General features: G+C 70.9%; 45 protein-coding genes (1 of these 45 only partly in view). 30 read left to right on the forward strand and 15 right to left on the reverse strand.

What is annotated here, in order from left to right:
* The first annotated feature begins 181 nt into the window (after positions 1 to 181).
* The 5 genes from M8I34_RS03505 (at position 182) to M8I34_RS03525 (ending at position 9,071) form a co-directional block, all read left to right on the forward strand.
* On the forward strand, positions 182 to 1,861 hold the full coding sequence (locus M8I34_RS03505; protein ID WP_250047827.1) for a 3' terminal RNA ribose 2'-O-methyltransferase Hen1: 1,680 nt from the start codon (positions 182 to 184) through the stop codon (positions 1,859 to 1,861).
* A 122-nt stretch (positions 1,862 to 1,983) separates the two neighbouring features.
* The gene (locus M8I34_RS03510; protein ID WP_250047971.1) at positions 1,984 to 4,758 is read left to right on the forward strand and encodes a polynucleotide kinase-phosphatase; all 2,775 of its coding nucleotides are present in this window, start codon (positions 1,984 to 1,986) and stop codon (positions 4,756 to 4,758) included.
* Positions 4,759 to 4,860: 102 nt separating this feature from the next.
* Positions 4,861 to 6,096, forward strand: coding sequence for an arginine deiminase (locus M8I34_RS03515; protein ID WP_250047828.1), 1,236 nt, complete (start codon positions 4,861 to 4,863; stop codon positions 6,094 to 6,096).
* A gap of 185 nt (positions 6,097 to 6,281) precedes the next feature.
* A complete protein-coding gene (argF, locus tag M8I34_RS03520; protein ID WP_250047829.1) occupies positions 6,282 to 7,286 on the forward strand; it encodes an ornithine carbamoyltransferase in 1,005 nt (334 codons plus the stop codon).
* A gap of 246 nt (positions 7,287 to 7,532) precedes the next feature.
* Positions 7,533 to 9,071, forward strand: coding sequence for an amino acid permease (locus tag M8I34_RS03525; protein ID WP_250047830.1), 1,539 nt, complete (start codon positions 7,533 to 7,535; stop codon positions 9,069 to 9,071).
* Here the strand turns inward: M8I34_RS03525 and M8I34_RS41825 are convergent.
* A complete protein-coding gene (locus tag M8I34_RS41825) occupies positions 9,034 to 9,954 on the reverse strand; it encodes a hypothetical protein (RefSeq protein ID WP_374210849.1) in 921 nt (306 codons plus the stop codon). The two genes, M8I34_RS03525 and M8I34_RS41825, sit on opposite strands and share 38 nt — an antisense overlap.
* Before the next feature lie 399 nt (positions 9,955 to 10,353).
* Here M8I34_RS41825 and M8I34_RS03540 point away from each other — a divergent pair, with 399 nt between their 5' ends.
* Positions 10,354 to 11,181, forward strand: coding sequence for an enoyl-CoA hydratase family protein (locus tag M8I34_RS03540; protein ID WP_030076824.1), 828 nt, complete (start codon positions 10,354 to 10,356; stop codon positions 11,179 to 11,181).
* Between the two features lie 2 nt (positions 11,182 to 11,183).
* Complete coding sequence (locus M8I34_RS03545) at positions 11,184 to 13,511, forward strand: bifunctional salicylyl-CoA 5-hydroxylase/oxidoreductase (RefSeq protein WP_250047972.1); 2,328 nt, start codon at positions 11,184 to 11,186, stop codon at positions 13,509 to 13,511.
* A gap of 180 nt (positions 13,512 to 13,691) precedes the next feature.
* On the opposite strand, the gene M8I34_RS03550 is transcribed toward M8I34_RS03545, so the two are convergent.
* Both M8I34_RS03550 and M8I34_RS03555 read right to left on the reverse strand, forming a co-directional pair.
* Entirely contained in the window at positions 13,692 to 14,663 is a 972-nt protein-coding gene (locus M8I34_RS03550) for a ScbA/BarX family gamma-butyrolactone biosynthesis protein (protein ID WP_250047831.1), read from the reverse strand.
* Positions 14,664 to 14,810: 147 nt separating this feature from the next.
* The gene (locus tag M8I34_RS03555) at positions 14,811 to 15,407 is read right to left on the reverse strand and encodes a ScbR family autoregulator-binding transcription factor (RefSeq protein ID WP_234341478.1); all 597 of its coding nucleotides are present in this window, start codon (positions 15,405 to 15,407) and stop codon (positions 14,811 to 14,813) included.
* Between the two features lie 226 nt (positions 15,408 to 15,633).
* Here M8I34_RS03555 and M8I34_RS03560 point away from each other — a divergent pair, with 226 nt between their 5' ends.
* On the forward strand, positions 15,634 to 16,662 hold the full coding sequence (locus M8I34_RS03560; protein ID WP_250047832.1) for an NADP-dependent oxidoreductase: 1,029 nt from the start codon (positions 15,634 to 15,636) through the stop codon (positions 16,660 to 16,662).
* A gap of 47 nt (positions 16,663 to 16,709) precedes the next feature.
* Here M8I34_RS03560 and M8I34_RS03565 read toward each other — a convergent pair whose 3' ends face one another.
* Positions 16,710 to 17,345: a TetR family transcriptional regulator gene (locus tag M8I34_RS03565; RefSeq protein WP_250047833.1), complete on the reverse strand. Its 636-nt coding sequence runs from the start codon at positions 17,343 to 17,345 to the stop codon at positions 16,710 to 16,712.
* 453 nt (positions 17,346 to 17,798) lie between these two features.
* Here M8I34_RS03565 and M8I34_RS03570 point away from each other — a divergent pair, with 453 nt between their 5' ends.
* A complete protein-coding gene (locus tag M8I34_RS03570; RefSeq protein ID WP_244418224.1) occupies positions 17,799 to 18,560 on the forward strand; it encodes an HAD family hydrolase in 762 nt (253 codons plus the stop codon).
* A 16-nt stretch (positions 18,561 to 18,576) separates the two neighbouring features.
* Here M8I34_RS03570 and M8I34_RS03575 read toward each other — a convergent pair whose 3' ends face one another.
* Both M8I34_RS03575 and M8I34_RS03580 read right to left on the reverse strand, forming a co-directional pair.
* Positions 18,577 to 19,428 (reverse strand): PaaX family transcriptional regulator C-terminal domain-containing protein, encoded by an 852-nt coding sequence (locus M8I34_RS03575; RefSeq protein WP_030991878.1) that lies wholly within the window; start codon positions 19,426 to 19,428, stop codon positions 18,577 to 18,579.
* 4 nt (positions 19,429 to 19,432) lie between these two features.
* A complete protein-coding gene (locus M8I34_RS03580; protein WP_250047834.1) occupies positions 19,433 to 21,040 on the reverse strand; it encodes an AMP-binding protein in 1,608 nt (535 codons plus the stop codon).
* Between the two features lie 257 nt (positions 21,041 to 21,297).
* On the opposite strand from M8I34_RS03580, the gene M8I34_RS03585 reads away from it, so the two are divergent.
* Positions 21,298 to 22,431, forward strand: a complete 1,134-nt coding sequence (locus M8I34_RS03585; protein WP_244418221.1) for an acyl-CoA dehydrogenase family protein — start codon at positions 21,298 to 21,300, stop codon at positions 22,429 to 22,431.
* Between the two features lie 31 nt (positions 22,432 to 22,462).
* On the opposite strand, the gene M8I34_RS03590 is transcribed toward M8I34_RS03585, so the two are convergent.
* On the reverse strand, positions 22,463 to 22,960 hold the full coding sequence (locus M8I34_RS03590) for a hypothetical protein (RefSeq protein WP_250047835.1): 498 nt from the start codon (positions 22,958 to 22,960) through the stop codon (positions 22,463 to 22,465).
* Between the two features lie 223 nt (positions 22,961 to 23,183).
* Here M8I34_RS03590 and M8I34_RS03595 point away from each other — a divergent pair, with 223 nt between their 5' ends.
* The 6 genes from M8I34_RS03595 to M8I34_RS03620 all read left to right on the forward strand — a co-directional run bounded on the left by M8I34_RS03595 (position 23,184) and on the right by M8I34_RS03620 (position 29,675).
* Positions 23,184 to 23,984: a VOC family protein gene (locus tag M8I34_RS03595; RefSeq protein ID WP_250047836.1), complete on the forward strand. Its 801-nt coding sequence runs from the start codon at positions 23,184 to 23,186 to the stop codon at positions 23,982 to 23,984.
* A 170-nt stretch (positions 23,985 to 24,154) separates the two neighbouring features.
* Positions 24,155 to 24,577 carry a hypothetical protein gene (locus M8I34_RS03600; RefSeq protein WP_250047837.1) on the forward strand — a complete coding sequence of 141 codons (423 nt, stop codon included), beginning with the start codon at positions 24,155 to 24,157 and terminating at the stop codon, positions 24,575 to 24,577.
* Positions 24,578 to 24,581: 4 nt separating this feature from the next.
* The gene (locus M8I34_RS03605; RefSeq protein ID WP_250047838.1) at positions 24,582 to 26,240 is read left to right on the forward strand and encodes a DnaJ C-terminal domain-containing protein; all 1,659 of its coding nucleotides are present in this window, start codon (positions 24,582 to 24,584) and stop codon (positions 26,238 to 26,240) included.
* 168 nt (positions 26,241 to 26,408) lie between these two features.
* A complete protein-coding gene (locus M8I34_RS03610) occupies positions 26,409 to 26,798 on the forward strand; it encodes a response regulator transcription factor (RefSeq protein WP_250047839.1) in 390 nt (129 codons plus the stop codon).
* A gap of 76 nt (positions 26,799 to 26,874) precedes the next feature.
* The gene (locus M8I34_RS03615; protein WP_250047840.1) at positions 26,875 to 27,537 is read left to right on the forward strand and encodes a DUF4255 domain-containing protein; all 663 of its coding nucleotides are present in this window, start codon (positions 26,875 to 26,877) and stop codon (positions 27,535 to 27,537) included.
* A 65-nt stretch (positions 27,538 to 27,602) separates the two neighbouring features.
* On the forward strand, positions 27,603 to 29,675 hold the full coding sequence (locus M8I34_RS03620; RefSeq protein ID WP_374210850.1) for an ATP-binding protein: 2,073 nt from the start codon (positions 27,603 to 27,605) through the stop codon (positions 29,673 to 29,675).
* 223 nt (positions 29,676 to 29,898) lie between these two features.
* On the opposite strand, the gene M8I34_RS03625 is transcribed toward M8I34_RS03620, so the two are convergent.
* The gene (locus M8I34_RS03625; protein WP_374210851.1) at positions 29,899 to 31,257 is read right to left on the reverse strand and encodes an RICIN domain-containing protein; all 1,359 of its coding nucleotides are present in this window, start codon (positions 31,255 to 31,257) and stop codon (positions 29,899 to 29,901) included.
* 570 nt (positions 31,258 to 31,827) lie between these two features.
* On the opposite strand from M8I34_RS03625, the gene M8I34_RS03630 reads away from it, so the two are divergent.
* From M8I34_RS03630 to M8I34_RS03650, 5 genes are all read left to right on the forward strand, one after another.
* Positions 31,828 to 33,894 (forward strand): DUF4157 domain-containing protein, encoded by a 2,067-nt coding sequence (locus M8I34_RS03630; RefSeq protein WP_250047842.1) that lies wholly within the window; start codon positions 31,828 to 31,830, stop codon positions 33,892 to 33,894.
* 77 nt (positions 33,895 to 33,971) lie between these two features.
* Positions 33,972 to 35,549 (forward strand): phage tail sheath subtilisin-like domain-containing protein, encoded by a 1,578-nt coding sequence (locus tag M8I34_RS03635; protein ID WP_250047843.1) that lies wholly within the window; start codon positions 33,972 to 33,974, stop codon positions 35,547 to 35,549.
* Between the two features lie 122 nt (positions 35,550 to 35,671).
* Positions 35,672 to 36,115 carry a phage tail protein gene (locus M8I34_RS03640; protein ID WP_018087540.1) on the forward strand — a complete coding sequence of 148 codons (444 nt, stop codon included), beginning with the start codon at positions 35,672 to 35,674 and terminating at the stop codon, positions 36,113 to 36,115.
* On the forward strand, positions 36,115 to 36,600 hold the full coding sequence (locus M8I34_RS03645; RefSeq protein WP_250047844.1) for a hypothetical protein: 486 nt from the start codon (positions 36,115 to 36,117) through the stop codon (positions 36,598 to 36,600). Before M8I34_RS03640 ends, M8I34_RS03645 begins: the two co-directional genes overlap by 1 nt.
* Positions 36,597 to 36,755, forward strand: a complete 159-nt coding sequence (locus M8I34_RS03650) for a DUF6760 family protein (RefSeq protein ID WP_199812817.1) — start codon at positions 36,597 to 36,599, stop codon at positions 36,753 to 36,755. Before M8I34_RS03645 ends, M8I34_RS03650 begins: the two co-directional genes overlap by 4 nt.
* A 2,884-nt stretch (positions 36,756 to 39,639) precedes the next feature.
* Here the strand turns inward: M8I34_RS03650 and M8I34_RS03655 are convergent.
* Positions 39,640 to 40,272, reverse strand: a complete 633-nt coding sequence (locus M8I34_RS03655; protein WP_250047845.1) for a hypothetical protein — start codon at positions 40,270 to 40,272, stop codon at positions 39,640 to 39,642.
* A gap of 353 nt (positions 40,273 to 40,625) precedes the next feature.
* Between M8I34_RS03655 and M8I34_RS03660 the strand changes: the two genes are divergently transcribed.
* From M8I34_RS03660 to M8I34_RS03685, 6 genes are read left to right on the forward strand one after another with little or no spacing between them, the layout of a single operon-like run.
* Entirely contained in the window at positions 40,626 to 41,063 is a 438-nt protein-coding gene (locus tag M8I34_RS03660) for a phage tail protein (protein WP_030991913.1), read from the forward strand.
* Position 41,064: 1 nt separating this feature from the next.
* Positions 41,065 to 41,859, forward strand: a complete 795-nt coding sequence (locus M8I34_RS03665; RefSeq protein ID WP_250047846.1) for a LysM peptidoglycan-binding domain-containing protein — start codon at positions 41,065 to 41,067, stop codon at positions 41,857 to 41,859.
* The gene (locus M8I34_RS03670; protein ID WP_250047847.1) at positions 41,856 to 43,775 is read left to right on the forward strand and encodes a VgrG-related protein; all 1,920 of its coding nucleotides are present in this window, start codon (positions 41,856 to 41,858) and stop codon (positions 43,773 to 43,775) included. The genes M8I34_RS03665 and M8I34_RS03670 overlap by 4 nt, the downstream gene beginning before the upstream one ends.
* Before the next feature lie 47 nt (positions 43,776 to 43,822).
* A complete protein-coding gene (locus M8I34_RS03675; RefSeq protein ID WP_250047848.1) occupies positions 43,823 to 44,245 on the forward strand; it encodes a GPW/gp25 family protein in 423 nt (140 codons plus the stop codon).
* A complete protein-coding gene (locus tag M8I34_RS03680; RefSeq protein WP_250047849.1) occupies positions 44,245 to 46,260 on the forward strand; it encodes a putative baseplate assembly protein in 2,016 nt (671 codons plus the stop codon). The genes M8I34_RS03675 and M8I34_RS03680 overlap by 1 nt, the downstream gene beginning before the upstream one ends.
* Positions 46,257 to 46,898: a phage tail protein gene (locus M8I34_RS03685; protein ID WP_250047850.1), complete on the forward strand. Its 642-nt coding sequence runs from the start codon at positions 46,257 to 46,259 to the stop codon at positions 46,896 to 46,898. The genes M8I34_RS03680 and M8I34_RS03685 overlap by 4 nt, the downstream gene beginning before the upstream one ends.
* On the opposite strand, the gene M8I34_RS03690 is transcribed toward M8I34_RS03685, so the two are convergent.
* Positions 46,874 to 47,092 (reverse strand): hypothetical protein, encoded by a 219-nt coding sequence (locus M8I34_RS03690; RefSeq protein ID WP_250047851.1) that lies wholly within the window; start codon positions 47,090 to 47,092, stop codon positions 46,874 to 46,876. The two genes, M8I34_RS03685 and M8I34_RS03690, sit on opposite strands and share 25 nt — an antisense overlap.
* Before the next feature lie 424 nt (positions 47,093 to 47,516).
* Here M8I34_RS03690 and M8I34_RS03700 point away from each other — a divergent pair, with 424 nt between their 5' ends.
* Positions 47,517 to 48,326 carry a hypothetical protein gene (locus M8I34_RS03700; protein WP_250047852.1) on the forward strand — a complete coding sequence of 270 codons (810 nt, stop codon included), beginning with the start codon at positions 47,517 to 47,519 and terminating at the stop codon, positions 48,324 to 48,326.
* Positions 48,327 to 48,635: 309 nt separating this feature from the next.
* Here the strand turns inward: M8I34_RS03700 and M8I34_RS03705 are convergent, their stop codons facing one another.
* Together M8I34_RS03705 and M8I34_RS03710 are read right to left on the reverse strand one after the other, a co-directional pair.
* The gene (locus M8I34_RS03705) at positions 48,636 to 49,034 is read right to left on the reverse strand and encodes an MGMT family protein (RefSeq protein WP_250047853.1); all 399 of its coding nucleotides are present in this window, start codon (positions 49,032 to 49,034) and stop codon (positions 48,636 to 48,638) included.
* A 412-nt stretch (positions 49,035 to 49,446) separates the two neighbouring features.
* The gene (locus tag M8I34_RS03710) at positions 49,447 to 50,370 is read right to left on the reverse strand and encodes a hypothetical protein (protein WP_250047854.1); all 924 of its coding nucleotides are present in this window, start codon (positions 50,368 to 50,370) and stop codon (positions 49,447 to 49,449) included.
* Positions 50,371 to 50,590: 220 nt separating this feature from the next.
* Between M8I34_RS03710 and M8I34_RS03715 the strand changes: the two genes are divergently transcribed.
* Both M8I34_RS03715 and M8I34_RS03720 read left to right on the forward strand, forming a co-directional pair.
* Positions 50,591 to 50,920: a hypothetical protein gene (locus tag M8I34_RS03715; protein WP_176963827.1), complete on the forward strand. Its 330-nt coding sequence runs from the start codon at positions 50,591 to 50,593 to the stop codon at positions 50,918 to 50,920.
* A 1,136-nt stretch (positions 50,921 to 52,056) separates the two neighbouring features.
* Positions 52,057 to 52,218 (forward strand): hypothetical protein, encoded by a 162-nt coding sequence (locus tag M8I34_RS03720; RefSeq protein WP_250047855.1) that lies wholly within the window; start codon positions 52,057 to 52,059, stop codon positions 52,216 to 52,218.
* A gap of 884 nt (positions 52,219 to 53,102) precedes the next feature.
* Here the strand turns inward: M8I34_RS03720 and M8I34_RS03725 are convergent.
* The 3 genes from M8I34_RS03725 to M8I34_RS03735 form a co-directional block, all read right to left on the reverse strand.
* Complete coding sequence (locus tag M8I34_RS03725; protein WP_093491595.1) at positions 53,103 to 54,446, reverse strand: hypothetical protein; 1,344 nt, start codon at positions 54,444 to 54,446, stop codon at positions 53,103 to 53,105.
* 79 nt (positions 54,447 to 54,525) lie between these two features.
* Positions 54,526 to 55,353, reverse strand: coding sequence for a hypothetical protein (locus M8I34_RS03730; RefSeq protein WP_250047856.1), 828 nt, complete (start codon positions 55,351 to 55,353; stop codon positions 54,526 to 54,528).
* Positions 55,350 to 57,671, reverse strand: the 3' portion of a protein-coding gene (locus M8I34_RS03735) for an AAA domain-containing protein (RefSeq protein WP_250047857.1). 2,274 nt of this gene lie beyond the right edge of the window; only the last 2,322 of its 4,596 coding nucleotides appear in the window; its start codon lies off the right edge, out of view; it ends in the stop codon at positions 55,350 to 55,352. The genes M8I34_RS03730 and M8I34_RS03735 overlap by 4 nt, the downstream gene beginning before the upstream one ends.

Here is a 57,671-nt window from a genome sequence, read left to right on the forward strand (position 1 = left end):
AGAGCTGATGTCCGGGCTGACGTCCGTCCGAACCGACGTCTGAGCTGAAGTCGGGGCTGACGTCCGTCTGGGCTGACATCCGGGCTGACGTCCGTCCTTGAATTGACGGCCGGGCTGACGGCCGGCGGCGCTGTCGGAAAAGCGGTGTGGATCGAGGCGTACTCCCGCAATACTCGGACGCGTGTTCCTGACGATAACCACCACCGGCAGCGCCGACCGTCCCGCGACCGACCTCGGATTCCTGCTGCACAAGCACCCTGACAAGGCGCAGCAGTTCTCGACGTCGCACGGCACCGCACACGTCCTGTACCCCGAGGCTGACGCTCAACGGTGCACGGCGGCACTGCTGTTGGAGGTCGATCCCATTGCCCTGGTGCGCCGGAGCCGTGGGAAGGGCCATGCCGGCGCTCCGGATTCGGCGCTGGGCCAGTATGTGAACGACCGGCCGTACGCGGCGTCCTCGCTGCTGGCGGTGGCGCTGCGAAGCGTCTTCGCGAGCGCGATGAAGGGGCAGTGCACCGCACGGCCCGAGCTGGTGGCGCAGACGCTGCCGTTGCGCATCGAGGTGCCGGTGCTGCCGGCCCGGGGCGGCTCGGAGCTGGTGCGCAAGCTCTTCGAGCCGCTGGGCTGGAGGGTGCAGGCCGAGCCGCTGCCGCTGGACGAGACGTTCCCGGAGTGGGGCGACTCGCGCTACGTACGGCTCGTACTGGAAGGGGAGTGCAGGCTCGCCGAGGCGCTGCGGCATCTGTATGTGCTGCTGCCGGTGCTCGACGACGCCAAGCACTACTGGGTCGCCCCGGATGAGGTCGACAAGCTGCTGCGGGCCGGCGAGGGCTGGCTGGAGAGCCACCCGGAGCAGCGGGTGATCGTCGGCCGCTACCTTGCGCGGCGGTGGTCGCTCACCCGCCAGGCCATGGAGCGGCTGGAACTGGAGCGGCTGGCCGAGTCGGATGACGTGGCCGCAGAGGAGATCGACAACGCGGTGGACGAGGAGGCGGACACCGAGGAGAAGCCGGTGCCGCTCGCCGTCCGGCGGCGGGAGGCGATCCTCGCGGTGCTGCGCTCGGCCAAGGCGGCGCGGGTGCTCGACCTGGGGTGCGGACAGGGGCAGTTGGTCGGTGCGCTGCTCAAGGAAGGGCAGTTCACCGAGGTCGTCGGGGTGGACGTGTCGATGCGGGCGCTGCACGAGGCGCGGCGCCGGCTGCGGCTGGAGCGGATGCCCGAGCGGCAGTCGGAACGCGTACGGCTCGTACAGGGGTCGCTGGCGTACACCGACAGCAGGCTGAAGGGGTATGACGCGGCGGTGCTCAGTGAGGTCGTCGAGCATGTGGATCCGGCGAGGCTGCCGGCGCTGGAGTATGCGGTGTTCGGGTCGGCCAGACCGCGGACGGTCGTGGTGACGACGCCGAACGTCGAGTACAACGTGCGCTGGGAGTCGTTGCCGGCCGGCCGGGTACGGCATGCGGATCATCGCTTCGAGTGGACACGCGAGGAGTTCCGGCAGTGGGCGCGGGAGGTCGCCGCGCGACACGGCTACGAGGTGAGTTTCGCCCCGGTGGGCCCGGACGACCCCGAGGTCGGCCCGCCCACCCAGCTCGCACACTTCCGTATGGCCGGTGAGGACGACGGCAGCCGCCGTGCAAGCGGCCGTAGCCGTGAAGACAGCGGTAGTGGAGAAGACAGCGGCAGTCGTGAAGGCAGCCGCAGCCGTGAAGGCAGCGGTAGCCGTGCAGACAGCCGCAGCCGTGAAAACGGCCGGAGCTGGGCCGACAGCAGTAGCGAAGACAGCGCCGGCAGCGAAGGCAGCGCCGGCCGTGAAGGCAGCGGTGTTTCGACGACCGGGAAGGAGGTCGCGGCATGACGGAGGACGGCCGTACGGAGTACGGGGACGAGAACCAGCACACGCACGAGGACCGGCAGGAGAGCGGGACCCAGCCGCCTCGCGAGCCCGCGCCGCAGCCCCGTTCCGAGCTCGCGCGGCGCATGCTCGCCGTGCCCGATCTCTCGCTCGTGGTGCTGATCGGAGCCACCGGTTCCGGCAAATCCACCTTCGCCGCCCGGCACTTCCGGCCGACCGAAGTTCTCTCCTCCGACTTCTGCCGGGGGCTGGTCAGCGACGACGAGAACGATCAGAGCGCGAGCGGCGACGCGTTCGAGGTGCTGCACTTCGTCGCGGGCAAGCGGCTGGCCGCGGGGCGGCTGACGGTCGTGGACGCCACCAATGTGCAGTCCGAGGCGCGCGCCCAGCTGGTGCGGCTGGCCCGGGAGCACGACGTACTCCCGGTGGCGATCGTCCTGGACGTCCCCGAGCAGGTCTGCGCCGCACGCAATGCGTCGCGCGCCGACCGGGCCGGGCTGCCACGCCGGGTCATCCAGCGCCACCAGCGTGAACTGCGCCGTTCCCTGCGCCACTTGGAGCGCGAGGGCTTTCGCAAGGTGCACGTCCTGCGGGGCCAGGAGGAGGTGGAGTCCGCCGAGGTCGTCACGGAGCGGCGGTTCAACGATCTGCGCCATCTGACCGGCCCGTTCGACATCATCGGCGACATCCACGGGTGCCGTTCCGAGCTGGAGACCCTGCTCGGCAGGCTGGGCTATGAGCTCGCGCGCGACGCACTCGGCCGGGCCGTGGACGCCGTGCACCCCGAGGGCCGTACGGCAGTCTTCGTCGGCGACCTCGTCGACCGCGGGCCGGACAGCCCCGGGGTGCTGCGTCTGGTGATGGGCATGGTGGGAGCCGGGCATGCGCTGTGTGTGCCGGGCAACCACGAGAACAAGCTCGGCCGTTACCTGAAGGGCCGCAAGGTCCAGCACACCCATGGGCTCGCCGAGACCATCGAGCAGCTGGACAAGGAGGATGCCGGCTTCCGGGCCGAGGTGGGGGAGTTCCTCCGCGGGCTGGTCAGCCACTACGTCCTGGACGGTGGCGGCCTCGTGGTGTGCCACGCGGGACTGCCGGAGAAGTACCACGGCCGGACGTCGGGCCGGGTGCGGTCCTTCGCGCTGTACGGCGACACGACCGGCGAGACCGACGAGTTCGGGCTGCCGGTGCGCTACCCATGGGCGGAGGACTACCGTGGCCGCGCCGCCGTCGTCTACGGCCACACCCCCACCCCGCGTGCCGCCTGGCTCAACAACACCCTCTGTCTGGACACCGGCTGTGTCTTCGGTGGGGCGATGACCGCGCTGCGCTGGCCGGAGCGCGAAATGGTGGACGTACCGGCGGAGCGGGTCTGGTACGAGCCCACCAAGCCACTCGCGACCGAGGCGCCCGGCGGGGCGGACGGCCGTCCGCTCGATCTGAACGATGTGGCGGGGCGGCGGATCGTGGAGACCCGGTACATGGGCCGGCTCGCGGTCAAGGAGGAGAATGCCGCGGCCGCGCTGGAGGTGATGAGCCGCTTCGCGATCGACCCGCGGCTGCTGCCGTACCTCCCGCCGACGATGGCGCCGTGCGCGACCTCGGCGGAGGAGGGCTACCTGGAGCATCCCGCGGAGGCGTTCGCCGGGTACCGGGCGGACGGTGTGCGGGAAGTGGTCTGCGAGGAGAAGCACATGGGGTCTCGGGCGGTGGTCCTGGTGTGCCGCGACGAGACGGTGGCCGAGGAGCTCCCCCATGGCGCTGAAGGCAGGGGAGGTGGTGCCCCCGTCGGGCTGCCGAAGGGGGCGTCGGGCGCCCTGTACACGCGTACCGGCCGGCCGTTCTTCGACGACCCGGAGACGACCGAGCGCATTCTGCGCCGGGTGCGGGACTGCGCCGAGGAGGCCGGTCTGTGGGCGGCGCTGGAGACCGACTGGCTGCTGCTGGACGCCGAGTTGATGCCGTGGTCGCTGAAGGCGACCGGTCTGCTGCGCAAGCAGTACGCGGCCGTGGGCGCGGCGTCCGGGGCGGTGTTCCCGGACGTGCTCGGCGCGCTGGAGGCGGCGGCCGCCCGAGGAGTCGAGGTCTCGCCGCTGCTCACCCGGCAGCGGGACCGGGCCGCGGACGCCGCCGCGTTCACGGAGGCGTACCGGCGCTACTGCTGGCGCGTCGGGACGGATCCGGCGGACGGCGCCGATGAGTCGGGTGCGTCGAGTGCGTCGAGTGCGTCGGGTGGGTCGGACGCCGAGGCGGCACCGGACGCGCCGAACACCTCAGAGGCGTCCGGCGGATCGGACCGCTTTGCCGGGCTCGGTGAGCTGGACGGTGTCCGGCTCGCGCCGTTCCAGATCCTCGCGGTGCAGGGCCGCAGCCTTGCCGGGCTGGCGCACACCGACCAGCTGGCCCTGATCGACCGTCTCATCGCGGCCGAGGCCGCGGTGGCGGCCCGGGACGGCGCGAGGGCCGGGGGCGGCACGGGCCGGCCCGGACTGCTCGCCACGACCCGGCGGATCATCGTCGACACCGAGGACGAGGCGTCGGTCGCGGCCGGTGTCGCCTGGTGGCTGGACCTGACCGCGGACGGGGGCGAGGGCATGGTGGTCAAGCCCGTACAGGCGCTGATACGGCAGGGCGACGGACGACTTGTCCAGCCCGGCGTCAAGTGCCGTGGCCGCGAGTACCTGCGGATCATCTACGGGCCCGAGTACACCCGCCCGGAGAACCTCAGGCGTCTGCGCGTACGTCATCTCGGCCACAAGCGCTCACTGGCCCTTCGGGAGTACGCGCTCGGCCTGGAGGCGCTCGACCGGCTGGCGGACGGCGAACCGCTGTGGCGGGTGCACGAGGCGGTCTTCGCGGTGCTCGCGCTGGAGTCGGAGCCGGTGGACCCACGGCTGTAGACGGGCAGAGGGCGGCGAGGGGAGGGGGCGGGGGACCGCCGCCCCCGACCCGACATCCCCCGACTCCCTCCGCCGAGCCGTCCGAGCGGCCAAGATGGGTGGATGGGATTCCAAGTCGACTCCGAGGCCGGGCGGCTGCGCCGGGTCATCCTGCACCGCCCCGATCTGGAGCTGAAGCGGCTCACGCCCTCGAACAAGGACGCCTTGCTCTTCGACGACGTGCTGTGGGTGCGCCGGGCGCGGGCCGAGCACGACGGGTTCGCGGATGTGCTCCGCGACCGGGGGGTGGAGGTGCACCTCTTCGGGGATCTGCTGGCCGAGAGCCTCCAGATCCCCGAGGCGCGGACGCTGGTCCTGGACCGGGTCTTCGACGAGAAGGAATACGGGCCGCTGGCCACCGACCATCTGCGGGCGGCCTTCGACGAGCTGCCGGTGCCGGAGCTGGTCGAGGCGCTGGTCGGCGGCATGACCAAGCGAGAGTTCCTGGAACGTCATGCCGAGCCGACCTCGGTCCGCTTCCATGTGATGGATCTCGACGACTTCCTGCTGGGCCCGCTGCCCAACCACCTCTTCACCCGCGACACCTCCGCCTGGATCTACGACGGGGTCTCGATCAACTCGATGCGCTGGCCGGCCCGGCAGCGCGAGACCGTGCACTACGAGGCGATCTACGGCCACCATCCGCTCTTCCGCGACCAGGACTTCCATGTCTGGTCGGAGGGGCAGGCCGACTTCCCCTCGACCATCGAGGGCGGCGACGTCCTGGTGATGGGCAGTGGCGCGGTACTGATCGGCATGAGCGAGCGGACCACTCCGCAGGCCGTGGAGCTGCTGGCGCGGGGGCTGTTCGCGGCGGGGTCCGCGCGCACGATCGTGGCGCTCGACATGCCCAAGCGCCGGGCGTTCATGCATCTCGACACCGTCATGACCATGATCGACGGGGATACCTTCACCCAGTACGAGGGGCTGGGGATGCTCCGCTCGTACACCATCGAGCCGGGCTCGGGCGACCAGGACCTCAAGGTCACCGATCATCCGCCGGAGCATATGCACCGTGCCATAGCGGCCGCCCTGGGCCTGTCCGACATCCGGGTGCTGACCGCGACCCAGGATGTGCACTCCGCCGAGCGTGAGCAGTGGGACGACGGCTGCAATGTGCTGGCGGTGGAGCCGGGCGTGGTGGTGGCCTACGAGCGCAATGTCACCACGAACACCTTTCTGCGCAAGCGCGGCATCGAGGTGATCACGATTCCGGGGAGCGAGCTGGGCCGCGGGCGCGGCGGGCCGCGCTGTATGAGCTGTCCGGTGGCGAGGGACGCGGTGCCCGGGGCAGCCTGAGCGTGCACCCGGATCCGTTCGTGGAGCGTGACGCCGATCCGTGACGCTGTATCCGTGACGCTGGAGTGGTGCAGGAGGAGGTGCCGGCCCGTGCAGAGCCGAGGGCTTCGCATAGAGATGCGTCGGTGCGTATACACTTCCAGGATTCGAGTCCGTCCCGACTGCCGCGAACCAGGAGCCCACCCATGGCGATAGACCTCACGGGCCGCCACTTCCTCAAGGAGCTGGACTTCAGCGCCGAGGAATTCCGCCGACTGATCGACCTGGCGGCCGAGCTGAAAGCGGCCAAGCGTGCCGGTACCGAGGTCCCTCGCCTCCAGGGCAGGAACATCGCCCTGATCTTCGAGAAGACCTCGACCCGGACCCGCTGCTCCTTCGAGGTCGCGGCCGCGGACCAGGGCGCCTCGACCACCTACCTGGACCCGTCCGGCTCGCAGATCGGGCACAAGGAGTCGGTCAAGGACACCGCCCGGGTCCTGGGCCGGATGTTCGACGGCATCGAATTCCGTGGCAGCCGGCAGTCCGACGTCGAGGAGCTCGCGGCCCACGCCGGAGTGCCCGTCTTCAACGGACTGACCGACGACTGGCATCCGACCCAGATGCTCGCCGACGTGCTGACCATGGTCGAGCACGGCCACGGCCGCCCCCTGACCGAGACCGCCTTCGCCTACCTCGGCGACGCCCGCAACAACATGGGCAACTCCTACCTCGTCACCGGTGCCCTGCTCGGGATGGACGTACGGATCGTCGCGCCGAAGCAGCTGTGGCCGGAGGAGACGGTCGTCGCCCGGGCGCGGGAACTCGCCGGGACCAGCGGCGCCCGCATCACGCTCACCGAGGACGTCGCCGAGGGTGTGCGCGGCGCGGACTTCGTGACGACCGACGTCTGGGTCTCCATGGGCGAGCCCAAGGAGGTGTGGGACGAGCGGATCGCGCTGCTCGCCCCGTATGCGGTCACGATGGACGTGCTGCGCGCCACCGGGAAGCCGGAGGTGAAGTTCCTGCACTGCCTGCCCGCGTACCACGACCTCGGCACCGCGGTCGGCCGGGAGATCCACGCCCGGCACGGGCTGTCGTCCCTGGAGGTCACCGACGAGGTCTTCGAGTCCGCGCACTCCGTCGTCTTCGACGAGGCGGAGAACCGGATGCACACCATCAAGGCGGTGCTGGTCGCGACGCTCGCCCGGTAAGGACGGCGGCCACGGGCCGGCGGGGCTGCGGGCCCACCGGCCCGTGCGCACACCGGCCCACCGGCCCGTGCGCACACCGTAGGAAACATCACACTGCATAGCCATACGGACATTTGGTCGATCATGCAGGTCAAGCGGTTACCATCGAATCGCTCGCGGGGCCCGGACCCATCGGTCCGGGCCCCGCTCCGTGTGTGGGCCCACCCCTTGCCCCACGCATCGCACCACCAGAGAGAGAACCACCCCATGCGCCTGTCCGTGTCCCGCCACCGCACCAAGGAGGCGCGGCCCGCCGCACCTCTTGCAGGTCCGTCCGGGCTGCGCATCAAGTCCCCCGATGTCCTGGTCGCCGAATCGGGCGCGGACCTCGAAGGCAACGGCCTCCGGCGCAGCATGGGGCTCTTCCAGCTCGTCTGCTTCGGCATCGGCGCCATCGTCGGCACCGGCATCTTCGTCGGCCTCTCCGACACCGTCGCCGAGGCCGGCCCCGCCGTCCTCGTCTCCTTCGTGCTGGCGGCCGTCACCTGCGTCTTCACCGCCTTCTCCTTCGCGGAGCTGGGCGGCGCGATACCGGTCTCCGGCAGCTCGTACTCCTACGCCTACGCCACCCTCGGCGAGCGCACCGCCTTCCTCGTCGGCTGGTGCCTGCTGCTCGAATACGGCATCTCGGTCTCGGCGGTCGCCGTCGGCTGGGGCCAGTACCTCAACGAGCTGCTCGGCAGCCTGACCGGCTGGCAGCTGCCCGCCGCGCTCTCCGCCCCGCCCGGTGACGGCGGCATCGTCAACATCCCGGCCGTGGTCGTGATGCTGCTCGCCGCCCTGCTGCTCGTCCGCGGCATCCGGGAGAGCGCCCGCGCGACGGCCGCGATGGCCGTACTGAAGCTCGCGGTCCTGGTCCTGTTCTGTGCGATCGGCCTCAGCGCCTTCCGGGCCGGCAACCTCTCGCCGTTCGCCCCCGAGAGCGTCGCCGGCATCACCTCCGGCGCCTCGGTCGCGTTCTTCTCGTACATCGGCTTCGACGCCATCACCACGGCCGGCGAGGAGGTCAGGAACCCGCGTCGCAACATCCCCATTGCGATCATGGTCTGCATCGGTCTGGTCACCGTCCTGTACTGCCTGGTCGCCCTCTCCGCCATCGGCGCGCTCTCCTCCGACCAGGTCGCCGGCCGCCCCGCCGCGCTGTCGCTGATCGTCAACTCCGTCACCCACTCGACGCTCGGCGGCGGAGTGATCGCGTTCGGTGCCGTCGTCGCCATCGCCTCGGTCGTCCTCGCGGTCATGTACGGCCAGACCCGCATCCTGATGTCGATGTCGCGGGACGGCCTGATCCCGCGGATCTTCGAGCGGATCTCGCCCCGCACCTCCACCCCCGTCGCCAACACCTGGATCGTCACGGCCGTCTTCGCCGTGCCGGCCGCGGTCGTCCCGCTCGACGCGGTGATGAACCTGTCGACCATCGGGACGCTGGCGGTCATGGTCGCGGTCAACCTCAGCGTGATGGTGCTCCGCCGCACCCGCCCCGAGCTTCCGCGCCGCTTCCGCGTCCCGCTCTTCCCGGCCAGCCCGGTCCTCGGTATCGCCTTCTGCCTCTACCTGATGTACGGGACGGGCCCGGCGACCTGGCTCCAGTTCGCCGGGTTCCTGGTGGTGGGCGCGCTGGTCTACACGTGCTACGGGCGCCGCCGCTCGCGGCTCGGGTCCGCCCCGCAGCAGCCCGCGGACGAGGCCGGCGAGGCTGCCGCCGACGTCAGTGCCGACGTGGCCGCTCCCGTTCGGGGAGCGTGAACCAGACGGCCTTGCCGCGCGGTGTGGGGCGGCATCCGGAAGCGGAGCTGAGGGACCGGACCAGCAGCAGGCCACGGCCGTCGCGCCCCTGGTCAGGGCGGCTCGGGGTGGTGCCGTCGATGCGGTGGGTGTCGTGGGTGCGGTCGGTTTTGGTGTCGGTGCCTGCGTCGGTGCCTGTGTCCGCGTCCATGTCTGCGTCTGCGTCTGCGTCTGCGTCCATGTCCGCGTCGGTGGCTGCGTAGCCGTCGGCGTCGTCGGTCGCGTCGTGGCCCTCGCCGCTCTGCCCGGCAGGGTCACGGCCGTCCACGCCCTCGCCGCGTCCGGCCGGCCCCTCGCCCTCCGTACGCTGCATCGGGAGGTGGCCGTCGCCGGTGGGGTGGCCGTCCGGCTCGGGGTGGCCGTCCGGCACGGAGTGGCCGTCCGCCGCGGGGTGCCTGTCCGTCGCGCGCCGATCGTCCGCCGTGCAGTGACCCGCCGCCGTGCCGTGACCGTCCGCAGTGCCGTCACCCGCCGCAGTGCCGTGACCGTCCGCCGCCCGGCCCGGTGCGGGGTCGTACGGTGCCCCCACCAGCACAGGAACGTCCAGGTCCGCCGGGGGCAGCGGGCTGCCGAGCCCCTGGAGGAGCGCCGGATCGCCGTCGTGCACCTCGATCCGGCAGCCGCTCGGCCGCAGCTCCACCACCAGCTCGATGGGGTCGGTGTCGCGGGTGTGCCTGAGGGCATTGGTGACCAGCTCGGCGGTCAGCAGTTGTGCGGTGGTGCGGTCGGCCGTGGCCCCGAGGTCCTGCATGGCGGTGCGGACCATCGCACGGGCGATCGGGACCGCGGTCGCGCCGCGCGGCAGCGAGATGCGCCAGATCGAGGGCGCGGGCGGTTCCAGCATGCGCTGAGCGTTCCGTTCGCAAAAGGCCAGGTCGGGTACGTCCACGGTAGGAAGCGCGGGGGCGGGCGGAGCAGGGGCGAGCGACCGCGAAGCGCATGACCTAAGTCATACGGCGGCCGGGACCTTGGTCCGGCCGCGCCCCTGACGCCCCGCGGTCGCTCCCCCCTCGCGGCCTCCGTACCCACCCGCCGCCTCCGCACCCTCCCACCGCCGCCGCCCGGCCCTTCCCGCTTCTTCCACCCCCTCCCGTCACCTCTCATGCCGCGCCTCTCACGCCGCGCCGATATCGCGTCCTCGTGACGACAGTCATGAACCAGTGATAACTTCGACAGGGCACGAGGCACAAGGCATCCGGAAGAGCATCCACCGGCCGGTCGGCCAAAGGGGGCAGGCAGCCCGATGAGCCCGTTCGCAGGATCAGCCCGCAGCACAGACGCCTGGAAACACATCCGCGTGACCAGGAAGGACGGGATCGCCACCGTCACCCTGGCGCGCCCGGACAAGCTCAATGCGCTCACCTTCGAGGCCTACGCCGACCTCCGTGACCTGCTCGCGGAGCTGTCCAGGGAACGTTCCGTACGTGCCCTGGTGCTGGCGGGGGAGGGGCGCGGATTCTGCTCCGGCGGCGATGTCGAGGAGATCATCGGCGCCACCCTGGGGATGGACACCGCGCAGCTGCTGGACTTCAACCGGATGACCGGCCAGGTCGTACGGGCGGTGCGGGAGTGCCCGTTCCCGGTGATCGCGGCCGTGCACGGGGTCGCGGCCGGCGCGGGCGCGGTGCTCGCGCTGGCCGCCGACTTCCGCGTCGCCGACCCGTCCGCCCGTTTCGCCTTCCTCTTCACCAAGGTCGGCCTCTCCGGGGGTGACATGGGTGCGGCCTATCTGCTGCCCCGCGTCATCGGCCTCGGCCATGCCACCCGGCTGCTGATGCTCGGTGACGCCGTCCGGGCGCCGGAGGCCGAACGGCTCGGTCTGATCAGTGAGCTGGCCGACGAGGGCCGGGCCGACGAGGCGGCCGCGGCACTCGCCCGGAGGCTCGCCGAGGGGCCCGCGCTGGCGCACGCCCAGACCAAGGCGCTGCTCACCGCCGAGCTCGACATGCCGCTGGCCGCCGCCGTGGAGATGGACGCCGCCACCCAGGCGCTGCTGATGAACAGCGCCGACTACGAAGAATTCCATGCCGCCTTCACGGAGAAGCGGACGCCCAAGTGGCAGGGGAAATAGCCATGCGGGTCGCCGTCATCGGTGGTGGTCCGGGCGGCCTGTACGCCGCTGTGCTGCTCAAGCGCCTCGATCCCACCCGAGAGATCACCGTCTGGGAGCGCAACGCGCCCGACGACACCTTCGGCTTCGGCGTCGTGCTCTCCGACGAGACCCTCGGCGGCATCGAGCACGCCGACCCGGAGGTCTACCGCGCCCTCCAGGCGGAGTTCGTCCGCTGGGACGACATCGACATCGTGCACCGCGGCCGCACCCTGACCTCCGGCGGGCACGGATTCGCGGCGCTCGGGCGGCGCCGGCTGCTGGCCGTACTGCACCAGCGCTGCCGCGACCTCGGCATCGCGCTGCGCTTCCGTACCGAGGCCCCGCCCGCCGCCGAACTGGCGCGCTCGTACGACCTGGTGATCGCCGCCGACGGGGTGCACAGCGCGACCCGCACCGCCCATGCCGACGCCTTCCGCCCACGGCTGACCACCCATCGCTGCCGGTACATCTGGCTCGCCGCCGACTTCGCCCTCGACGCCTTCCGCTTCGAGATCGCCGAGACCGAGCACGGCGTCGTACAGCTCCACGCCTACCCCTTCGCCGGCCCGTCGCCCGACCCCCACCCCGAGGCACCGTCCGCCGGCGCCGAGAGCAGCCTCGGAGCCAGCACGGTCATCGTCGAGATGCGCGAGGAGGTCTGGCGCGCGGCCGGACTCGACCGCTGCGACGAGCGCGAGTCGGCGGAGTGGTGCGCCAAGGTCTTCACGGACGCCCTGCGCGGCCGGTCCCTGCGCTCCAACAACTCCAGCTGGATCGCCTTCCGTACGGTCGTCAACGACCGCTGGTCGCACGGCAATACGGTGCTGCTCGGCGATGCCGCGCACACCGCGCACTTCTCCATCGGCTCCGGCACCAAGCTCGCCGTCGAGGACGCCCTGGCGCTGGCGGCCTGCCTTCAGGAGCAGCCCGACACCGCCGGTGCCCTGGCCGCGTACGAGGAGGAGCGCCGTCCGGTCGTCGCCTCCACCCAGCGCGCCGCGCGCGCCAGCCTCGCCTGGTTCGAGGAGCTGGCCACCTATCTCGACCAGCCGCCACACCAGTTCGCCTTCAACCTCCTCACCCGCAGCCGCCGGGTCACCCACGACAATCTCCGGCTGCGCGACCCCGGATTCGTCGCGGCCGTCGAGGCCGAGGCGGACCCCCCGCCCGCCACGCCTCCCATGTTCACGCCGTTCCGGCTGGGCGGGCTGACGCTGCGCAACCGCGTCGTGGTCTCCCCGATGGACATGTACTCCGCCGCCGACGGCGACGGCACCCCCGGCGACTTCCACCTCGTCCACCTCGGTGCCCGCGCGCTGGGCGGCGCCGGACTGGTGATGACGGAGATGGTGTGCGTCAGCCCCGAGGGCCGGATCACACCGGGCTGTACGGGGCTGTATGCGCCGGAACACGAGACGGCCTGGCGCCGGGTCACCGACTTCGTCCACACCTCCGCGCCCGGCACCGCCATCGGCGTCCAGCTCGGGCACTCCGGCCGCAAGGGCTCGACCCGGCTCATGTGGGAGGGCATCGACCAGCCGCTGCCGGACGGCAACTGGCCGGTCGTGGCGCCGTCCGCGCTGCCCTACCGCCCCGGCGTCAACCAGGTCCCGCACGCGCTGGACGAGGCCGGGCTCGCCGCCGTACGCGAGCAGTTCGTCCGCTCCGCCGAGTCCGCCGCCCGGGCCGGCTTCGACCTTCTCGAACTCCACTGCGCCCACGGCTATCTGCTCTCCGGATTCCTCTCGCCGCTCACCAACCACCGCACCGACGGCTACGGCGGCGACCTCACCGGCCGGCTGCGTTTCCCGCTGGAGGTCTTCGACGCGGTCCGCGCCGTCTGGCCGGCCGGGCGCCCGATGACGGTCCGGATCTCGGCGACCGACTGGGCGGACGGCGGCACCACCGCCGACGACGCGGTGGCGATCGCACGGGCCTTCGCCGCGCACGGCGCCGACGCCATCGACGTCTCCACCGGACAGGTCGTCACCGACGAACGCCCCGACTACGGCCGCTCGTACCAGACCCCGTTCGCCGACCGCATCCGCAACACCCTCGGCGTGCCGGTCATCACGGTCGGCGCCATCTCCTCCTGGGACGACGTCAACTCCCTGGTGCTGGCCGGGCGCGCGGACCTGTGCGCGCTGGCCAGACCGCATCTGTACGACCCGCACTGGACGCTGCACGCCGCGGCGGAGCAGGGTTACGCCGGGCCCGGCGCCCCCTGGCCGCTGCCCTATCAGGCGGGCAGCCGTACCCCGCCGACCGGACGCACCGACGCGCCGAAGCCCCGCCTCACGCTGCGGTGACGGGGAGGCACGGGCAGCGGGGCGGGGCCGTTCCAGGGCCGGCCCGGCAGAGTGCGGAGCGGGACGGCGAGAGGGGCCGGCGGGGAGCCGGGCGGGCCGGTGAGCGGGCCCCTCGGGCAACCGGCGGTCCGGGGGACGCGGCCGGTCAGGGAGCCGGCGGTCCGGCGAGGAGGCGGCCGGTCAGGGCGTCGGTACGCAGGTGATCTGCGCCGAGATCACCGGATTGCCGTGCTGTTCCACGGTGACCTCGACCTGCCGGCGGTCATCGGTGCGGCCGGTGGTCCGTGCCTGCACCCAGGAGGGCGCGTCGAGTTCGGCGTACCGTGCGAAGGAGCAGTCGATCGATGCGGGCACGGTGAAGCCGGGCGTTGCCGCCAGCGCGGCCTGCCGGGCGGCCTCGACCATCAGCATGCCGGGCGCGTGGTCCACGGGGTGGTCGAAGAGCACCGGGTGCGAGGTGTCCACCCGCAGCTGCCAGCGGTCGGAGCGGTCGGTGGGGGAGAGCACCACATCGCGGTCGCGTTCCCGGGCGACCTGCTGCGGGGCGACGCCCTGCGGCACCGGCAGCTTCCGTGAGTTGGCGAGCGCCACATCGCTGTATTCGCCGCGCAGCCGACGGTAGACGGCCGGGCTGTGGCAGGAGTAGACGAGCGTCGCGGAGGCCAGGTCGGCGCCGTCGCACACGATCCGGAACTCCTGCCGGACGCTGGCCAGCCGTTTGCCGCGGTGGACCATGTCGTGGTCGGTGACGTGCAGTTCGACCGCGGCCGGTGCCTCCGCGGCGCGCAGCGCCCGCGGCGCGAGGTCGTAGCGGACCCGCTGCCAGATGATCGGGTGGTCGAGCGGCACATGGTGCCCGACATGGCTCAGTAATATCCCGGCCTGCCGGATGCTCTCGATGATCAACACCGGGTCGTGCAGGCCGTCGACCGGACCGTAGAAGCTGTGGGCGCGTGGCCATTGGGCGCTGACCACCCAGCCGTCGTCCGTGCGCCGCCAGTTGGTGAGGAAGACCTCGGAGAGGGCGGTGCGGTGGACGTACTCGCGCGGCACGGTCGTGGTGAGCTCCGACGGTCGGTTTCCGTCGCCGAACCGGCCTTCGATCTCGTGACACTGATCGCGCAAGTACGGCGTGAGCGTGGCGCTGGCCATAGGTGTTCCTTTCTGCTGTGCAGGCTCTCCGCGCCCGGACGGGCTGAGCCTTGGTGACGGCCCTGTGGCAATTAAGATACGGACCATGTGGTTTGTTTTCCAGCGTTCGGCGGGGGCCGTAGCTCCGTCAGGGCGGTGGGGAAGGCCTCAGACCGAGATCTTCACGCAGCGGCCGTGCGGGTCCAGATGACCCAGCGCGCCGGGTGCGGCCAGCCCCGGAAGGGTGTGCTTCCACAGGGCCGTGACGCGCTCCGGGAGATCGGCGCGGTTGGTGGCGGCCCGCGAGAACAACTGCACGCCCATGTAGGCGGCGACGAAGAACTCGGCCGCCCGGTCAGGAGCCACACCCGGCAGGAGTTCCCCGTTGTCCCGGGCCTCGGTGAACATCGTGGTGATGATGTCGGTCCAGGCCTGGTAGGGCACGAGCGGGTCCTCGCTGAAGGTCGTCTCGACCGCGATACGGGTGCCGGCCTGGAGTAATGGGTCGCTGCGCAGGGCCAGCGCCACCTGGTGCGTGAAGTCGATGGCGTCCTGGAGCCGGGACTCGCTGACTTGCGGTAGGAACGGATCGGTCTGTTCCGTTATGACCGCGCGGGCCAGTGCGTCCTTGGACGTGAAGTGGAAGTACACGGCTCCCTTGGTGACCCCCGCGCGCTGGATGATCTCGGCCATCGTGGCGGCCTGGTACCCGCGGGTGCCGATGACATGAGCCGCTGCTTCGAGGACGGCACGTCGGGTGCGCACTGCGCGTTCCTGCTTGACCACCGATCATCCTCCGTATGCTCTCTTGGAGTTGTTGTGCCTGAGTGCGACCCGCCGCCCGTGGCCGCGCAGTCTATTTCCGCATCATAAAGAAGCCAACCATGCGGTATTGAATCTGCGCACGGGCCGGTGGGGGTCCGAGGGGCACGACCCGGCGTCACGAACCGGTGCGACGCCGTCGAGTGTCACGAGCGCGAGGAGCAGTCCGATGTCCCCCACCGTCGTCCCCGCCATACCCGCCGTACACCGCGAGGTCCGGCTGGCCGCCCGGGTCGAAGGCGATCTGGCGCCCCATCACTTCACCCTCGCCGAGGCCCCGGTGCCGAAGCCGGAACCGGGGCAGGTGCTGGTGCGCAACCGGGTCATGGCGGTGACCGCGGCGATGCGGACGCAGATGGCCGGAATGCCGCTGCCGATGGGCTCATTTGTGCCGGGCGAGGCGCTGTGGGGCTCCGCGGTCGGCGAGGTGGTCGCGGCGCCCGACGACGGCTTCACGCCCGGCGAACTGGTACGACACTCCTGCGGCTGGCGGGAGTTCGCGGCCGTCGACGCGTCGCGGGTACGGCGGCTCGACCCGGACGCACTGCCGGCCCCCGCCGCGCATCTGTCGCAGGGCGCGACGGCCTGGGGAGCGCTGCGCCGGGCCGCGGAGGTACGGCCGGGGGACACCGTGTTCGTCACCGGCGCGGCGGGCGGTGTGGGCAGCCTGGCCGGGCAGCTGGCGCGGCGCCTGGGTGCCCGCCGGGTCGTCGGCAGCACCGGCTCGGAGCGCAAGGCGGCCCTGTTGCGCGCCGAGTTGGGGTACGACGACACGATCGTGCGCGGCGCCGGGCCGATCGAACGGCAGCTGCGCCGGGCGGCGCCGGAGGGCATCGACGTGCTGCTGGACACCGTGGGCGGTGAGCAGCTCACGGCGGCGCTTTCGCTGGCCCGCCCCGACGCGCGGTTCGCGCTGGTCGGTGCGCTCTCCAGTCAGCTGGGCGGGGGCGGTGGCGTCGCCGCCCCGGTGGAGCTGGACGCGGGTCTGATCATCATGCGGCGGGTGGCGCTGCGCGGCTTCGGGCTGCATGCGCATCCGGATCTGCCGCAGGAGTGGGCCAAGGAGTTCGGCCAGGGGCTGCGGGAGGGCTCGCTGGTCTTCCCGCATGCCCTTCTGAAGGGGATCGAGCAGGCGCCGCGGGCGCTGTGCGAACTGGTGCAGGGGCGTCATATCGGCGCGGTGCTGGTCGAGTTGTGAGGCCGGGTACGGGGCCGGGGAGCCCGGCCGGGCGGGGCGGTGCGGGGTCAGCCGGCTGCCGGGATCTGCGTCGGCGCCGGGATGCCGGCGGCCGGGAAGCGGTCCGGCGCGGCCGGCAGCAGCGCCCACAGGCCGACGATGGACTCCCTGTCCCACCACGACGCGTCCTCGCTGCCCAGATGCAGCAGGCCCACCACGAGTGACGTCAACAGCTGGGCCGTGCGCCGTGGTTCGGTGTCCGACGCATGCGGTCCGGCCGGTCCGCCGGTCCCGCAGGTGACCGCCTTGTCGAGGAAGAGCGCGTACCAGCGCTGTTCCAGGGCGTAGATGCCGAGCCCCGGCGCGGTCTCCGGCCGCAGCCGCAGTCCGGCGCGCAGTACGGCGTCCGACTCCACCCGGCCGAACAGCTCGACGGTGAAGTCCCGTACGGCGGTGGGCAGTGGCTCCGGGGAGCGGGTGAAGCCGTCCTCGATCTCCTGGAGGGTCGCGAGTGCGGCATCCCGCACCGCGAGCGTGAGGTCGTCCTTGGACGTGAAGTGGAAGTAGAGCGCCCCTTTGCTCAGCCGGGCCCGCCGGCTGATCTCGACCATGCCCGCGGCGGGTACCCCCTTCTCCAGGAAGGTCTCTGCGGCCGAGCGGATGAGTGCCTGGCGGCTCTGGATGGCGCGATGCTGGGTGGGCACGGTGTCCGTCCCGTCTCTAGTACGGCTGCGAGCTCAGTGCAGTCTACATAGAAAACCAACCATGCGGTTCTGTATGCTCCCCAGGAATGTCCGGAACTGGGCCGCCCTGGCGTGAAGGCGACGATCTGTCGCTGGTTCGGATGCCCGGCGGCTTTCGGGGGCGGTGTGACCCTAGTTTGGCCGGTGGGTGAAGGGTTGTCGACCCATCAGGAACAGTAAGGGTCCATTGACAAACAGCGCAGGCGGTTTTTAAATCTCCGAAGGCGGTAAACGGGACGACCCCTTCCGTAGCAGCCGCCTTGACGGTCGCGTACCGCCGTTGGACAGCGGTGCGCCATGGCGAGACCGCCTCTGCCTTCACCAGTCCTCGACCGCAGGCCGCCCAACCAGCCGAGCCAGCAACGTCACCCGAGCCCCTGCACCCCCCATAGGAATCCGGAAAGGTCTCCAGCCATGCGCGTAGCAACGGAAGTCGGCGAACGTCCCGCAAGAGGCGTACGGAGCGCCGGCGGCGAGACGATCAGGGCCGCCGTCTTCGATCTGGACGGCACCCTCGCCAACACCCTGCCCCCGATCAGCAAACTGCTGGTCAAGGTGGCCTCGGAGCAGGGCTGTTCGGTGACCGCCCGGCAGGCGGCCTCCGCCATCGGCAAACCGCCCGGCCCCGCCTTCGGCCGGCTGCTGGGCAAGCCCGAGGACGACGGCCGGGTGCAGGCGGCCATCTCCCGCTACCGCGAGCTGTTCGCCTATGAAGTCCTGTGCCAGGGACCGCAGCTGCTCTTTCCCGGGGTGACCGCGGGGCTGTCCGCGCTGCGCGCCCACGGCGTCGAGCTGGCCGTCGCCACGTCCAAGACCACCCGCAGCGCCGAGGCGCTGCTCGACGTCATGGGCATCCGCGACCTGGTCGGCCCGGTGATCGGCCAGGACATGGTCCGGCGCGGCAAACCGCATCCGGAGATGGTGCTGCGGGCGGCCGGGCGGCTCGGTGTCGCGGCGTGGCAGAGCGCGTATGTGGGGGACACCGTGGGGGACATGAGGATGGCGGTCACCGCGCGCATGGAGCCGGTCGCGGTGACCTACGGCGTCGGCACGTTCGGTGAGCTCGCCGCGGTCGCCGGCACCCGGATGTGCAGCTCTTTCAAGGACGTGGTCTCCGTGATCGCCGCCGCCAGGCCGCGGTCGGGCGTCGGGGTGGGGGCCCAGCGCCGCCGGTGAGACGGCGGGGCCGTGGTCAGGCCCCGGTTGTCGCCTCGTGCGCGTAAAGGGCCCCGGCGGCCTGGAGTTTGGCGTGCAGCCGGCCGAACACGTCCGCCGCGTGGCCCCCCGGCCAGTCCTCCGGCAGGAGGGGAGAGGGCAGTCCGGGATCCGCGTAGGGCAGCTGGCGCCAGGCGTCCAGGGCCAGCAGATAGTCGCGGTAGGCCGCCTCGGGGGGTACCGAGCGGCGCCGCGACCACCGCCGGAGCACCGGCTCCTGCTCGTCGAGGAAGGCGCGGTGCCGGGCGGCGATGGCGTCCAGGTCCCACCAGCGGGCCACCGCGTCCGCGGTGGGGGCGAACCCGGCGTGCTCACCGGTGAACAGATCGACGTACGGGGCCAGCTCCAGCCGCTCCAGGGTGTGCCGGGTCTCCTCGTAGAGCTGTGCGGGGGCGATCCACACGCCCGGCGCCGCGGTGCCGAAACCGAGCCGCGCCAGCCGGGAGCGCAGCAGATGCCGCTTGTGCCGCTCCTCCTCGGGGACGGAGAAGACGGCCAGCACCCAGCCGTCGGACAGCCGCGCGGCCGGCCGGCCGAAGATCCTGCGGTCGCCGTCCTCCAGCAGCTGGCGGGCCGCGTCGGACAGTCCGTACGCGGCTGCCCCGGTGGCCGTGCGCGCGGGGACCAGCAGCCCGCGCCGCTTGAGCCGGGAGACGGCGGAGCGCACCGACGGCGGGTCCACCCCGAGTGCGCCGAGCAGCCGGATCAGGGCGGCGACCGGCACCGGAGCGGCCGTGCCGTCCGGGGAGCCGGGCCCGCCCCGCCCGTAGGCGCCGTAGAACGTGACGATCAGGGACCGTGGGGTGCGCTGCGTTTGCTGGTCGTTCACCGGGTCACTCTAGAGGGGGTCTCCGCAGCCGGAAGCGCTGGAGCTTACCGGTCGGGGTGCGCGGCAGCGAGCTGTGGAAGACGATCTCGCGCGGGCATTTGTAGGGGGCGATCCGGGTCTTGGTGAAGGCGCGGAGTGCGGCGACGGTGTCTTCCCCCTGGGGGACGCCGGACCGCAGCACGACATGGGCCACGACCACCTGCCCGCGGTCCTCGTCGGCCCGCCCGACCACCGCTGCCTCGGTCACATCGGGGTGCCGCAGCAGCGCGTCCTCCACCTCGGGGCCCGCGATGTTGTAGCCCGCCGAGATGATCATGTCGTCCGCGCGGGCCACATAGCGGAAGTAGCCGTCCGGATCGCGGACGTACGTGTCGCCGGTGAGATTCCAGCCGTCCCGTACGTACGCCGTCTGGCGGGTGTCCGCGAGATAGCGGCAGCCGGTCGGCCCGCGTACGGCCAGCAGCCCCGGTTCGCCGTCCGGCAGCGGGGCGCCGTCCGCGTCGACCACCCGCGCCTGGAAGCCCGGGACCGGCAGACCCGTCGTACCGGGCCGCACCGCCTCGTCGGCGGCCGAGATGAAGATGTGCAGCAGCTCCGTCGCACCGATGCCGTTGATGATCCGCAGGCCGGTCGCCTCGTGCCAGGCCTGCCAGGTGGCGGCCGGCAGGTTCTCACCGGCCGACACACACCGGCGCAGCGAGGAGACATCGTGCCCGGCGAGCTTGGGCAGCATCGCGCGATAGGCGGTCGGCGCGGTGAACAGCACCGAGATCCGGTGCGCCGCGATATCGCCGAGCAGCCGCTCCGGCCCGCCCCAGTCGGCGAGCAGGGCCGAGGCACCGGCCCGCAGCGGGAAGATGACGAGCCCGCCGAGACCGAAGGTGAAGCCCAGCGGCGGGCTGCCGGCGAACACGTCGTCCGGCTCCGGGCGCAGCACCTGCGCCGAGAAGGTGTCCGCGATGGCGAGCACATCGCGATGGAAGTGCATACAGCCCTTGGGGCGGCCGGTGGTGCCGGAGGTGAAGGCGATCAGGGCGACATCGTCGGCGGAGGTGGCCACGGCCGGATAGGGCGCGCCGCCGGGCCGGGCGAGCTGCCGCAGATCGTCCGGCCCGTCCCCGCCGAAGGTGGTGATCCGCAGCTCCGGGATCCCGGCCTTGGCGAGATCGTCGACGGAGCGGACATCGCACAGCGCGTACCGCACCTGGGCGATCTCCGCGATCGTGGCGAGTTCCTCGGGGCGCTGCGCGGCCAGCACGGTCACCGCCACCGCCCCGGCCTTCATCACGGCGAGCCAGCAGGCGGCCAGCCAGGGCGTGGTGGGCCCGCGCAGCAGGACGCGGTTGCCCGGCAGCACCCCCAGCGGGCCGGTGAGCGCATGGGCGATCGCATCGACCTGCGCCCGCAGCTGCCCGTACGTCCAGACCGGTCCGCTCGCGTCACGGACCGCGGGCCGGTCGGCGCCGAGTCGCGCGATGGTGCCGTCCAGCAGCTCGGCGCCGCAGTTCAGCCGGTCGGGATAGCCCAGATCGGTGAGGTGCGGCCACTGGTCGTGGGGCGGCAGCCGGTCGCGCGCGAAGGTGTCGGTGTGGGCCGAGGACCGTAGCTCCATGGCGTATGCCCCCTAGGGCGTGTCTTACGGATCATGGTGGGCCCGCGGGGCCCCAGGGGCCCGGCCGGGGTGGCCGGCAAGCGGCCGGGGGAGGGATGAGGGACGGTGGAGGCCGGTGCGGTGGCCGGCCGGGGACTGCGCGGTTGGCTGCTCGTTCTGCGGTGCGAGTACTGCCGTTCGGATCCGTCGTCAGCGTAACGTGTTCGTGACGGCAGTCAACAGACCGCGATAGAGGACCGCTACCAGGGAGCCGCCTCGTGACCGTATTCGCGCTGGGACCGGACGAGCAGGAGTGGTGCGCCGAACTGCGCGCGCTGACGGCCGAGCGGCTGAGCCCGCTGGCGGAGAAGGGGGAGGAGGGCCGGGTCAACCGCCCCCTGGTCGCCGCCCTCGGCGAACTGGGCCTGCTGCGCCGCCTGTTCCCCGCCGACGGCGCCCTGCGCGCCCTGGACCTGTGTCTGCTGCGGGAATCCCTGGCCCAGGTGTGCACGGAGGCGGAGACCGCACTGGCGCTCCAGGGGCTGGGGACCTACCCCGTCGTGCTGTCCGGGACCGAGGCCCAGCGCGCCCGCTGGCTGCCGGAGGTGGCCGCCGGCCGCGCGGTCGCGTCGTTCGCGCTGAGCGAGCCGGGCGCGGGCTCGGACGCCGCCGCGCTGTCCCTCGCGGCCGAGCCGGACGGCCCGGACGGCTGGCGGCTCAGCGGCGAGAAGTGCTGGATCTCCAACGCCCCCGAGGCCGACTTCGCCACCGTCTTCGCGCGTACGGGGGGCGGGGCGGGCGCGCGCGGCGTCACCGCCTTCCTCGTCCCCGCCGACCGGCCGGGCCTGACCGGCGCGCACCTGGACATGCTCAGCCCGCACCCGATCGGCACACTGGTCTGCGACGGTACGCCCGTGACCAGGGCGGATGTGCTGGGAGAGGTGGACGGGGGGTTCGCCGTCGCGATGGCGACCCTGAATCTCTTCCGGCCGAGCGTCGGCGCCTTCGCGGTCGGCATGGCGCAGGCCGCGCTGGATGCCGCACTGACGCATGCGGGCGAGCGCACCGCGTTCGGCGGCCCGCTCAAGGACCTTCAGTCCGTCGGCCATCAGCTCGCCGAGATGGCCACCCGGGTCGAGTCCGCCCGCCTCCTGGTGTACGCGGCGGCATCCGCGTACGACACCGGGGCCCCGGACATCGCCCGCCGCTCGGCCATGGCCAAGCTGCTGGCGACCGAGACCGCCCAGTACGTCGTCGATGCCGCCGTCCAGATCCACGGCGCCCGCGCGCTGCGCCGCGGCCACCTCCTGGAACACCTCTACCGTGAGGTCCGCGCTCCGCGCATCTACGAGGGCGCCACGGAGGTGCAGCGCTCGATCATCGCCAAGGAGCTGTACCGCGGACGGCCCTGAACTCCCCTGGGGAGCAGGGCCGTCGCCCGTCTCAGCTGTTGTCCTTCCAGACCTGGCCCAGCTTGCACTTGCCGGACCTGGGGTCGTTCCCGTTGGGGCTCTTGAGGAAGGTGTCGGAAACCGTGACGGGCCGGGTGGAGCCGGCGGGGACCGCGGCGACGGAAATCTGCGCGGAGCCGAAGACGGCGCCGCTCTCGTCGGTGAACTGCACGGTGCCGTTGTAGTGCGCCGAGCCCTGCGAGTTGTGGTTGGTCACGCTCAGCTTGGCGCTCAGCGTGCCGGCCGCGCTGTCGACCTGGCAGTCGGTGATGCGGATGTCCGACTCGGGCGGCGTGGTGGAACCGGCGGTCGGCGAGCCGACGGTGCTGCCGCTGCTGGTGGTGCTCCCGGAGCTGCTGTATCCACCGCTGGAACTGCTGCTGGAGCTGTGGCTGCTGCCGCAGCCCCCGCCGTGCGAGTGCCGCGCGCCGGTCAGCGCGACGACCACCAGTGCGCATGCGGCGACAGCCCGAACATGGCGAAACTTCATCTTGACTTCTCCCCCGTGGTGGCGGCCGCCCCCGTGGACGCCCGCTGTGTACGCGCACCCATACCCATGCGCGCAGCCGATTGACGATGCGCTCGCCGGTGGTACTTGACGAGCGCGCGTCAGGCTAGCAAGACCGGGCACGGACGCCGAATCCTGACCGACGGGCGGTTGTCAGTGCCGGATGGCAGGCTGAAATCACAGAGGATCCGCGAAGGGAATCGCCATGATCACTACTGACTTCGTCCCCGGCTCCCCGTGCTGGCTCGATCTCGGCGCTCCCGATGTCGAGGTCGCCTCGGCCTTCTACCGGGCGGTGTTCGGCTGGCGGTCCGAACCGTACGGGGACCAGGGAGCGGGCGGATATACGCTCTTCCGGCTCGACGGCGAGGCCGTCGGCGCGGTCGGCCCGCTGCCCGAGGAGGGCGCCCGCTCCGCCTGGACGGTCTACTTCCACACCCCCGACGCGGAGGCCACGGCCGAGGCGGTGGAGCGGGCCGGCGGCTCGGTCCGCTCGGCGCCGTCCCTGGTCGGTGCGGACGACGGCCGCTTCGCCCGGCTCGCGGACCCACAGGGCGCGGAGTTCTCCGTCTGGCAGCCGGAGCGCTACCCGGGCCTCGAGGCCGCTGACGTCCCCGGAACCCTGTGCTGGACGGAGCTCTACACCACCGATGCGGCCGCCGCCCAGACCTTTTACCGGACGGTCTTCGGCTGGAGCACCCAGGACATGCCGCTCCCCGGCGGTGGCGGCACCTACACCCTTCTCACCCCCGCGGACCGTGGTGAGGAGCGGATGCACGGCGGGCTCATGGAAGTCCCGGCGCACCTGCTCGGACCCGGCGGGAAGCCGTACTGGCACCCGGTGTTCGCCTCCAAGGACTGCGATGCCACCGTCGGTCTGGCGACGGGCAACGGCGGCACGCTGTCCATGGGCCCGGAGACCGCCGACGGCGTCGGCCGCCTGGCCGTTTGCAGCGACCCGTCCGGTGCGGAGTTCGTGGTGCTGACCCCGCAGGAGACGCTGTGACCGCGCCGCCCCCGAGGCGTCGGCAGCCGGCCGCCCGGGACGGCGCCCTCCACCGCCCCGCCGTCCCGATACCGCCCGGATACGGGCGCGAAGTAGCTCCTCCCTGCTTCCGGCCCCTTTGTCGCACCCCCCGCATACACTGACTGCTCCGAGTCTGAACAGGGGGCGGGATGAACACCGGTGTCAGCAGGCTGACCCTCGATCTGACAGGTGCGTCGGACACCGATGCGGACGAACTCCAGTCACTCGGTGAGCAGTTGCGCCGCGCGCTGCTGGAACTCGACGTCGAGGACGTGCAGTTGGCCCGACAGGGCGCCGCCGCTCCCGAGGGCGCCAAACCCGGCGAGGTCATCGCGGTGGGAGCGCTCGTCGTCACCACCGTCCCGCTGCTCGTCCGTCAGGTGCTCCAGCTGGTCGACACCTGGCTGCGCCACCGCCCGCTCCGCAGTGTCACGGTGGAAATCGACGGGGACACCATCGAGTTGGGGAATGCCTCCGCCGAAGACCAGCGGCGTCTGATCGACGCGTTCGTCAGCACGAGGTCCCCGCAGGCCGGAACCCCGCAGGCCGGAACCCCGCAGTCCGGGGAGTGAGCCGGTGCCGGGTTTCCCCGCCGGCCGCAGGGATGCACTGCTGATCGCCACCGGCATGTACGAGAGCCCGGCCCTGAAACCGCTGCGCTCGCCCCGCCAGGACTGCGAGGGCCTGGCCGCGGTCCTCCGTGATCCGGGCATCGGAGGCTTCCAGGTCCAGCAGCTCGTGGACGCCAAGTCGTACGAGGTCAAGCGGGCGCTGGAGCAGTTCTTCCGCAACCGCGGGCGCGAGGATCTGCTGCTGCTCCATCTGTCGTGCCACGGCATCAAGGACGACGAGGGCCATCTGTACTTCGCCACGCAGGACACCGACAAGGACTTACCGGCTTCCACCGCCGTGCCGGCCGCCTTCCTGCACGATCAGATGGCACGCTGCCGCGCCCGCACCATCGTCGTGCTGCTGGACTGCTGCTACAGCGGCGCGTTCCTCCCCGGCGCGAAGGGCGACGACTACGTGCAGGTGAAGGAGGAGCTGGCCGGCCACGGCCGCGCCATCCTCACCGCGACCAACCGTACCGAATATGCCTGGGAGGGCGACCATCTGGAGGCCTCGGCGCCGCAGCCCTCCCGCTTCACCGGTGCCCTGATCGAGGGCCTGCGCAGCGGCGACGCGGACACCGATCACGACGGCCGGATCACGGTCACCGAGCTGTACGACTACGTCTACGAATATCTGCACCACAGCGGCGCGCGGCAGCGTCCCCGGATGTGGGCCGACCTGGAGTACCGGGTCACCCTCGCCAGAACCGCCGCCGGCCGGCCCGCCGCGGATCCGCCAGCCGCGGACACGCCCGCCGCGAGCCGGCCCGCCGCGGCCGGGGCCCCGTCGGCCGCGGCGAGCGAGACCACGTCCTGGACCTCCCCTCCCGCAGAAGGAGAGCAGACTCCGCCCCCGGCTCCAGGCCTCTTCACCCGGCTGAAGGACGCGTTCAACGGCGTCGACGGCGACGTCCCGTCCCCTCCGCCGCACAGACAGCTCGCCCGTCGCGGCCAGGACGCCTTGCTCAGGGTGGAGTTCCCGCTGACCGAGACGGCGCTGGGCACGCTCAGGGACATCCAGGTCGATACCGCGGTGGTCTGCGACCGGTGCCAGGGAGCAGGTGCCGGCGCCGGTACACCGGTCCATCCGTGCGGCCGTTGCAACGGCATCGGGACATCCGGCCCGGAGCCGGGGCGTGACACCTCCGTCCCCTGTCGTGCCTGTCACGGGAGCGGAGTGCGCATACCGTTCCCGTGCCACGCCTGCACGGGCGACGGGCGGGTGCGCGTCACCCGGACCCTCACCCTCAAGGTCCCGGGAGGCGTCGACCACGGCACTCGCATCCAGCTCGCCGGCGAAGGCGAGGTGGGACCAGGAGGCGGCCCGCCCGGGGACCTGTACATCGAGGTCGTCGAACTCCCGCATCCGGAGCTCGAACGCCGGGGCGACGACCTGCACCTCACCCGGCGCATCCCGAGATCGCTCGCGCGCGGCGGCGGTACGGTCGCGGTGACCACGCTCGACGGCTCGAAGTCCGTCCGTATCCCCGCGGGCCTGCGCTCCGGGCAGACCCTGCGGCTGGTCGGGCACGGCGCGATGCACCTGCGGGGCGGCGGCCGCGGAGATCTGCTGCTCCATCTCGACGTGGACAAGGACGACGGACGGGCCGGCCCCGGCCGTTGAGGGAGGTCCCGGCCGAAGGGAGAGCAGGCGGGCGTCAGATGTATCCCGGATAGCCGTCACACTCGTCGACCGGTTCGATGAGCTCGCCGCGGCCGAGCTGCGGCGCCTGGTACGCGGTGGCGACCAGCAGGTGGTGCTGATCGCCCGGATCTGCGCGAGCCGGAGCCGATGACTCTCGTAGAGTACGGAGTACGGGCCATACTCTGGCGTCACCAGGCCACCTCGCGAGGGCTGTTGAGGGTGGTGCGGAGCGTGGCGCGCGGTGCGGGCCACCTGCCGCCGGACCTGATCAGCAGGCCGCTCACGCAGGTGGGGCAGCCCCGGCGGTCCGCGGTGACCTCCGCCTCCGTCGCGGTGGCGCCGACGATCGGCAGGGCGCCGCGCGAGGTCGATGTGCCGCGGTTCATCGCCGAGGGGCTGGATACCCGGCAGATATCGGAGAAGCTCGCCTGCTCCGAACGGGCCGTCAAGAACGTATTGCATGCCCTGATGACGCGGCTGCACCTGCGCAACCGCGCGCACCCCGTCGCCTACGCACTACGAGAGGGATACATCTGATGAGCTCCGAGGCAGATGCGGCAGCAGGAAAGAAAGCGGACGTCGGGTCCCCGCTCGTCTGGGCGGGGGAGCGGGCATGATCCATGAGGTCGATGAGGCATTGCGGCGTGTACTGCGGGCAGGGGCGCTGCCCGATGGTGCGGGGGATGTCGCGTTCGAGGCACCGAACCGCGACTGGGCGGCGCGGCGCAATACCCCGACGCTCAACGCCTATCTCTACGACATTCGCGAGAACGTGGCCCGCCGCGAGCGCGGGGCGATCGCGGAGCGGGACGCGACCGGCAAAGTGGTGCGCAGACGTCAGCCGCCGCGCTGGTTCCGGCTGTCCTACCTGGTCACGGCGTGGACCAGTCGCCCGGAGGACGAGCACCGGCTGCTGTCGGCCGCGCTGGGCTGTCTGCTCGCGCACGAGATCCTGCCGCCGTCCGCGCTGACGGACGCGCTCCGGGCGCTGGAGGCGAACATCCCGCTCACGGTCGCGGTGCCACCTCCCGAGTCCCGCTCGATCGCCGACATCTGGTCCGCGCTCGGCGGCGAACTCAAGCCGTCCCTGGACGTGGTGATCACCGTGCCCTTCCCGGTCACGCCCTCGTACGAGGTGGCACCCCCGGTCACGGAGGGCGCGGCGGTGGTCGTCCGGGGCATGGACGGCTCGCCGGACGACTCCCGTCTCCGCATGCTCCGGTCGGCTCCGGACGCCGCGCCGCACGGGACGGACCCCCGTGAGGGGGAGCGGTGAGCGGCACGACGGTGAGTGACGGTGCGGTGGTGGGTGACGGTGCGGCGGTGAGGGGTGGTGCCGTGGTGAGTGAGGGCGCGGCGGTGAGTGATGGTGCGGCGGTGCCCGAGGTCGCGAGTGGTGCGGTGCTCGGGCGGTTGGCGGCGCTGCGGGAGCGGGTGGCCGGACTCGTCGAGCGGCGCAGCGCCGTCGATCCCACGGCCTCGGACCCGCTGCGCGGGCTGTATGTGACCCCGGAGACGGCCCGACGGCTGGCCGCGCAGCCTCCCGCGGTCGGTACGGGTGAGGCGCAGGAGGACGAGGCGCGTGCGGGCGAGGCGGAGTGGGGGGCAGCGGATCGATCCGGGGCGCTCGCGCGGCGGTTCGGGCTCTCCGCCTTGGACCTGGGGATCCTCCTGGCCGCCCTCGCGCCCGATGTGGACCGGGGCTTCGAGCCGCTCTACGGCTACCTCAACGACGATGTGGGGCGCCGCCGCGCCACCGTCGCCCTGTCACTGGAGCTCGCGGGTACCGGCCCGTACGAGCCCTCGGCGCGCGCCCGTTTCCATCCCGCCGCGCCGCTGCTGTCCGGTGGGCTGCTCGTCGTCGAGGACCAGGACCGGCCGCTGCCCGGCCGCGCGCTGCGGGTACCGGAGCGGGTGGTGGCCCATCTGCTGGGGGACGACGGTCTCGATCCCGAACTATGGGGTGGCGGCGTGGAGTTGCTGCCGCCCGGGGAGGGGGACGGGGAGCTCACGGACGGCGCCGGCGACGCGCGGGCGTTCTTCGGGCGGCTGGCCGTCCTCGCGGGTGAGCGGCCCCTCGCCGTGCATCTGCGGGAGCGTCGGCCCGGTACTGCCGCCGGGCCGGTGACCGACGTGCTGCGGGGCGCCGGCCTGCCCGTGCTGCGGTACCGGCCGGACGGAAGTCAGGGCGATGGTGCGGGGCCGACGGCCGCGCTGGTGCGTGAGGCGCGGCTGCGGCGGGCGGCGGTCGTTGTGGGGCCACTGCCGGAGCGGCCCGGAGCGCTCGTACGGGCGCTGGCGGGCCGGGGGGTGCCGGTGGTGTTCTGCGGGGGCGAGTCGTACGACCCCGAGTGGGCCCCCGACGCGGGGCTGCTCGCGCTGGACGCGCCGGACGGCGGAGCGGCGGCGGCCGAGGTATGGCGCGCTGAACTCGGTGCCGTGGACGATGACGTCGATCTCGGCGCGGCCGTGGCGCCGTACCGGCTGGGCGCCGGGCAGATCCGCCGGGCGGCCCGCGCGGCCACCGCCCTCGCCGCGTTCGACGGGACGCCGCTGACCGCGGCCCACGTCCAGCGCAGCGCGCGCCAGCAGTCCGCCCCGCTGCTGGACCGGCACGCCCGGCGCGTCCGCCCGGCCGTCGGCTTCGACGGGCTGGTCCTGCCGCCCGAACCGCTGGCTCTGCTGCACGAACTGGCGCAGCGTGCCCGGCACCGGGACAAGGTGCTCGGCGAGTGGCGGCTGCGTACCGGCGGCGGGCGCGGCAGGGGCGTGGTGGCGCTGTTCGCGGGGGAGTCCGGCACCGGCAAGACGCTCTCCGCCGAGGTCGTGGCCGGTGAACTGGGCCTGGACCTGTATGTGGTGGAGCTGTCCGCGGTGGTGGACAAGTACGTGGGAGAGACGGAGAAGAACCTGGAGCGGATCTTCTCCGAGGCGGACCGCACGGACGCCTTGTTGCTCTTCGACGAGGCCGATGCCGTCTTCGGCAAGCGCTCGGAGGTCAAGAGCTCACACGACCGCTACGCGAACCTGGAGAGCGCGTACTTGCTCCAGCGGCTGGAGGCGTTCGACGGGATCGCCGTTCTCACCACCAACCTGCGGGCCAATATCGACGATGCGTTCACCCGGCGGCTGGATCTGGTCGTCGACTTCCCGTTCCCGGACGCCGAGCAGCGGATCGCGCTGTGGCGTTCCTGTCTGACGGCCACGCCCTGTGCGGACAACCTCGGACTGGAGGTCTGCGCGAAGGAGTTCGAGCTGTCCGGCGGGGCGATCCGGTCGGCCGCGGTGACCGCCGGATATCTCGCCGCGGGCCGTGGCGAGCCGGTGTCGGCCGAGGACGTACGGGCCGGAGCGCGGCGCGAGTACCGCAAGATGGGGCGGCTGGTGCCGGACGCGTCGCCCTTGTGGGACTGAGCCACGGAGGGGAGCCGTCGGGGGACGGTGCCGCCGGGGCGGTACGGCCGGGGCGGTACGGCCGGGGCGGCGCCGTCGACGGACGGAGCGGCCGGGGCCGGTACCGCCGTAGGCCGGTGTCACTGCGGCCGGTGACGCCGGGGCCGGTACCGCCGAGGCCGGACGGGAGAGTGCCCGTCCGGCCTCGGTGGCACCGACCGGTGTCGCACGCCCCGCCCGGGGCTCACGGCCCGTCGGAGAACTTCCAGTCCTGCCGCTCATTGGGCCCGTCGGTGCACCCCCAGGTGATGGCACCCTTGTCGTTCTGCATATCGGTGAGGCACTCGTTGCTGGCCGTGTTGACGATGCGGCTGCGGCCGTCGGCCGCCTCGACCAGCCGCCACTTCTGGTTCGGGGGCAGTTTGCCCGACTCCAGGTTCTCCGGGGACACGCCCTCGATCTGGACCTCGTTGGTGCCGACCTTCACGTCGACGACGCTGCCCGGGGCGCTGGCCGCCTCTAGGGCGACCGTGTTGTTCTCCGGGTAGTGATGGACGATCCACCACTGGTTGCGGCCGAACTCGTCGGCCGTCCACTTGGGGTTCTGGCCCACCTGTGTGCCGTTCTCCTGGCCGCCCTGGTTGACCTGGAGGTACCAGCCGCCGTTGGCGGCGGCACGGATGGTCTGTTCCTTCGGGCCCTCGTCCTGCCCCTCGTCGCCGCCCGCGGGCGCTTCCTCCTCCGGCTCCGCAGACTGCTCCGGGGCCGCGGGCTCGGGCGGCTTCTCGGACGGTGCCGGGGGCGCCGGCTTCTTGGGGGGCTCGATCGGGCGTCCGACCGGGCCGGGCTTCGCCTTCGCGCTGGTGGCCACCGTGGGCTGGGCCTTGAACCACAGCGCCGCGAACGCCAGCGCCGCCACCAGGAGCAGCGAGCACAGCACCATGACCCAGCGGGGCAGCACGGACAGCTGAAGGTAGGTGCCGCGCAGTTCGGTCGGCTCCGGCACGCCGGCGCGCAGTGCGGAGACGGCGAAGGGGTGCTTGTTGGTGCCGCCGAACCAACTGACCGCACCGGGACGGATACGGAGCTGGGCGAAGGCGGCGCGTCCCGGGGCGACCTGTACCGAGCTCGGCTCGGCCTCGACGGTGAGGGCGTCCCCGTTCTCCCGGCCGGAGAGCGAGACCGTCAGCGGCTGGTTGCCGAGGTTGTCGACGGCGACCGCCGCTTTGGCGCGCCATCGGCCCTGCACCGTCAACGGGACGAGTTCACAACGGAGTTCCGTGAACGGCCCGACCGTGACCTGCCCCTCGACCACATCGCGGATCTCGGGGTGCTCGGCCGGCTCGACGCGGATGCCGAAGGGCGTCGGCCCGGCCACGGCGTCCGATGTCCGCGGGGGCGCAAAGGTGACCTGCGCGGTGCCCTCGGCCCCGGGATACAGCCGCAGCACATCCGGCTCCACCCGAGTCCATCCCGCGGCGTCGCCGGCCGGCCGCAGCCGGTACTCCTCGACGGTGTCGCCCGTATTGCGGATGCGTAGCCGTACGCTCGCGACGGCACCCGGGTCGACGGTGATCGCAGCTGGTTCCAGTGAAGTCCACATACTCACCCGGGCAGTCAACCTGTCCGGCAGGCGCGGGTCAGTGTCCGCGAGGGCAGAGCGGGGGGCAGAGCTGGGTGTACTGATGGCCGGAGCGGGGGAGCGGCGACGGTCCGGCCGGTGCTTCCGTAGCAGCTGGGCAAGGTACCGGTCCGCTCCCGCCCGGCGCGCTGCCCGGCATTCGCCGGCCGTGCGGCGCCTTGTCCCCCACCGTCCTCCACCGCGGCCCGGCATCGCCTCGGCCGCGTCGCGCCTCCGCCTCCGGACGCGGCCCGGCCGAATCCCGGCCGAACTCCGGCCGAATACCGGCCACGCGGCGGGTGGTGTCCCCTTGCGGCCCTCGTGACCGAACGGGCAGCGCGCGCTGCCCCCGGCGGAGCCCGTTCGTCTCTACAGCCGGTCCGGCCCGTCCGCCAGGATCGAAAGCGTAGGAACGGCAGCAGTGACCACGACAGCAGCGACCAGCAAGTAACCGGCAAGTAACCAGCACTGATCAGCGCTGATGCAGAACAGACCAGCACCGACCAGCACCGACCAGTGCTGGTCCTGGCAGTGAGCGGGACGGGGGAATTCATGCGGGCACATGACCGGCGGCCGGAATCCGGGCGCGACCGCGCGGGGACGGCGCCTGCCGCGCGTACGACGGTCCCGACCGCTCCCGAGGTGGCCCGCAGGCAGGCCGTGACCGGGGAAGCAGGGCACCTCACCCCGGAGGCGGCCGCCGTGCTCCAACGGGCCGTGGGCAACGCGGCGTTCGCGGCCGCCCTGGCCGCCGACGAGCAGCACCGGCACGGCGCCGGCTGCGGTCACACCAACCCGCCCGCCGTCCAGCGCTCGCCCGTCGAAGGCGTACTGCGCACGCCCGGCCGTGCGCTCGACGACTCCGTACGGGCCGACATGGAGTCACGGCTCGGCGCCGACTTCTCCGATGTGCGCGTCCATACGGATGCCGCGGCCCATGAATCGGCCGAATCGGTCAACGCCCATGCGTACACGTCCGGTGCGCACATCGTCTTCCAGCGGGGACGGTACGACGGCTCCTCGGCGGCCGGCCGCCATATGCTCGCCCATGAGCTGACCCATGTCATCCAGCAGCGCACCGGGCCGGTGGCGGGGACGGACCGGGGCGACGGAACCAGGGTCTCCGACCCCTCCGACCGGTTCGAGCGGGAGGCGGAGGCGAATGCCTCGCGGGTGATGAGCGGGACCGCGCCCGTGCAGCGCAGCACGGAGCCCGGGCCGGGGCCGTCGAAGGCCGCCGGGTCCGCGGAATCCGCATCCCCAGTGGCCGGGCACGGTGCATACGTGCAAAGGGTGGAGGCGGCGGCGTCCCTCGCCGGGCAGCTGGCCGAGCCGTGCGCCGACATGGCCATCCAGCAGCGGATCGAGGCGTACGACGCGCTGACCGATCAGCGGCCGCAGCAACGGCTCGCATTGCTCGGCGAGATCGCCGAATTGCTGCACAAGCACAGCGACCGCGAGCAGCTGAAGCACATAGAGGGTGCCGTCGAGGGCGAGATGCACCGGCAGTCCGCGCGGCTGGCCCGGCTGAGGCGCTACACCGCCGACGAGGACGGTCCGTACGAGCTGATGACCGACGAGGGGCTCCTGTGGGACGCCCCCGACTTCGAGCACCGGACCAGTGCACTGGGCCGGACGGGACAGAGCTACTTCGCCGAACTCTCCAGCCGCAACCTGAGGTCCATGCAGTCGGAGAACAGGGACAGAGGGCAGAAGAAGAACCTCTTCTCGAAGGAGAAGAGCGAGCCCGCGTGGATGGAGCCGGTACGGCAAAAGCTGCGGCAGGCCCTGATGGGTGCCGAATTGCATCACTACACGCCGGCCTCACGCGCTCGCGCCATGCTCACGGACGGCGGTCTGCGGGCGAAGACACAGCTGGAACTGGACACTCCGGGCTTTGAGCACAACACGTCGTCCTATGACGAGGCGGGGCTTGCCAATACCGGATTTGTCTTCTTCTTCATCGAATCACCGGGGGCGGTGCGTGGCACCCGCTTCGCCAAGGGCAGCGACGGCGCCGACGCCCCCGCGTGTGTACACCTCCCCCTCCAGCAGTCGGGTCTGCTCAGCAGTGGCTGGGTGATGCTCTCCGACTTCGCCCAGCGCGAATACCCCCAGATCTGGTCGACCAAGGAGAACCGGGCCGACACCGACTCGAGTCTTCCGACGCGCGATCTCAAAGAGCCGGCCAAATACACCGAGCCGGTCCGCAAGTTCGAGCTGGGCGTCGGCGGCATCGAGGTGGAGGACATCATGGCCATGGCCGGCCGCCCGGAGGCCGAACGCGAGGCGGCCAGCATCGTCACACCACAGGTCCGGGGCGACGGGGAGAGCGAGCAGAAGTACTACGACGGGGGCGGGAAGGCCGTTGCGTACAAGGAGCGGCTCTTCCAGAACGTCCTGCACGGCCACGACATCGTCCCCGGCCTGACCGAACGCGCCGTGATGGAGATCGCGCGCTTCGAGCAGACCAATCCGAAGCTGGCGGACAGCTTGCGGGGCATGAGCGGCGAGGCTCTGATGAATTACCTCCTCAAGCACCTGCTGCGGCCGCAGGCCATGATGCCGAATTCGGTGCAGATCACCGAGGAGAACATCGCGTACAACGTCTCCAACTGATCGCGCGCCCCGCCCCTTTGAACTCACCGATCTTGCCCGACCCTCCTCCACCACACGCCTACTAGGAGAAAAGCACCATGCCGAATTACCTGTCCCCCGGCGTATACGTCGAGGAGGTCGCCAGCGGATCCCGGCCCATCGAGGGGGTGGGAACCTCCGTTGCGGCATTTGTCGGTCTGGCGCCCACCGGTCCGCTGAACGAGCCGACACTGGTGACGAACTGGTCCCAGTACGTGGCGGCCTTCGGCGAGTTCACGGACGGGTATTACCTGGCGCATTCCGTGTACGGATTCTTCAACAACGGCGGGACGGCGGCGTACGTCGTGCGCGTCGGCGGCGCCACGGACGGCCCGCAGTCCTCCGCCGCCACGGAAGCGACGCCCAGGGCGCTGACCGCCGGGGAGCCGGTGGCGCTGGGCACCTTCAAGGTCGCGGCGATCGCGGCCGGTTCCACCGCCGGCGGCGCGCTCACCGTCGAGGTGCAGGACGCCGAGGGTGAGGGCGGCGCCGACCGGTTCAAGCTGGTCGTCAAGGACGGCGACAAGGTCGTCGAGAGCTTCGACGTCAGCGCGAAGAAGAGCGCCCGGAACTATGTCGTCGCACAGGTGAAGCAGCGGTCCAAGACGGTTGTTCTCGAAGAAGCGGTCTCGGCGGGGCAGTTGGCGAAGCCGGAGGCCCAGAGCGTCACGCTGGCCCCGCCCGCCCCGGCACCCGCCGCCCCCGCCGCGCAGGGCGCCGTCGAGCGGCTGGACTCCGGCCAGTTCATCGGTGACTCCGCCGACCGCACCGGATTCGGCGGCCTGGAGGCGCTCGACGAGGTCAACATGGTCGCCGTACCGGACCTGATGGCCGCCTACCAGCAGGGCTTCATCGACGAGGAGCAGGTCAAGGCCGTCCAGCTCGGGCTCGTCGCGCACTGCGAGCTGATGGGCGACCGGATGGCCGTCCTCGACCCGCCGCCCTCGCTGAACGCCCGTGACATCCGTAAGTGGCGCCAGGAGGTCGCCGGCTACGACTCCCGGTACGCCGCCCTCTACTACCCGTGGATCAAGGTCTTCGACCCGACTTCCGGCCAGTCGCGCATCGTGCCGCCGTCCGGCCACATGGCCGGCATCTGGGCCCGTAACGACTCCGAGCGGGGTGTCCACAAGGCGCCGGCCAACGAAATCGTCCGTGGGGCGATCGATCTGGAATTGCAGATCACCCGCGGTGAGCAGGACCTGCTCAACCCGGTCGGCGTGAACTGCATTCGGGCGTTCCCCGGACGCGGAATCCGGGTGTGGGGCGCGCGGACCCTGGCTTCCGATCCGGCGTGGCGGTACCTGAATGTCCGGCGCTACTTCAACTACCTGGAGGAGTCGATCCTCATCGGGACGCAGTGGGTGGTGTTCGAGCCGAACGACGAGGCGCTGTGGGCCCGTATCCGGCGCAACATCTCGGCGTTCCTGGTCAATGAGTGGCGCTCGGGAGCATTGTTCGGACAGCGTCCCGACGACGCGTTCTATGTGAAATGCGACGCGGAGACCAACCCCGTCGAGTCCGTCGACCTGGGCAGGGTCGTCTGCGAGATCGGCATCGCGCCGGTCAAGCCCGCCGAGTTCGTGGTCTTCCGGTTGGCGCAGTTCTCCGGGGGCGGCGGAGAGCTGGAGGAGTAGGAGAGGGGATGGCCCGTCGGCTTCCGCAGTCGGGCCCCCTCCCCCCCCTCAACCCCTCTTCCTCGCCTTTCCCTTGCCTCTCCCGTACTGACATTCTCTTACCGCAACAGGAGTGAACTCGCGTGTCTCTTCAGCCCGGTGATGCCCTCACCTCACACAATTTCGGCTTGCAGATCGACGGGGTGATGGTCGAATATCTGCAAGAGGTCAGCGGTCTGACCATGGAGCAGGACGTCATCGAATACCAGCAGGTCTCGGCGGACGGAAAGCCCGTCGTGAAGAAGATGCCCGGCACGAAGAAGGCCGGCGAATGCACGGTGACCCGTGGTATGACGCAGAGCGGCGCGTTCAGTGAATGGATCAACAAGTCCATTGCGGGCGATATGGGTTCGGCCCGTAAGAACGCCACGATCATGATGATGGACTACCAGAACAACCCGGTGAAGCGCTACAACATGCGCAATGCCTGGTGCAGCAAGGTGGAGACCAGCGGGGTCAAGGCGGGCGACGCGGCCGCGCTGACCGAGCAGGTCACCATCGTCTTCGAAGAGCTGGTCATCGAATAATGCGGCGCGCAGGTCCGGGGACACCGGCGGCTCCCACGGCGAACATGGCGAATGCGGCGGGTGCGGCGAGCATGTCTGATACGGCGGGTGCGTCTCAGGCGGCTGTTCGCGAACCGCTGCGGACGGAGTTCGAGTTCGAGCTGCCGCGCGGATTCGTGGACGAGTCCGGAACCGTTCATCGCAATGGCGCGATGCGTCTGGCGACGGCACGCGACGAGTTGATTCCGCTGCGGGATGTGCGTGTCCGCGAGAACCCGGCATACCTGTCGGTCGTGCTGCTCGGCCGGGTCATCACCCGGCTCGGCACGCTCGGGTCCGTGCACGACGGCACGGTGGAAAACATGTTCGCTTCCGACCTGGCCTTTCTTCAGGACTTCTACCGGCAGATCAACGCCGAGGGACACACCCGCGCCGCCGTGGCCTGCCCGCACTGCGAGGAGTCCTTCGAGGTGGAGCTGGCCGGGAGCCGCCTGGGGGAATCGTGACGTACGCGGCTGATCGGATCGAGGAGGAAGTCGCCTATCTCGCCTACCACTTCCACTGGGGGCTGGACGACATTCTCGACCTCGAACACGCCGACCGGCGCGCGTACGTATCGCAGAGCGCGGCCCTGGTCGAGCGGGCCGAAGGGAAGCAGTGACGGGGATGGCCTTGTTCAGGTGGCTACGGGGGCCGCGGGGCGCGCGGGGCGCGGAGCGTACGCACGAGCCTGCGGGCGGGACGGCGGTGGACGCTGCGGCCGGGAGTGACGGAAGCCGGGGTAGTGGCGGAAGCCAGGGGAGTGGCGGAAGCCTGGGGAGTGGCGGGGGCGGTGGCTGGTCCGCCGTGCCTCCCGTCCAGAGGGTCCTGGGGGCGCCCCGCACCGTCTCGGAGGCCGGCTTCGCCGCGTCGCTGAGCGCGCATCGCGATCCGTCCTTCGGAGGTGAACTGGGGCATGACGTACGTGCCTCGGCACCCGGCGGGATGCTGCGCGGAGTCCTCACCCCGCTTCCGGCAACCGGCGCGGGGACGCCTTCTCGCCTCGACCTGCCGGTTCTGCGACTGCCGGTCGTGGGGCGGAGCGGTGAGGAGGACGGGGCCGAGGTCGGGGCCCAGGCCGGAGTGTTCGGCGGGGCCGGCGGGGGCGGTGCGTTCCCCAGGGCCGGTGAAGGGCCGTCGGCCGGTCCGGTTCCGGTACGGCCTGCGAACGTGCAGCGTGCCTCGTCTGCCTCGTCTGCCTCGTCTGCCTCGTCTGCCTCGTCTGGTTCATCTGGTTCATCTGGCTCGGCTGCATCGGCTGCATCGGCTGCATCGGCTGCATCGGCTGCATCGACTGGCTCGTCTGGTGCATCGGCCTTGTCTGTGCCGTCCGTGTCGGAGGCAAGGTCGCGGGAGCCGCTACGCCCTGCGCTGATGTCGGCGCCACGGGTGGCCGGCCCGCCGGTGCGTCGGGTGACGGCGGTGGGCGGGGCCCAGGTCGCCGCGTCGGGGCCGGGGTCCCCGGCGCCGGTCGCCGCGGAGGTGGCGCCGGTTGCCGCAGAACCGGCGCCCCTGGCCGATGCTCGGCCCACAGCTGTCCCGGGCCCGGTCCCCCCTCCGGGACCCGGGACACCCGCCGCGAGATCAGGGAGGGCGGGGGCGACTCCGGCCCCCGCCGCCGTGCGCCCTGACACCCCCCAGCGGCCAGTACAGCGACGGGCGGCCGTGCGCCGGGTGCGGCGGGCCGCCCCGGAATCGGGAGGTGCTCCCGCGGCCGTCCCCGACGCGAGTGGCCCTCGCCGCGACCCCGATCCGGCAACCGCGTCGCCGAACAAGCCAGGCGATGGGGGCACGCCGGAGCAGGCGCCGACGCCGACGCCGGCGTCTGCGCCTGTGCCGGTGGTCGAGTCCGCGTCGGCGTCTACATCTGCGTCGGCCTCTGCGTCTGTGCCTCCGTCGGCATCCGAGCCTGTAGCCGGGTCCAGGCCGGTGTCGGCGTCCGCGCCTGCGCCCGCATCTCGGCCTGCGTCTGCGTCTGCGGCCGCATCTCGGCCTGCGTCTGGGGCGGCGCCCGGGCCCGCGGCCGCGTCCGGGCCTGCGTCAGCATCTGTGCCCACGGCCGCGCCCGCGTCCACGGCGGCCGCCCCGTCCACCTCCGTGTCCACGTCCACGTCCACCTCCGCGTCCACGTCCACGTCCGCATCCACGTCCACGTCCGTCCCCGCCGCCGGGCCGGGCGGGCACGGGTCCGGGGCCGAGCAGCCTCCGACGGGCCGCTCCGTGCAGCGTTCAGCGGCAACACGCAAGCCGACACTGGGACTTGGGGCTCCGCTGCCGTCGTCCGGCCAGCCCGTCGAGCCGGGCAGGCTGCCCGTCCCCGGCGATCCGGAAGCCGCCACGCGGAGCGAGGTACGGCCGCGGGCGACACCTCAGGGGAACGTCCCTGCCCCCGTATCCCCCGCATCCCCCGCGTCCCCCGTCCCGGGCGATCACTCCGTCGGTGGTCCAATGCGCGCCGCGTCGTCGGAAGGCCGTCCGGTGGCGCAGCGGTCGGCGAGCGCCGAGGTGCCCCCGGGCCGGATGCGCAGTGCCGAAGGGAACACCCCGCCGACCCCGCCCACAGGCCGCCGGCGCCCTCTGATCGGCGCACCGTTCGTACCCAATGAGCCACCGGGAGGAGCGACTGCGCCGACGCCCGTCCACCGCGCGCGTGCGTCGTCGGCCACGCCGCCGGCCGCGGTGCCCCCGCTCCCGTCTGCTGTCTCCGAGGCGGGTCGGAAGCCTGTCCAGCGTGCAAGCGCACCGTCGACCACGCCGCTGCCTGACGCGGTGCTCCCTCCCGCTGTCTCCGAGGCGGGGCCGTCGGCTGCCCCACGGGCGAGCGCACCGTCGGCCACGTCGCCGGGTGGCGCGGCGCTCCCGTCGCCTGCGTCCGAGGGGGGCCCGACCGTCTCCGAAGTGGGACCGATGGCCTCCGAGGTGGGGCCGACGCCTGTCCAGCGCGCGAGCGTTTCGCCGCTCAGGCAGCCGCGCGACGCCGCCCTTCCGTCCGCTCGCTCCGATACCGCCCCCGCACCGGAGGGGCCGGCATCGGCCACCCCCGTCCGGGCCGCCGTACAACGCGTCACTACACGCACCGCACCACCACCCGCAGACGTGACAGCACCACCCGCACACGTGACGGCGGACGTGCCTTCGCCGCAGGTGTCGGCCGGCATCGAAACGTCCCGTACTCCCGTACCGACGAGTGGGGCGACGAACAGCATCAGTGCCGCGTCTGCCGCGTCCGGCCCACAGCCGTTGCTGCGCAAGCCGGTTGAGGCCGACCGGTCCGAACCGGGCCTGTTGCGGAGTGTGCGGCGTGCCCCTCTCGCGACGGCTCGGGCGCTGGCCGTCCGGGAGTCCGCCCACGGGAGCAGCAAAGACGTCGGACACGGCGGAACACCGGGGCCGGCGGTCGGGGCTCGTCGGGCCACGTCCGCTGTGCCACTCCGTGCGCGGAACGCCGGCGCGCCTGTGCGGCCAGGGGATCCGGCGCAGCAGCCATTGGCTCCCCGGTCACTCACTCATACACAAACGGTCCAGAGGGCCTCCGCTGCTTCCCCTGCCTCCGCTCCCTCCGCCACCTCTACTACCTCATGGCCCTCGGCTTCGGCTCCGGCCCCTGCCTCGCCCCCGGTCGTGCTGCCTGCCCCCGTGTCTGCCCGGGCTCTTGCACCTGCCTCGGCTCTTGCGCCTGCCTCGGCTCGTGCGTCTGCCTCGGCTCCGGCGTCCGCCTCGACTCCGGCCAGGACCCCCGCCGCGGCCCTGTCCCAGGCGCCTGCCTCGGCCCCCGCCGTACAACGGCACACCCTCACGCCATCCACGCCGTCCAAGGCAACCACGCCACCGGCGCCGCCGGTCGCGCCCTTGACCGTGCCCACCTCCCCGCCCCCAGTCACGACCACCCGCACGCCCCGACCCGTGCAACGCATCGTGCAACGCACCGCCCACCCCACGACAAGCGCCCCCACAATCACGTCGGCGAACACCTCGCCAGGATTCCTTCCAGGCCCCTCGGTGAAAACCGCACCGCGCTCGTCCACGAGCACCACGGCGAACGCCGCTGCGAGCGTTTCCAGAGGCACCACGGCGAGCGCTTCGCCAAGCTTCCCCGCAGTCACCACGGCGAACACCCCGGCAAGCACCTCCGTACCCATCCCCGCCCCCGCCCCCGTCCAGCGCACACCTTCCACCCCACACCGGCCCCCCGCCTCCACCACACCCCCCTCAACCCCCACCCGAGGCCCAGCCCCAACACCAACCCCAAGTCCAGCCCCAGCCCCAGCCGCACAATCCACCCCCGCCGAGCTCGACGAGCTCGCCCGGCGCCTCGTGGCGCCGCTCTCGCGGTTGCTGCGGGCAGAGTTGCGCAGCGACCGGGAGCGAATCGGCCGACTGCGGGACCGAGGCCGCTGAGCAGGCGAGCCGACCGCCGCCACCACGGAACAGCCACCCCAGCCCACCCACCTCACGCACTCCACCTCACCCACCCACCCAAGAAAGCCACCCCATGCCCGCGCCCAAGGACCCCGGATCCACCGTCTTCTTCAAGCTGTCCATCGACGGGCAGGACCTCGGCCTGTTCAACGGCTGTGACGGGCTGGCCTCCGAGGTGGAGGTGGAGCAGCGGCAGGAGGGCGGCAACAACGGATTCGTCTGGCAGTTGCCCACCCGCGTCACGTACTCCACGATCCGTCTCACCCGCCCCCTCACCCCCGACACCTCCCGCGTGGCGGCCTGGATCTCCTCCATCGCCACCGGTATCCGCAGGCCCACCGCCCAGATCGCCGCCCTGCGCGCGGACGGCTCGATCGTCGCGCAGTGGGGGCTGGTCGAGGTGCTGCCCGTGCGATGGCAGGGGCCGAGTCTGGACCCGGCCAGCCCGGGTGTGGCGACCGAGACGCTGGAGATCGCCCACCACGGATTCACCGACGCGGGAGGTGCCTGAGGTGGCCGCGCCGACCGGCGGGAAGGCGGGCGCGAGTCTCGTACGGGCCGCGCTCGCGATCCATCAGCCCCCCACCGACCTCGGCGGCTCCATCGGCGGACGCATCGGTGAGGTGGAGTTCCAGTTCAACCCGACCCAGTTGCAGCTCGGCCGGGAGGCGGAGTGGCACACCCAGGCCGCGGTCGCCTACACCCGCGGCGCGCCGCCGAAGTTCACCGGCACCCGGCCCGCCACGCTCCAGCTGGAGGTGTTCCTGGACGCCTCCGGCACCCCGAACGCCGGGAAGGTGCAGAAGCAGGTGGAACTCCTGCTCTCCTGCTGCGAGGTGACACCCCAGAGCGTCAACTCCAAGCGCCCTTCGCCGCCTTGGGTCCGCTTCTCCTGGGGGGCGTTCAACACCGTGCAGTTCGTCGCGTATGTGACGAGCGTCAGCGCCACCTACACCCTGTTCAACCCCACCGGGGAGCCGATCCGCGCCACCTGCGCCCTGTCCCTCACCGAGGTGGCCATGCCCACCAAGGGGCAGAACCCCACCTCCGGCGCGCTCTCCGCCCGCCGTATCCACCGCACGGTCGCGGGCGACTCGCTCGCCTCGCTGGCCTGGCGGGAGTACGGGGACGCGACCCGCTGGCGGCTGATCGCGGAGGCGAACGAGATCGACGACCCGATGCGGCTGCGGCCGGGCACCGAACTGCTGCTGCCCGCCGCCGACGAAGGCCCGCCCGACGGGGCGCCCGACGGCCCTCCAGTGCCCAGCCCTTCCGGTCACCCCACGATCCCCGAGGCCCACCGATGAGCGAGAAGACCTACACCAGCGTCCTGCACGTCGAGATCGGCGGCACGGTGCTGCCCGACAAGATCGCCGCCCTCCTCACCGAGGGCTGGGTCGACGCCAGCGTCAACGTCCCCTCCGCCTTCCAGCTCACCTTCGCCGACCGCGGCTCCGACATCCTCCAGACCTTCCCGAAGATGAAGATCGGCGCGAAGGCGGTGTTGTCGCCCTTCACCGACGGGCAGCGCGGCACCCCCATGCTGACCGGCGAGATCACCGCTCTCGAAGTGGACGCGGACGCGGGCGGCAAGTCCCTGGTCGTCCGGGGCTACGACCCGGGGCACCGGCTGCTGCGCAACCGCCGGGTCGCGGGCTACCCCAATATGACCGCGAGCGACATCGTGCGCCGCCTCGCCGGCCGCAACAAGCTCTCCCTCGGCAAGGTGGAGGCCACCCGCACCGTCTACGAGCTGGCCACCCAGCCCAACATCACCGACTGGGACTTCCTGCTGCGCCTGGCCCAGGAGAACGACGTCCATCTCTCCTTCGACCCGCAGGGCAAGCTGCGGTTCGGCAAGCTCGACCCCGCCTCCTCCGCGCCCGCGGACACCACACCGGCCGCGCAGAGCCCGTACGTCCTGGAGTTCGGCCACAACGCGCTGCACAGCAGGATCGCGGTCACCGCCGCCGGGCAGGTGGCCAAGGCGGGCGCGCGCGGCTGGAACATGCGCGCCAAGCGCGCCCTGTCCGCCGAGTCCCCGGCCACGGCGAGCAAGGACATCGTCGCCGATATCGCGCCCGGAGCCCTCAGCAAGCCCTTCGGTGCCTCCGAACTGACCGCCACCGACACTCCGTTCACCACCCAGGCCCAGGTCACCCATGCCGCCCGCGCGCTCGCCGACGACGTGGCGGGCTCCTTCGCGGAGCTGGAGGTGGCGGTCACCGGCAATCCGCAGCTGACACCGGGCCGGCCGGTCGCGCTCAAGGGCGCCGGCTTCCCCTTCGAAGGGAAGTACACCGCGACCGGTGTACGCCATGTCTTCGAGTCCGGACGGCAGTTCACCACCTGGCTGACCGTCTCGGGACGGCAGTTCCGGTCGCTGTACGGGCTCGCGTCCGGCGGCGCGGAGGCGGCGCCGCCCATGCCGGGCGTGGCCATGGCGCTGGTCAGCAACGCCAAGGACCCGCTGAAGCTGGGCCGGGTCAGGCTGCGCTTCCCCTGGCTGTCGGACACCTACGAGAGCGACTGGTGCCGGGTCGCGCAGCTGGGCGGCGTACGGGGCGGCGGACTGATCCTGCCGGAGGTCGGCGACGAGGTGCTGTGCGCCTTCGACCGGGGCTCCCTGGAGCATCCGTACGTGCTCGCCGGGCTCTACAACGGTATCGACAAGCCGACCCCGCAGACGGACGGCCTGCCCGCTGTCGACCCGACCAGCGGCCGGGTCAACTGGCGCTCCCTCGCCTCGCGCAGCGGCCACACCGTCGAACTCGTCGACGCCAAGTCCCGGATGAAGAGCGGTATCCGGCTACAGACCGGCAACGGCAAGCTCACCGTCCACATGGACGAGACACGCACCCAGGTCACCATCCGCAGCGACGGTTCCGTCTCCATCACCGGGACCCGGAACGTGAGCATCAAGGCGGGCGGCAACCTGTCGCTGATCGCGGGCGGCTCGCTGACGATGAGTGCCGGCGGGGCGGTCGACATCAAGGCGGGCGCGAAGTTCGGCGTCGTGGCGGGCGCCGTGGCGGACATCAACGCGACCGGCGCCATCAGCCTCAAGTCGGCCGGTGCGGTGGCCGTCAACTCGGTCGGCGCGGTCTCCGTCTCCGCGGTCGGCGCGGTGGCCGTCAACGCGGGCGCCGCGGCAGCCATCAACTCGCCGGCCACGGTCACGCTGAACGCACCGGCCGTCCTGCGCAACGGCATTCCCTTCTAGGGGCCTGAGGAAGGTGAGGGACATGCATCTCAAGGGGGGCACCGGACATGAGTGAACAGTTCGTCGGCGCGGGCTGGACCTTCCCGCTGCGTACCGACCCGGGCGGCGGTATCGCGCTGGCCCGCCGCGAGCGGGAGATCGAGGAGTCGATCCGGCTGGTGCTGGCCACCGCGCCCGGAGAACGGCCGATGCGGCCCGAATTCGGGTGCGCTGTCCACGACATGGTCTTCGCACCGGTCAACGAGGCGACGGCCGGCCGTATCCGCTACGAGGTGCGGTCCTCGCTCGACCGCTGGGAGCCGCGCATCGACGTCCAGGACGTCGAGGTGAGCCCGGCGCCGGACGAGCCGTCCGTGCTGTTCATCGATGTGCGCTACAGCGTGCGCGGCACCAACAACCCGCGCAGCCTCGTCTTCCCCTTCTACGTGATCCCGTCCACGGAATCGCCGTCCACCGAAAGCGAAGCCTGATGGCCCTGCCCGCACCCCACCTCGACGACCGCCGCTTCCAGCAGTTCGTCGACGACGCCAAGCGCTATATCCAGCAGCGCTGCCCCGAGTGGACCGACCACAACGTCTCGGACCCGGGCGTGACCCTCATCGAGGCCGTCGCGCACATGGCCGACCAGATCGTCTACCGCCTCAACCGGGTGCCGGAGAAGAACCATCTGGCCTTCCTCGACCTGCTCGGTGTCACCCTCTTCCCGCCCTCCGCGGCCCGCGCCGACGTCACCTTCTGGCTCTCCGCCCCGCAGCCCGAGGCCGTGGTGCTGGCGGCCGGGACGGAGGTGGCCACCGGCCGTACCGAGACCGAGGAGGCGGTGTCCTTCGCCACCGAGGACGATCTGACCGTCATGCCCTGCGAACTGGCCGCCGTGCTGCGGCAGGAGGCCGGGTCCACGCCCGAGGACTGCGGTCAGGACGTCCTCGGCGGCCGCGATGTGGCCGTCTTCGCGGCCGCCCCGCAGCCGGGCGACACCCTGCTGTTCGGGCTGTCGGCGGCGGTGCCGCGATGCGCGGCCGTACTGCGGCTGGACAGCCGGGTGGACGGGGTCGGCGTCGACCCGCGGCAGCCGCCGCTGTGCTGGGAGGCATGGACCGCCGACGGGTGGACGGAGTGCGAGGTGGCGGAGGACTCCACCGGCGGCCTCAACCGGCCCGGTGAGGTCGTGCTGCACGTCCCCGCCGGGCACCTCGTCTCGCGCGTCGGCCGGATCGACTCCGCCTGGCTGCGCTGCCGGGTCGTCGAGGCCGCACCCGGCCAGCCCTTCTACAGCGCTTCGCCGACGGTACGGTCCGCGTCCGCGTTCACCATCGGGGGCACGACCAGGGTCGCGCACGCCGACGTGGTGCGGGACGAGCCGCTCGGCGAGTCCACGGGCGTGCCCGGCCAGCGGCTGCGCCTGGCGCACGCACCCGTCGTCGCGGACCGTCCGCCGCTGAGGCTGGAGATCTCCGACGGGGACGGCTGGCAGGAGTGGCAGGTCGTCCCCGACTTCGCCGCCTCGGGCGCGCACGACCGGCACCTCACCCTCAACGCGGCCACCGGCGAGATCGCCTTCGGCCCCTCGGTGCGCCAGCCCAACGGCGAGGTGAGCCAGTTCGGGGCCGTACCGCCCAAGGGTGCGGCCATACGGGCCGCGCACTACCGCACCGGCGGCGGGCGGTCCGGAAACGTGGCGCGCGGCGCGATCCAGGTGCTGCGCAGCTCCATCCCGTATGTGGCGCGGGTGGAGAACAGGGAGGCGGCGCGCGGCGGGGTCGACGGCGAGACGGTGCAGGAGGCCAAGGTGCGGGCGCCGATCGCGCTGCGTGCCCAGGAACGGGCCGTGACCGCCCGCGACTACGAGGAGCTGGCGCGGCGGGCGGCCCCCGAGGCGGCCCGTATCGCCTGCCTCGCGGTCGATCCCGCGGAGCCCGCCCCGGGCGCGTCCGCCGGTGCCGGCGGAACGGGCCAGGGCGGCGCGGCGGGCCGGACCGGTGAGAACGCCGTCCGCGTCCTGGTCGTCCCCCAGGCGGTCCCCGACCCCGGCGGCCGCCTCCGCTTCGAGCAGCTGGTGCCCGGCAAGGAACTCCTCGGCCGGATCACGGGGTTCCTGGACGAGCGCCGCCCCCTGGGCACCCGCCTCGCGGTGGGCCCGCCCTTCTACCAGGGCGTCACGGTCGTCGCGACGCTGCACTCCTTCCGGGCCGCGCGGGCCGAGCGCGTACGGGCCGAGGCTCTGGACGCGCTGTACGCCTACCTCGACCCGCTGACCGGCGGCGCGCACGGGGAGGGCTGGCCGTTCGGCCGCCCGCTGCGCTCCGGTGAGATCTTCGCCGCCCTCCAGCGCGTACCCGGCGTGGAACTGGTCGACGAGGTCCTGCTGCACCCCGCCGACCCGCTCACCGGCCGCCGCGGCGACGCCACCGACCGCATCGAACTCGCGCCGTCCGCCGTGCTGTTCCCGTTCGACCACCGCGTCCGTGTGATCGAGGCACGATGAGGGGCACACCCACGGGGATGCTGTCCCCGCACCCCCTGGGCGCGGCGCTCCCCGCCGTCTACGCCGACGACGACTTCGCCCAGCGCTTCGTCGAGGGCCTCGATGTCGTCCTCGCCCCGCTCTTCCACGTACTGGACTGCCTGGAGAGCTACTTCACGCCCGCTCTCGCGCCGGAGGACTTCGTCGACTGGCTGACGACCTGGGTCGGCACCGAACTCGACGGCACGGAAGCGCTGTCCACCCGCCGCCGCGCGGTGGCCACGGCCGTCTCGCTGCACCGGGTCCGCGGCACCCGTCTCGGCCTGTCCGAGGCGGTCCATCTGGCCTTCGGCACCCGCCCGGAGATCACCGAGAGCGGCGGCGCGACCTGGTCCGCACGCCCCCTCGGCCCGTTCCCCGGCTTCCCACACCCCGGCCTACGGGTGACCTTGCGGGTCCACGACCCCGCCGCCACCGACCCGCACCGTCTGCACGCCGTCGTAGCGGCGGCCCGCCCCGCGCACCTCCCCTTCACGGTCGAGGTGACCACACCACGCCCCCCTGACGCCCACCCCGGTCCTACGCCCGGACCCACCCCCGGACCCACCCCCGGACCCACCCCCGGACCCATGCCTCAAGCCACCTCCGAAGGAACCTGACCCATGGCCACCGACATCACCACCTGCCCGGACTGCGGCGCCCCGGCTCCCCAGACGGGCCAGTCCTTCTGCGACTCCTGCGGCGCTTTCCTGCGCTGGGACCGGCCGGCGGCATCGACCTCCTCACCACCCGCGACGCCCTCGCCGTCGGTGCCACAGCCCGCGCCCCCGCCGCCCACGTCGGCGCCCGACACGGCGCGTACACACCCTGCGGCCGGCAGCCAGGCCCCGGCGAGCGGACCGCACGGCACTCCCCACCGCCCCGGCAACCGGCACGACGCCGTACACCCCGAAACGGCCCCGCCTCGAACAAGCCCCCCTGCCCCTCCTGCCGCGGGCGCCACCGACGCGGCCGCCGTCCCGCCCCAGGACAGCAACGAGCACCCGACCACCCCGCTCCCCACAACCTCCTCCTCTTCCCCCTCTTCCCCCTCCTCCGACGGGACAGCGCCCCCGCCCCGGCCCACCCCAAACAGCCCGGACCACCCACAGAGCCCACCGAGCCCACAGAGCCCACAAAGCCCGGCCCACTCCCCCCACGGCCAGGCCGCCCCGACGCGCCCCCCGTCCGGCGAGCGGAACATCTCCGAAACCGGCATCCGCGCCCTCCTGGTCCCCGTGCCGGATGCCTCGCCCACGGCGCCCCCGGAGGCACCCGGCAGCGTCCTGCCCGGCCGGCCCGATCCGGCCCGGCCCCGGGTCCGCACCCCGCAGGCCGCCCCCGAGCCCGAGGACGGAACACCCTGCCCGACCTGCGCCACCCCCAACGCGCCACGCCGCCACTTTTGCTACAGCTGTGCCACCCCCCTCACCGACACCGCCCGCACGGAGGCCGAAGGGCCCTACGCCGGACAGCGCCCGCGGCTGCACCGCGACCGCACCCGGTGGATCGCCCGTGCCGTGGTGGCAGCCGTGATCGCCGCTGTCGTGGTCGGGGGCATCATCGGCGGGCCGCCGGCCGCACGAGCCGTCCAGGACCACTTCGCCAAGCGCGTCCAGGTACCCGCCGCCACCTGGAAGGCCTCACACTCCGGGCCCGAGCAGGGCCCGAAGCTCGCCTTCGACGGCTACTCCAACACCTGGTGGGGAACGGGCTATTCGGGCGCCTCCGACGGCCAGTACCTGGAGGCCGGCTTCGGCCAGCCCACCGACCTCCTGAACATGGTGATCACGCCCGGTGCCTCCGCACGCACCCCCCAGGCCGCCGACCCGGCCCGCCCGCACGAGTTCGACCTGCTCGTGACCGACTCCGCGGGCAAGCGGCACCTCTTGCGCTACCGGCTCAACGACGGCGGCCCGCAGAAGGTCGACGTCCGCGTACGCAACGCCCTGACCGTACGCCTGGTGCTGCACTCCGCCTACGGCACCACAGACGCCAAACAAGTAGCCATCGCCGAACTGGAATTCTTCGGCCGCTCAACGGGATAAGCGCCCCAGAGAAGCACCATGGCCGCCGCCGCACCCTCTCCCGACCGCGTCTTCGCAAGTCAGGAGGGAGTGCGGCGGTTTTCCTCCACGGCGCCCCTCAGATATCCCGGAAGAGACCGGGCGGCCCTGTAACCTGCTGCGAAGGGTGGCTGTGGGGCGCTGACCTGCGGTGATGGCCTTTCGGCTGTTTCACAGTAATGCCCGTTGATGCGGCCGGAAGTCCCAGAGAAGTCCCAGAGGGCTCCCACGGGGTCGGCTCCGCCAAGGGCCACTGCCGCGGTTCGACGGCCGCTTCGGCGACGGTCGGGATCAGACGTCGAGGAGGGTCTTCAGGGCGTACACGGATAGGTGGGTGTTCGGATCCGCTGCCCCCGTGTCGAAGCTGACGCCCTCGGACGCCAGGACATCGGCGGGGGAGTCCGTGCGGGTGGGGTCGGTCCACTTGAAGCCGGCGCTGACCTGTCCCCGAGCGTTCAGGACTCGCCATGCGTTGGGGCACTGGCTGCAGGTGGCCAGGTGCGTGCCGATCAGGGCAGCGTGGCTCCCGACCGCGGTCGCTACGTCTCCATAGGTCGTCCACCGCCCGGAGCCCAGGGAAGCCAGCAGACTGTGGAGAGTTGTCCAGTCCTTGCCGGAGCCGCCGAGTTGCTTGGCCAGACGCGCCAGACTGACTCCCGCCAGCGCCGCCCAGTCTTCGGGATCAACCATGTCCGGAACGTGGTTCGTGTCGACATCCCACCAGGCCGTGCCCTGTATCCTGTCGGCTTTGCGGCCGGTCACGCTGGTGAAGATGTGGTTGGCCAGCCCGGTTGGTGAGTACAGGCTGCTATCGGCCTCCCAGGTCAGCTGGTTGGCGGTGCCGTTGTTCCACGTGATGTCGCCCTAACCCGAGACGGTCGACGCACCGGGTATTTCGTATCGACCCGGGAGGAAAGTGGCAAGGAATGTAAGCTTGCTCATGGATACGCCGTTCCCATCGATGACCACTGCGATGACTGGAAAGGTTTTCGAATCCCGTCCTGGGTGTTGCATACGACCTAGAAGAGGGTGAACTTCACGCAGGTGCCGGACTGGCCACGACCACGTCCACACCCAGTCGCAGATCATTACGGGACAGGTCTTAGGTAGCAGTTTCTCCGTATCCGATAGATGCAAGAAGGGCGGCCCCGCCGCTCAGCGACTGCAGGGCATGAGTCGCCACGTCCAGGCGGACGTACTGGAATGATATGTCTTGACCCTTGCTTGTGGCTGACCACTGGTCCTTTTTCAGTGTGAAAAAGGCAGGCCATCTCTTAGGGTTTGCCGAATTGGATCCCAAACTAAGAATGTAATTGGCTGCGTCTTCTACGGCTTCCTTTTGTGATATTACCAGTTTCACGTGCGCGACTATGCAAGAAGTCATCGCTTGATCTATGAAGTCCTCTGCGGAGAATTCATTCGTCATGGACTGTAGATCGGCTCTGACCTTCGCCCCCCAAGCGTCGAATTCACCAAGAAGCTTCGCAGGGTCGAGCGTGAGGGCGAAGATCCTGTTCTTGCTGCCATCGGGCCCTAGGAAACCTCGCACATTGCCAGAAAAAGGCACTCGGCCGCAGTGTTGGCTGTAGTTGCGCAACTTACATGCGAAGCGATACGCAAATGAGGTGTCGAACTCATGGGACAACGCGCGTTTGAAGAGTTGAAGCTCCGGAGAAGCGGCCCCGAATTTCTTGTTTAGCTGCCGACTGGTTCGGTCATCGAATGCGCGAAACGCGGACAGGAAGTCGTCTACGCCCTGTTGAATCGCCCCCATGCGCCCATAGGTGCTGGAAGAGTCTTGCTCGGGGTTGGAGAGTTCCGCCAAGGTCGCTTTTAGGGAGCTATAGCGCTTTTCTAGGGCGGTGTACGGGGATTCCGTGAATAGCTCCATTAGCGAATATGCCGACTCCCTATGCCGTTCCGCCTCGCTTTCTGTGACTTCCTTTCCGAAATCCAACTCGTGAATTTTATTGTTCTCACCGATGATGACGTACCCCAGATGCCAAACGGTTTCTTCCTGCGACATCACGTGTTCCACCCCCAGCAGAGTTCGAAGCCTTGCAGGATCTCAGATGCGGTGCCGCACAGCAAGGGGATGTGTCGGGGGCGGTCAACAGGCAGAGAGTGGTTTCGCCCGGCGACGTTGGCGCACATCGAGTCGCCGTGCATGAGTACCTTTCCACCGCTCATATCCGGGCATGGGGACGGGTCCTGTAGGACGCAGGCGATCGCCGCTCACTGTCACGTTGCCGTGGAAGGCGCTGGACGGGCCGCCGGTCACGGCGTCGCTGCTCTTCTACTCGCGGGAGCGGAAGCTGGTGAACCGCAACTTTTTCAACATGCGTGTGTGGAAACCGGCGTTGGTCGCCGCAGAAGCCATCCCGGCACGCAAGCCGGGTCAGCGGTTCGCGGAGTCGCGCGAGCACGGGATGCACGCGCTGGGGCACTTCTACGCTTCCGTACTGCTGGACGTGAGGGAGAACGTCAAGGCCCTGTCGGAGTACCTCGGCCACAACGATCCGGGCTCCACCTTGCGGACCTACACCCACCTCATGCCGAACAGTCAGGCGCGCTAGGCGGGCCGTCGACAGCGTCTTCCGTGAGGGCGGAGGCACCGATGACGGCCTAGGAGGAAGGAAAGGTGTCCTGATCTGTTGCTGAATCAGATACCCGGAAGGGACCAGGGGCGCCGTGACCTGCCGCGATTGGTGGCTGTGGGGTGCTGACCTGCGCTGATGGCCTTTCGGCTGTTTCACGCTCGTGCCTGTCGATGCAGCCGGAAGTCCCAGAAAAAGCCCCAGGGGACTCCCACCTGTGATCGCCTCTCTTGCGGCTCTATGCAGAGCGAGGAGGTGCGGTGTCGGCTGGGAGCCGCGCATCGGTGGTCTCCTGTGAACGAATGGCAGCGCTTGCTCCTCGAACGACTCCCGCCTGCAGTGGGGAGAACGGGTACCTCAAAGAGGAGTGGCGCATCGACCGCGGACCACCCCGCCTGCGCGGGGAACCTCCTCATGCGTTCGTGGTTGGGTTCGGGCAATCATTGTGACCGATCGCGGTTGGCAGCAGGCCCCGTGAAATCTGGCGGGGCCTGCTGCCGTGTGGGCCGCCGCCTATGGGTGGTGCGTTGTTGAGACCGATGCCGAGTGGGATGGCGTCGTGCCGACCGGTGCCTTGCTGCCTGTTCCCGGCCCGCCGGCCAGGGCCAGTAGTAACAGGAGCAGCAGGAGACCGCCTCCTCCGGTGCCTGCTGCCACGAGGGGGCGAGGGCTGAGGGACCGGTGATGCTCGCGTACGCGGGTGCCGTCCGAGCGGTAGTAGGCACGGACATGGGTCGTCGGGCTGGTGGGGACTGGTCGAGGCCGTGACACGGGAGCGGGACGCGGGGTGGTACGTCGGGATGCCGTATAGGGCTGGGCGGTGCGGGGGCGGGTGCGGCGGTTGTGGCCTTTGACGTAGGTGCCGTCACGGCGGTAGTGCGGGCGTACGTAGGGCACGGGCGGTCCTCGGCGGTGAAGGGGGGAATACTCCCAGACGGGGCCGGGTGTTCCTCGGCTCAACACTCGACGGTAGCGACCGGCACTGACAATCCAGGGCGGCCAACTCGGCGACTATGCACACCCGGTGGCAGCAGCCAGCGATTTTCGGACGGGTGATCGCGACGTCGGGCCCGTGTCAGTGCCGGGCGCTGTCATAGAGGTGGGGGAACTGCGCTGTGGTGGGTACAGCGGTGGGGGCGCACCTGTTGAACGTGCCGGACTCGGCGATCGGGCCGCTTATCGGCATCGTCACCCTGGTGATGGCCGGTCTGCTGTACGGAGCCCGCCTGCTGGCCAGTGACCTTATCGACGTCATGCGAGGCCAGAGCCGCAAGTGACCCAGCGGGTTGAGTTGGGTGGGGGCCGGTGGGATCACCTCTGCGGCCCGTGGCGAACCCCGGCGGCGGGCGCCGAGGCCGAGCATGACTGGCCTCGGGGTGCAGTTCATCGAGCCCGGACAAACCGTCCGGGACCTCTCCTGTTCAGCGCCTCACTCTGACCAAGGCGGAAGGTTGAGTCCCCTCACCAGGCCCCCGCTACGTCGGTACCGTAGGCGCCTCTGACCTGTGTTCCTTCAGTCGGGGTGGCGGGATTCGAATCCACGACCTCTTCGTCCGAATTAGGTACGGGCAAGATCCTTACTAGCATGTTCTGGTATCTGCCCAGGCCAGAGGGTTGGCGTGGGTTGGCATAGCGTGGTGTCGCAGGGGCTCTGGGAGAAGGCCTTCTCCCAGATTTCTCCCAGGGAGCTGAGGAGGGCTGTCGCCGAATGGCGACTGCGGCTTGAGATGGGAACCGCAGGCGCCGGATCTCTGCCCCCCCCGCACACTGCTTCCGAAGGGATGCGGATTGCTTGCGCGAAGAAATGTCCCTGCTGGCAGGCGTGACATACGTGGCCGCAACCCGCTTTGGGCGTGGGGTCGAATCCATAATCAGGCGTGCTGGATCAGGCTGGGTGGTGCTGTCCTTGCAGGTCAGCACCCCACCTGACCGGACGCTGATCCCTGCCTTCGTCACCTCTTTTCCGCCGTCCGCTCAAAGCATGGATGACGTGAGCGCTGCTTAGAGGGGCAGCTCTGGTTGGGTTCGGGTGGTGGGCGAGGGCAGCCTCCAGGCGTGGGCCCCGTGTCAGTGCTCGTGGGTCTGTGCCGCATACGGGTTCAGACCCACGAGCTGCGCCCATGAAAGGCCCGAGCGCCGCCTGCCCCTACGCATGCGTGGACTAATTGCGCAGTAGGCGCATAGCCAGCACGGAGCCATCAGGATGTATGGAGATGGGACCGTTCCAGCGTGGGGCCCAGGTATCGCATGGCCAGGTGGACCGGCGCGCGTAGATTTCGCGACGGTACTGTTCCACCCGCCCCTCCTCAAGGTGGCGGAAGAGATCCTCCGCGACTCCGGAGAATGCCTCGACTCGCTTTCGGTTAAGCCGGAAGACGTGGTCTGTGCCAACGAAGTCGGTACCGAAGAACCGGTGTCGTGCGTCCTGGACGCTGTCCGTGGCCGCGTGTGTGAAGCCTGTGAAGTGCCGTTGTCCTTGTCGTTTCGTCAGGTACTGAGCGGTCGCCCTTGTGTCTCCGGCGAATGCAGTAAGTCCGGCTGCGGCTGTTCGAGCGAGCGCGTGTTGGAACCACGCGTAGCGGTCCGGGCTCACGTGATAGCCGGGTTCGGGCTCCGTGGGCTGGTCGCCTTTCGCGGGCGGCTGGATCCCGGGATAGACGTTGTCGTCCTCCAGCGCGTGATCAAGGACGCGACCCGGAGCGTCCAGCCAACCTCCTTCCCCGCCCGTCTCCAGGGCGTGGACTGTCAGTGGGCCGTCGAGCGGGAGCTCTGTGCTGAACAGCAGGCACTGTGTCTCGTCCCACGCCCCGATGTGCACTGCTTCGACGTGGGCGGAGGCCGACGCAAGCTGAGTATGGGACGCGGAGAGCCCGCTGTGGTTGCCCTTGCACGCGATCGGGAAGACGCGAGAGGGCGCGCCGGGCTTCCATACCTCGGCGAAGAACTGCGGTCGGTATCGGTAACCCGACTTCGGTCCGGAGTCCCTGCTGGTGAGGGCCCACCCTGCGCGCAGAGCTGTGTCAGCCGGCACGATCGATACGAAATGACTGGGATAGCGCCTGCTCAGGAGTCGTGTAGCGAGTGCCAGCGCGAAACCGGTGCCGAGTTCTCCCGACTGAAGTGCCTTGTAGTAGTCCGCGGTCTCCCTGCCCTCGGCGGAGAGTGCCAGGAAGGAGTTTGAGCTGCCGGCTAGAGCTTGGTTGTACTTCAGGCAGCCCCAGTGCTCGGCGAGGCCGCGTCCCGCTCCACGCCGGGCCAAGGTGATTGCGCGTCCAAAGGAGTGCAGCACATCCCAGGGTGTGAGTTGCGTGAGCCGGTCGAGGTCCTTGGCTGCTATGGGCCGTAGCCCCGGCTTTCGGCGAAGCCGATCAAGCTCCTTTTCCTCTCTTTGCTTGTCGTCGTCCGCCGCCGCGACGCTCACATCGCCGGCCAGCTCCCGGTTCGAGTGGACTGCGACGCTCGACGGCTCCGCAAGGTCTCTCAGCACTTCTGTCGTGATCTTCAACCTACCCCCTACTGATCCGATGTGCCTGGTCTGAGCGCTGTGGCCGGCAGTCTCGCCGCGGCTCTCGTACGTGCTGGCTCTACGCGCTGGCCGCGAGGTCGTTGAGGGCGCCGTTCACGACGTACCAGGACACAGTGAGCGTGTCGCGGTCGGGAGTGTGTGCCTCGCGGAACTCACGCCGTGGGTGGACAAAATTGCGGTACTTGCAAACGGCCTGGCTGAAGCGTTCCATGTCGACGTCGATCCAGCCCGCCTGGTGGCAGATGTCGATGAGGGCCTTGAGGCCGATGAAATTGGGGTCCTTGTTGCGCAGCAGGGAGGCGTCGCGTTCCTCGATCACCGTGAGCAGGACGCCTTCGAGGAGACTGCCCAGCATGATGATGGCCGCGATGTGAGCTCCGTTGGCGTAACAGGTACGGGCTTCGTCAAGGCGGCGCTGGAGCAGCGTAGCCATCCGTGGTTCACGGATGATCTCGGCCATGGTGGCCTTGAGTTCGACCGGTGCCTGCTGGCCCGGGTGCGCCATAGCCGGGTCGCAGACGACAACCCTGGGCCGGCCGCCGGGGTTCTCCAGGCGGAAGCCTTCGTGGACGAGGAAGGTGTTGACCGCGTTGACGACGGTCGGAAGGACGTCGGGCTCTTCGAGGTACTCTCGCGCATCTGCGAGCCTGACCAGCACCTTCTCCAGCTCGGTGGGGCTGTCACGACGAGCCATGATGAGCTGGAGCGTCCACTCGCCGCGGTACTCGCCGTCGTACTCGGGCACATTGCGCCACCCGGCGTTCTCCAGGAACTGTGCAATCTCGAAGCCCCTGCGGTAGTAGAGGTTGTCGTCGCCGCAAATGACGCGGGCCAGCTCCTTCAAGGTGTTGCCGTCGAGCGGACCCAAAACAGTTTCCTGCGTCATGCGGCGTCGTCCTCCGTGATGTCGTTGTCGGTTTGCTCGTCGTACCGGTCGTCGGTCTGTTCGTCCCCGGTGCCCTCTTCGTCGTTGAGCTCGTCGTCCGGGGACAGATGGAGTGGCTTCCACTCGGCGTTCGAACCGACCGACTGGGTGGCTGTCGCGGACCGCGTGTAGTTCGCAGGCCGGATCCCCGCACGGTCGAGCTCTTCCCACAGACCATCGAGTGCCGCAGCGGGGTCGAAGCGAAATTCGCTTTCCCGCACCCGCCAGAACTTCCAGCCCACGCGCTTCAGTTCACGGTCCCGTCGTTGATCACTCTCGATCTGCTCCCGCGTGGCGTGGTGGAAGGCGTCACCGTCGCACTCCACAGCGAGCCGACCGCGGGCCCCTACCACCACGAGATCGATGCGCTTGCTGCCAGCCGGGAACTGCGGGACCACGTGGTAGCCCAGTTCCTTGATCTTCAGGTACACCTGCTGTTCGAAAAGCGAGTCGAAGGGAGCCCTGCGAACGTCGGGCAGCACCGGTCCGATGTCGTCGGCGGCCTCCAGCGCAGCGGGCGGGTTCTCCATGTACGTCAGGAGGTTGAGCCGCAGGTCGTGTGGCTTGAGACGGTCCGGCGGGACCGAGTAAAAGAGCCACATCTGGTCCTGGGCCCGGCTGGCGGCGACGTTGTACGCCTGCTGCTCGCTCTTGTTCCCGCCCGCCGCGCGCGGCGGGTTCGTCACGACCATGGACAGCAGCATGACGTGGCGCTCGTCACCCTGGAACGAGGCCGCGTTGCCCACGCGAATCTGGTGGCGCTCACGCATGGTGGCCGGCAGCCGCTGCTCGATGAGGGTCTCCAGGAGCTTTGTCTGTCCGAAGCCCTGGAGCACGATCACGCCCATGGTCTTGTCCTGGTAGGCCGGGTCCTTGGCCAGGCGTGCTAGGCAGTCGACGATCGCCTCGGCCTCCTTGGGGTTGTGGACACGGCTGTCGCGGCCCGCAACCACGGCGCCTTCGACGAACTGCGTACACAACGGATCGAGCCTTTCGGCTCCGTACTGGCGCAGGGGGAGGAGCTTGTTGTCGTAAAAGGTGCTGGAGGACCAGTTGATGATCTCGGGCACACAGCGGAAATGCTCTTCGAGGCGGATCACCTGCGGGAAGAAGTTGCACAGCAACTGGTAGAGGTTCGTGTGCGGCGTATAGAGCTGGCGCAGCCGGGTGGGCATGTCCGGCAGATGGGCGGCCAGCTTGTCCTGGATCGCCTGCAGACGGCCCTGGGCCGTGACAGCGGGCGCGCACTGCTTGTCATCACCGACGACGATCACGCGCGGAGCCAACCACAGGAGGAACAACGCGTCCATTCCTGCCTGGCTGGCCTCGTCGACGATGACGACATCGAAGACGTCCCGCTTCGCCTGCACCATCTCGGCGACCTGGGGAATGGGCATGACCCATGCGGGAACCGCGCCCTGGGCCACGGACATCGCATCGCGCGCCGCGGCTCGGAAGCGCCCCGCATGCCGCCCCTTGCCCTTGCCTACGGATGCCATGTGTGTCCGGTAGGCCTGGAGCGCTGAATGCTGTTCCTGCGTCATCCGCTCCAAGCAGTGCAGCCGACCCCAGGCAGCAGCAAGTTCACCGGTCACATGCTCCAGCCGGGCCTCGTGTTCGCTCAGCTCGCCTTCGAGTTTGCGCTCCAGACCAGGCATGCGCTGCTTGTCCAGGAACTGCGAAGCCTTTGCCCATGCCCACGCCCGTTCCAGGGACCCGAGCCGTTCCTCCCAGTCGGGATCGTCAGCGATGTCGATGAGGCGGCCTGCGAGCAGAGGGTGGCTGGCGCGTAGGGCGCCGAGCAGCTCAGCGCACCGACGCGTGCGATGCTCCCGCTGGTGCGCTGCAGCCAGTGCATCTATGGCCTCGGCATAGGAGTCCACGTCCTGATCTCGAAGGGCCTGCACGAGGACCATGGACTCTGTCGATGGCTGGCCGCCATCGATGGGGGTACGAAGGAGTTCATCCCACGCGGCCAGTTGCGCAACTGCCTCGTCGGCGGCACGTCGGCCGTGGAGCGCGGCGACGCCAGCGTTGAAATCCTGCCACGTCCGGCGGGAGGCGATCGTCAAGCGCACGCCATGACGTACGAGAAGCTCGTCGACGCAGTCGCGAGCCGAGCCAAACGCCTGTACGTGCTCAAGGCGCTCGGCGCGTGCGCTCAGTGCCGCCAGCCGTACCTCCACGTCTCCCGGGGGGACCGCGGCGTTGACCTGTTGCCAGCGCGTGGCTGCGCCGGCAAGGGCGGAGTGGGCCCGGAGGTGCGCCAGTACAGCGTC

Source organism: Streptomyces sp. MCA2, from assembly GCF_023544705.1.
Classification (GTDB): Bacteria; Actinomycetota; Actinomycetes; order Streptomycetales; family Streptomycetaceae; genus Streptomyces; species Streptomyces decoyicus.

Coding starts and splice junctions, on each gene's coding strand:
- M8I34_RS03510 (WP_250047971.1), top strand. CDS start 1,984: ATGCTCGCCGTGCCCGATCTCTCGCTCGTGGTGCTGATCGGAGCCACC.
- M8I34_RS03515 (WP_250047828.1), top strand. CDS start 4,861: ATGGGATTCCAAGTCGACTCCGAGGCCGGGCGGCTGCGCCGGGTCATC.
- argF (WP_250047829.1), top strand. CDS start 6,282: ATGGCGATAGACCTCACGGGCCGCCACTTCCTCAAGGAGCTGGACTTC.
- M8I34_RS03525 (WP_250047830.1), top strand. CDS start 7,533: ATGCGCCTGTCCGTGTCCCGCCACCGCACCAAGGAGGCGCGGCCCGCC.
- M8I34_RS41825 (WP_374210849.1), bottom strand. CDS start 9,954: ATGCTGGAACCGCCCGCGCCCTCGATCTGGCGCATCTCGCTGCCGCGC.
- M8I34_RS03540 (WP_030076824.1), top strand. CDS start 10,354: ATGAGCCCGTTCGCAGGATCAGCCCGCAGCACAGACGCCTGGAAACAC.
- M8I34_RS03545 (WP_250047972.1), top strand. CDS start 11,184: ATGCGGGTCGCCGTCATCGGTGGTGGTCCGGGCGGCCTGTACGCCGCT.
- M8I34_RS03550 (WP_250047831.1), bottom strand. CDS start 14,663: ATGGCCAGCGCCACGCTCACGCCGTACTTGCGCGATCAGTGTCACGAG.
- M8I34_RS03560 (WP_250047832.1), top strand. CDS start 15,634: ATGTCCCCCACCGTCGTCCCCGCCATACCCGCCGTACACCGCGAGGTC.
- M8I34_RS03570 (WP_244418224.1), top strand. CDS start 17,799: ATGCGCGTAGCAACGGAAGTCGGCGAACGTCCCGCAAGAGGCGTACGG.
- M8I34_RS03580 (WP_250047834.1), bottom strand. CDS start 21,040: ATGGAGCTACGGTCCTCGGCCCACACCGACACCTTCGCGCGCGACCGG.
- M8I34_RS03590 (WP_250047835.1), bottom strand. CDS start 22,960: ATGAAGTTTCGCCATGTTCGGGCTGTCGCCGCATGCGCACTGGTGGTC.
- M8I34_RS03595 (WP_250047836.1), top strand. CDS start 23,184: ATGATCACTACTGACTTCGTCCCCGGCTCCCCGTGCTGGCTCGATCTC.
- M8I34_RS03600 (WP_250047837.1), top strand. CDS start 24,155: ATGAACACCGGTGTCAGCAGGCTGACCCTCGATCTGACAGGTGCGTCG.
- M8I34_RS03610 (WP_250047839.1), top strand. CDS start 26,409: ATGACTCTCGTAGAGTACGGAGTACGGGCCATACTCTGGCGTCACCAG.
- M8I34_RS03615 (WP_250047840.1), top strand. CDS start 26,875: ATGATCCATGAGGTCGATGAGGCATTGCGGCGTGTACTGCGGGCAGGG.
- M8I34_RS03625 (WP_374210851.1), bottom strand. CDS start 31,257: ATGTGGACTTCACTGGAACCAGCTGCGATCACCGTCGACCCGGGTGCC.
- M8I34_RS03630 (WP_250047842.1), top strand. CDS start 31,828: ATGCGGGCACATGACCGGCGGCCGGAATCCGGGCGCGACCGCGCGGGG.
- M8I34_RS03635 (WP_250047843.1), top strand. CDS start 33,972: ATGCCGAATTACCTGTCCCCCGGCGTATACGTCGAGGAGGTCGCCAGC.
- M8I34_RS03645 (WP_250047844.1), top strand. CDS start 36,115: ATGCGGCGCGCAGGTCCGGGGACACCGGCGGCTCCCACGGCGAACATG.
- M8I34_RS03655 (WP_250047845.1), bottom strand. CDS start 40,272: ATGGGTACGGAGGTGCTTGCCGGGGTGTTCGCCGTGGTGACTGCGGGG.
- M8I34_RS03660 (WP_030991913.1), top strand. CDS start 40,626: ATGCCCGCGCCCAAGGACCCCGGATCCACCGTCTTCTTCAAGCTGTCC.
- M8I34_RS03670 (WP_250047847.1), top strand. CDS start 41,856: ATGAGCGAGAAGACCTACACCAGCGTCCTGCACGTCGAGATCGGCGGC.
- M8I34_RS03675 (WP_250047848.1), top strand. CDS start 43,823: ATGAGTGAACAGTTCGTCGGCGCGGGCTGGACCTTCCCGCTGCGTACC.
- M8I34_RS03680 (WP_250047849.1), top strand. CDS start 44,245: ATGGCCCTGCCCGCACCCCACCTCGACGACCGCCGCTTCCAGCAGTTC.
- M8I34_RS03685 (WP_250047850.1), top strand. CDS start 46,257: ATGAGGGGCACACCCACGGGGATGCTGTCCCCGCACCCCCTGGGCGCG.
- M8I34_RS03705 (WP_250047853.1), bottom strand. CDS start 49,034: ATGGTTGATCCCGAAGACTGGGCGGCGCTGGCGGGAGTCAGTCTGGCG.
- M8I34_RS03710 (WP_250047854.1), bottom strand. CDS start 50,370: ATGTCGCAGGAAGAAACCGTTTGGCATCTGGGGTACGTCATCATCGGT.
- M8I34_RS03730 (WP_250047856.1), bottom strand. CDS start 55,353: ATGACGCAGGAAACTGTTTTGGGTCCGCTCGACGGCAACACCTTGAAG.